Raw genomic sequence first — 57,671 nt, 5'->3', positions numbered from 1 at the left:
CCTTGCGGTGGAGAAAATGACAGTTAATCTTCGCCATGAGTATAAGGATATACCTATTATATACGCAGGCGGTGTGATGTCTAATCGCTTTATAAAAAGCAAACTTGAGAAGTACGGCAGCTTTGCTGAGCCTGAGTTTTCAAGCGATAACGCAGTGGGCGTTGCGGTCTATGCTGCGATCAGGAAAGGGAAGATCAAAATATGAGTTCAGTTATCACTGTTTCTCAGCTAAACAGATATCTTGCTTCAAAACTGCGGTCTGACCTTAAGCTGAAAGGCATTGCCGTCAAGGGCGAGATATCCAATTTTAATATACATTACAAATCAGGTCATGCCTATTTTACAGTAAAGGACAGCAGTTCTGCACTTAAAGCTGTTATGTTTTCAAGCAGTGTTTCAAGGCTTAAATTCGTGCCTGAGGACGGCATGAGCGTGCTTGTTATGGGCAATATAGAGGTTTATGAGCGTGACGGCGTTTATCAGATAATAGCTACGGAGATAGCACCTCTTGGTGTGGGCGTTATGCACGTTCAGCTCGAACAGACCAAGAAAAAGCTTGAAAAAATGGGCGTATTTGATGTGAACAAAAAAAAGAAAATACCCCTTGTTCCAAAGAAGATAGCTGTTGTTACGTCGCTTACTGCGGCGGCTTTGCAGGATATAATCCATATAGCTGAAAGGCGTTATCCTGTGTGCAATATCGAAGTTTATCCTGCGCAGGTGCAGGGTACGGCGGCAGCACAAACTATATGCAAAGCACTTTCGGCGGCTGATAAAAGCGGTGCGGATACCATAATTTTAGCTCGTGGCGGTGGCTCTAGCGAAGATCTTATGGTGTTCAATGACGAGGCTGTGGCGCTGGCTGTTTACGCCTGCAATACACCTGTGATATCGGCTGTAGGTCACGAAACTGACACCACCCTTGCAGATTATGCCGCGGATATGCGTGCACCAACTCCGTCAGCGGCGGCTGAGATTGCTACCCCTGACAAGGCGGATATACTTAATGCTGTGAGGCTTTTAAGGCAAAAGCTTGACAAGGCTATGGAGCTAAAACTTGATAAGGCTGTGTCACAGATAGAAAGCTGTGATAAGCTTTTGAAATTATATTCTCCTGAAAAAAGATTAGAGCAGAGCGAAAAAGCAGTGTGCGACCTTGAAAAAAGGCTGTCGCAGATCATGGAACGCAGGCTTGAAAAGCTGTCAGTTAAGCTTGACGGCTATGTTTCTTCTCTGAATATGCTTAGTCCGTTCAATATTCTGGGCAGGGGATATGCTATCGTTCAGAAAGACGAAAGCGTTGTCGACAGTGTATCAATGCTGAACGTTGGCGACGAGGTAGACATAAAGCTGTCAGACGGCAGTGTATCTGCTAAAATAACATTTGTCAAATGAAAGGCTGTTTAAAATGACTTTTGAAGAAAATCTTACAAGACTTAATGATATAGTTGGTCAGCTTGAAAATGACAAGCTTCCTCTTGAGAAAGCTTTGGAACTTTATAAAGAGGGGATAGATCTGTCGGTCGACTGCAAAAAAAGCCTTGAAAGTGCAAAGCTTTCCGTAAAGGCTATGAACGGAGATAATAGCGATGAATGATATGAACAAAGCCACACTTGATTATTATGTGGAGCTTATAGATAATAAACTCCTGGAGCTTACCCACTCAAAGCCTGAGCTTCAGGGTCAGGTAGTTGAGGCTATGGAGTATTCTTTGCAGGCAGGGGGCAAAAGGCTCAGACCTGTGCTTATGCTTGAATTTTGCCGTATGTGCGGCGAGCGTCAGCCTGAAAAGTATGCAGAGATAGCTTGTTCTATTGAACTTATACACACTTTTTCTCTTATACACGACGATCTGCCTTGTATGGACGATGATGATTACAGACGTGGAAAGCCCTCATGTCATAAAGCTTTTCCTGAGAATATTGCACTCCTTGCAGGCGACGCACTGAACACTCTTGCTTTTGAAGTAATTGCCAACAGTGCCATGAACGGCGTTATATCTGCCGATAAGGCTGTTATGCTTATCTCTGTTCTGGCAAGGGCGGTTGGCACTGACGGCATGATAGGCGGTCAGGTGATAGACCTTAAGTATGAAAATAAAGAGATAGATGTTGATACACTGAATATTTTGCAGACCTGCAAAACAGGCGCACTTATTGAAGCTGCTTGTGTAATGGGCGTTATTCTCGGCAATAAGCTTGAGGCTATCCCCTTTGCGGCAGACTATGCTCAGGCAATGGGCAGAGCATTTCAGATAGTTGACGATATCCTTGACGTAACAGGCACTTTTGAGGAGCTTGGCAAGCCTATCGGCAGTGACAGCGAACAGCATAAAAACACATATGTATCCCTTCTTGGACTTGACAAGTCAGAACAGATAGCAAAACAACTGACAGTTCAAGCACTGGGTCATCTTAAATATTTTGAGGACAGCGTTTTCCTCACAGAGCTTACATCTGATATGCTTACAAGAAGAAGTTGATAAAAAGATTGGAGATCTAGATATAATGTCGGAAATAAAAAAGCCTGATATTTATAAAATGAATTTGCCTGCCGACCTGAAAAAGCTTTCCACTGCACAGTGTGAGGAGCTTTGCGGTGATATAAGGAAAATTCTTATAGATACGGTTTCAAAAAACGGCGGTCATCTTGCGTCAAATCTTGGTACTGTGGAGCTTACAATGGCTATCCACAGAGTTTTTGAATCACCTAAAGATAAAATCGTCTGGGACGTTGGTCATCAGGCATATACACATAAAATACTTACGGGTAGACTCAAAGAGTTTAAAACTCTCAGACAGGAAAACGGTATTTCGGGTTTTTGCAGACCTGATGAGTCGGTGCATGACGCTTTTATAAGCGGTCACAGCTCTACGTCTGTTTCTGCGGCGCTTGGGATCGCCACAGCAATGAAGCTGAGTGGTGATAAAACTCACCATGCTATAGCTGTAGTCGGTGACGGTGCTTCAACAGGTGGCGAGCTTTACGAGGGACTTAACAATGCAGGCAAAAGTGATACAAATATCATCGTTATCCTCAACTACAATGAAATGTCTATCTCAAAAAATGTTGGCGGAATGGCAAAATATCTTTCCTCCATGCGTACAAAAGAGAGCTATCAGCGCACAAAGGGCAGAGTAGAGAGAATGCTTGATAAGACGCCTGTTATAGGTAAACCTGTGAAAAATGCCGTTCGTAACTCCAAAAATGCGGTCAAGAATATGATACTTCACAGCACCATGTTTGAAGATCTTGGCTTTCACTATATTGGACCTATCGACGGACACAATCTTGAAGAACTTGAACAGGGACTTATGGCTGCAAAGGCAGTAAACAAGCCTGTTTTTGTTCATGTGAATACTATAAAAGGCAAGGGCTATGCTCCTGCAGAAGCTAACCCAGGAGAGTTTCACGGGGTCGGCTCCTTTGAGATAAAAACGGGCAATCCCGACGTCGTACTTTCTGACAGCTTTTCTTCTATAATGGGAAAAGAGCTTTGTGAAATGGGAGAAAAGAATAAGCGTCTTTGTGCAGTCACTGCGGCAATGAAATACGGCACGGGGCTTCAGTATTTTGCGAAGCGTTTTCCTGAACGCTTCTTTGATGTAGGCATTGCAGAAGAACACGCAGTTACTTTCTGTGCTGGGCTTGCCTCTATGAACTATGTACCTGTTTTTGCGGTGTACTCATCGTTTTTGCAAAGGTCATACGACCAACTTATCCATGATATGGCAATAGGAGGCTGTCATGCAGTTATATGCGTTGACCGCGCAGGTATAGTCGGTGATGATGGTGAAACACATCAGGGAATTTTTGATGTTTCTTTTCTTACCTCTGTGCCCAATATGAGGATATATTCTCCGTCTAATTATGACGAACTCAGGCTGTGCCTGCATAAGGCTGTTGAGGACGACAGTGGCATTTGTGCTGTGAGATATCCAAGGGGCAGGGATCAATCGCTGTATGATACATCTGATCCTGTTTCAACTTACGTTTATCGTCATATAGAGGGCGCAAAGGTTCTGCTTGTTACATACGGCAGGCTTGCAAATGATCTTTTTACAGCTATAGAAATACTCAGAAATCGTGATATAAAGTGCGATATTATTAAGCTCGTGAATATTTTCCCTATAGACAATGAGGTGGTTGATATAATGTCAGCCTACGATGCTGTGCTGTTCTTTGAGGAAGCTTATTACTGTGGAAGTATTTCAGAGAAGTATGCTTCTATCTGCCCAAATGTGGCACAGTTTGCCATTGACGGTTTCGTGAAGCACGGAAAATGTGATGTGCTACTTGACGAGCTTGGTTTTTCAGCAGAGAAAATGGCTGATACAGTTGAGGGCTTTTTGAAAGATGAGTGAAAGACTTGATGTGTATATAGTTACTAACTGCGGTGTAAAAAGCCGAGAACGTGCCAAGCAGCTTATAAAAAATGGATTTGTGTCGGTAAACGGCAAGGTCTGCGTCAAGCCTTCTATATTGGTTGATGAGAACGACGGGGTGAAATGTAGGTCTGACGATATGAAGTTTGTCGGCAGGGGCGGACTTAAGCTTGAACACGCCTGCGATGTTTTCGGACTTGACTTGACAGGTAAAGTTTGTGCAGATATCGGTGCTTCAACCGGGGGATTTACTCAGTGTATGCTTGAACATGGCGCAGAATTTGTCTATGCGGTGGACGTGGGTCACGGACAGCTTGATGAAAGTTTGTGCAATGACAGTAGGGTGAAAAACTGTGAGGGCGTGAATGCACGATATCTGACAGCGGATTTTTTTGACAGACCTGTGCAGTTCATAAGTGGTGACCTTTCGTTTATTTCTCTAAAACTTGTTATAAAATCCCTTTGCGATTGTCTTTGCGATGGCGGCGAAATGGTTCTTCTTATAAAACCTCAGTTTGAGGCTGGCAAGCAGGCTCTCAATAAAAAGGGTATCGTCAAAGATCGTAAAGACCATGTGAGAGTGATAACCGAGCTTCTTGGCTGTTTTCGAGCAGAGGGGCTTGCGGCTGAAAAGATAACAATTTCACCTGTTAAGGGCGGCGACGGCAATCTTGAATATCTTATTCTACTTAAAAACGCTGACATGACGGCTGACAAGCTTGGTCAGCTCAATATAAAAGAATTTGTGAACGAAGCTTTTGATAGCTTCAAAGACTAAACGCAAGAGTGGTAATATTATGAAAATTTATCTTTATCCAAATCTTGATAAAACTCATTGCTTTGAGTATACGACCGCAACATATGAAAGGCTGCACAAAAATGGCGCAAAACTTTTTATGGATAGATGCTATAAGCACGTTTTCGGAAAGCTCGATATCACTTTCTGTAGCGAAGACGAGTGTGTAAAGCAGTGTGATATGATTGTTGCGATCGGTGGTGACGGAACGATACTTAAATGCTCTCTTAAGGGCTGTGAGTTTGAGAAGCCTATACTTGGCATAAACTGTGGCAGACTCGGTTTTATGGCCTCTCTTGAACATTCACAGCTTGAATTGCTGGACAAGCTTTTTTCTGGAGAATATACCCTCAGCCGCCGAATGATGTTAAACGTGAATGTCGAATGTGGCGGTGAAAATAAGTCATATACTGCGCTTAATGACGTTGCAGTAACAAAAGCTGACGATTGTAAGATAGCCGATTTTGAGGTATCAAAAAACGGCAGACTTATTTCTTCACTTCGTGCAGACGGCGTTATACTTTCTACAGCCACAGGCTCAACAGCCTATTCAATGTCAGCAGGCGGACCTATAATCGAACCTGAAATGAAGTGTATAGAGTTCACACAGATATGTGCTCACTCGCTTTTTGCAAGATCTATGATACTTTCAGAGGACAGCGTTATGAAAGTCAAGTGTCACACTAACAGTGGCTCTCACGCAATCGTCAGCGTTGACGGTAATAATGTTTTCAGACTTTCGGCAGAGGACACTGTGATAGTATCAAAGTCAAAGTATTTTGTTGAAATCATAGATATAAGCGGCGGCAGCTTTTTCTCGTCAATAAACAAAAAGCTTATGCAGCCGTTGAAGGAATCAGCGGAGGACGGCATATGAAAAATCAGCGTCAGAATTTGATAATGCAGATTGTCAAAGACGAAAATATCGGCACTCAGGAGGAACTTCGTGAAGCGCTTAAAAGGCATGGCCTGAAAGTCACTCAGGCAACAGTTTCAAGGGATATAAAGGAGCTTTCCCTTGTAAAGACCATTGGTTCAGACGGCAATTATAAATACAGCCTGCCTGCACTCAAAAAAGATATTGCAGAGCAAAACAATGGTATTTTCGGCATAATTTCAGACGCCGTTGTGTCGGTGGATCATGCGCTTAATACTGTGGTTGTGAAATGTCATACGGGCATGGCACAAGCAGTGTGTGCAAAGCTTGACAAGCTTGGGCTTGACAATGTTGTGGGAACGCTTGCAGGTGACGACACGATATTCATACTTATGCGGACAGAAAAAGATGCGTCCCATATGGCAGAGGAACTGAGATCCTTTATTATTTCTTAAACAGCAGAGGAATGATCTAAAATGTTAAGTGAACTTTATATTGAAAATCTTGCCGTGATAGAAAAGGCAACTATAGATTTTTCTGATAAGCTTAATGTTTTCACAGGCGAAACGGGAGCAGGTAAGTCTATACTTATAAATGGAATAAATGCTATCCTCGGTCAGCGTGTCACTAAGGATATTGTGAGAACAGGCACGGACAAGGCTGTTATTTCAGCGTTGTTTACTGACATTGGCGACAATGTTTTGCAGGTACTAGACGAGCTTGGTATAAGCGCAGAAGACGGACAGCTTTTCCTTACCCGTGAGATACGTTCAGATGGTGGAAGCGTTGCAAGAGTCAACTCGAGAGCGGTGAACGTTTCCGTACTTAAAGATATCGGAGAAACGCTTGTAACTATCCATGGACAGCACGACAATCAGATACTCATGGCTCCTGAACGTCATATAGAGATACTTGACAGCTATGCCGAATCGGAAGCTCTTATAGAAGATTATCACAGCTCTTTCAGAGAGCTTCAAAGCATTGCAAAGAAGATAAACAAGATAAAAACTGAGCAAAGCAAAAAAGAGTTTCGCATGGCTGAGCTTGCTGATATTGTCGAGGAGATAAATGCGCTCAACATTCATGAAGGCGAGGATAAAGAGATAGAAGCAGAGCTTAACATCTCTAAAAATGCTGTTGCGATCTCCGAGGCTCTTTATATGGCAAAACAACTTCTTTCGGGCGATGATGACACAGATGGTGCAGTGGAGATGACGCAGAGAGCTTCAAAATCGGTTGAGGAATATACCGATATAATGACTGAGATATCGCCTATATACGATAGACTTAGTTCTGCGGCTATTGAAATGGAGGATATTTCCGAGGAGATAGGCTCACTTCTTGACAGCCTCGATATCGACCCGAAACGTTATGATTACCTTAATCAGCGTTCTGATGAACTCAGGCGTATCATGAAGAAATACGGACCTGAACTTGATGATGTACTGACTACTCTTGAAAATTCACAGAATGAGCTTGATGAACTGAGCGGAGCAGAGCAGAGCTTAGACGAGCTTAATAAAGAAAAGGAAAGACTTCTTGCGGAGGTATCAAAGAAAGCCAAAGCACTTTCAGACCATAGAAAAAAAGCAGGAGAGCGGTTTGTTTCTCAGGTAACAGAGGAGCTTGAATTTCTCAATATGCCAAAGGTCAAGCTGGTGGTTCAGCAGAAAACAGGCAAGCTCACCATAAATGGCATGGATAGCATAGAGTTTCTTATTTCTGCAAACCTTGGCGAAGAGCCAAAGCCTATTGCGAAGATCGCTTCAGGCGGTGAGCTTTCAAGAATAATGCTTGCACTGAAAAACGTAATTGCAGAAAAGGACAGTATCGGCACGCTGATATTTGACGAGATAGACACGGGAGTAAGCGGCAGAGCGGCTCAGAAGATAGGTATAAAGCTGAAACAGATATCTCGCCTTAGGCAAGTTCTTTGCGTGACCCACCTTGCTCAAATGGCTGTTATGGCGGATAATCATTTGCTTATTGAGAAAAATATACAGGGCGACAGGACAGTTACAACTGTTAGAACTCTCGACCATGAACAGAGAAAGTATGAGATAGCAAGGATAATGGGCGGTGAAAATATCACAGAGCTTATGCTTGAAAATGCTGAACAGTATCTTAAAGACGCTGACAATATGTAACACAAAGTCCCTGATGATCGCGGGGACTTTTTTTGTGAACGTACATTTATTATTTATTGTTGTAAAATTCATAGTAATGTGGTATAATAACAATCGGTAGGTGATTATTTGAAACTTGAACATATAAACGTCAAAGAAGCCGTGAGATATATGGGAATGGGCAATAATAAGCCAGACGAACGCACGGCTTTGTTGATAGATGAATGTGAAAAAGAGCTTTTGAAGGTCATTGAGCCTAAATTTGTGTACAGAGTGTTTGATGTCGCTCATAAAGAGAACGGTGTTGAGGTCATCGGTACTCCGTTGTTTCTTGGCGGCAATGATATATGCAGACACCTTGAGGGGTGCAGTAAATGCGTGCTTTTTGCAGCGACTATTTCTTCGGGCGTTGATAGAAAGCTTCGTGCTTATGAAGCAGAGGATATGGCTAAAGCTATGATAGCGGATTGCCTTGCAAGTGCGGCTGTGGAGCAGGTATGCGATATAGTTGACAACACTGTGAAAGAAAAGCTCAGCGGATATAATCAGACATGGAGGTTTTCTCCTGGTTATGGCGATCTGCCTATCAGCGTGCAGAGAGTTTTTCTTGACGTACTCAATGCGCAGAAATTTATCGGGCTTAATGCAACTGAAAATAATATCCTGACGCCGAGAAAGTCTGTTACGGCGATAATCGGATTGTCAGAAAATGAAATATCAAAGGGCAGACGTGGTTGTGCCTGCTGTAATATGAGGGAAGTCTGTCAATTCAGAAAAAGAGGAGATCATTGTGGATTTTAGAACATTACTTAAAACAAAAGAATTTGTCATACTTGACGGAGCAATGGGTACGACGCTTCAGGCAAAGGGACTTGAAATGGGTGGCACTCCTGAAGCCATTAACATAGACAAGCCTGATTGGCTGGTGGACATACACCGCCAGTATATAAACGCAGGCTCAGACATTGTTTACGCCAATACTTTCGGTGCAAACAGACACAAGCTTGAAAAGTGCGGATATACTGTCCAGCAGGCTATCCCTGCGGCTATAAAAAATGCTAAAAAAGCCTGTGAGGGTACTGATACCCTTGTTGCTCTTGATATCGGACCTATCGGACAGCTTTTAGAGCCAACAGGAACGCTCACTTTTGAAGAAGCTTACGATATTTATAAGGAGCAGATACTTGCAGGAGCTGACGCAGATCTTATCGTTTTTGAAACAATGACAGATCTCTATGAACTTAAAGCGGCTGTTCTTGCGGCAAAGGAAAACAGCGATCTTCCTATAGTCTGCACAATGACTTTTGAGGAAAATATGCGTACATTTACTGGCGTTGCTATAAGCTCCATGGCTTTGACTTTGGAGGGTCTGGGCGTTGACGCAATCGGTGTGAACTGCTCATTAGGGCCAAAGGAGCTTTATCCTGTTGTGGAGGAGCTTTGCAAGTGGACAAATCTCCCTGTTGTAGTAAAGCCTAATGCAGGACTTCCTGACCCTGTTACAAATGAATATAACTGTTCACCTGAAGATTTTGCAGAGTTTGCAGAAAAGCTTATCCCATTGGGAGTTAAGGTGCTTGGAGGTTGTTGCGGAACTAATCCTGAGTATATCAAAAAGCTTGCTGAAATGCTCAAAGGCAAGAAGCACGTCAGCGTGCATAATGATATCCCTGCCGCTTGCTGTTCACCGACACATACTGTGGTTATAGACCAGCCAAGAATAATCGGCGAACGTATCAATCCTACTGGCAAGAAACGTTTTAAAGAAGCACTGCTTGCAAATGATATCGACTATATTCTTGGTCAGGCTATCGAGCAGATACACGCAGGTGCGGATATTCTTGATGTAAATGTTGGTCTGCCGGGCATTGACGAAAAGAGTATGATGGTCAAGGCTGTTAAGGCTTTGCAGGGCGTTGTCGATGTGCCTTTGCAGGTGGATTCAACTATACCTGAGGTGCTTGAAGCGGCTCTGAGGGCTTATAATGGCAAGCCTATCGTCAATTCTGTAAACGCTGAGGACAGCTCCATTGAAAATGTTCTTCCTCTTGTAAAGAGATATGGTGCGGCTGTGGTAGGTCTTACTCTCGATGAAAACGGCATACCAAAGAGTGCTGACAAGAGATTTGAGCTTGCTAAAAAGATACTTGACAAGGCGCTTGAATACGGTATTAGAAAAGAAGATGTGTATATAGATTGTCTTACTCTTACCGCTTCTGCGGAGCAGGAAAATGTTATGCAGACAGTAAATGCAGTGGAGCGAGTAAAGAACGAGCTTGGACTTAAAACAGTTCTCGGTGTATCGAATATCAGCTTTGGTCTGCCTAGCAGAGAGATAGTTAATCACAACTTTCTTATGATGGCGCTCACAAAGGGTCTTGACCTGCCGATAATGAATCCTAATATTGATTCTATGACGGCAACTGTTCGTGCCTACAAGCTTCTGACAAACATTGATAAAAACTCTGTTGACTTTATTTCTCACTACGGTGGCGAGAAAAAAACTGCTCCTGCTGCAACAGGCACAAAAGCTGAGATAGACTTGCCGTATGCTATCGAAAATGGTTTGAAGAAAGAAGCAGCTGACCTTACTGCAAAGCTTTTGCAGGAAACAGAAGCCATGAACATTGTCAACGATATGCTTATCCCAGCACTTGATAAGGCTGGTGCAGAATTTGAAAAGGGCAAGCTTTTCCTGCCACAGCTTATCCAGACAGCAGGCACTGCACAGGCTTGCTTTGAGGTAATAAAAAATTACATTCTGTCAACGGGTAAAAAAAGCGTTTCTAAGGGCAAGATAATCCTTGCAACAGTAAAGGGCGATATCCACGATATCGGCAAGAACATTGTAAAGGTACTTCTTGAAAACTATGGTTATGACGTTATTGACCTTGGCAAGGACGTTGACTATCAGACAGTAGTTGATTGTGCAATAGAAAATGACGTACATCTTATCGGTCTATCTGCGCTTATGACAACAACTCTTGTGAGCATGGAAAATACAGTTAAGCTTCTTCGTGAAAACAATGTTGACTGCAAGATAATAGTAGGCGGTGCGGTGGTAACGGCTGACTATGCAGAGCAGATAGGCGCTGACTATTATGCAAAAGACGCAAAAGAGTCGGTAGATATCGCAAGAAAATTTTTCGGAAACTGAATAAAATAACTATGACCTCCCATAATCTGAACAACAGATATTTATGGGAGGCCATTTTTAATGAAAAAGTTTGTTACAGCTATCATCATTTCATTTGTCGTTACAGTAAGTTCTGCAGGCATCAAAGCCGCTGCTTTTTCCTCATCAAACCTTGGGGCAGCATTCGTTTTGAGCAATGTTATGTCAGATGAAAAAAACGATAAAAATGGCAGTGGTATAACTGTCATAGACGGCAATAGGGAAGATATAAAGTTTACTTTTAAAATAGCCGAGATAATTAAAAGCCTTTTTAACTAAGTGTACATTTATTTGTACTCATATCAAAAGTACGATTGACTTTTGAGCCTTGCCGTGTTATTATATAAATATCAATCATAACGGAGGCTCATTCAATGGTAACAGTTATAAGCGGTGGCTCTCACAGTGGACGTGACAAAGTTTTCATAGATAAGATCAAGTCTGCTGTAAAAAACGGCGAGCAGGTCATGGTCATAATACCGGATCAGTTTTCTTTTGAATATGATAAAAAACTGTATGAACACCTTGGTGCGGCAGATTTCAACGTCATACAGACTGCAGGCTTTAACCGTATCGCTGAGTTCACAGAGAAGCTTTATGGCGGTAGGGTAAAAGAAAATGCTGATGATAACGTCCGCACTATCCTTATGTATAAGGCAGTCAGACGTCTTAAGCAGACCAAAGATATCCGCTTTTATAAAAAGAGTCTTGAAAAGGGCAGTTTCTTAGCCGAACTTAACGAACTTGTGAGCCAGTTTCGTGAAAGCGGAATAACACCGCAGGATCTAGCTCTTGCTGCTGAGAAGCAGAGCGGCTCTCTTGCCATGAAACTTTTTGATATCTCAAGGCTTTATGATTTTTACATGGATGAGCTTGAAAAGGCAGGAATGCAGGACACACTGTCGGCAATGGCAAGAAGTGTGGATCAGGTGAAGGAAAACGGATATTTCCGTGGAATGACAGTTTTTGTTGACGCTTTCAACGATTTCTCTTTTGATGAACTTAAAATGCTTGACGCTTGTATCGCACAGTGCAAGAGTATAACGTTCTCTCTATGTATCGACAATGAAAGCATTAGAAGATATGCAAATCACCCTTTTGCTGATACTCTTAAAACGTTGCAGCAGATAACAGATATTTCCGCTGATCATAATTACAAGGTCAACACCATAGAGTGTCACAACAGCTTATTCAAAGCGTGTGAACTTGAATATGTGAGCAAAGAGATTTACAACACCTGCAAAAAGCCATACGTCGGAAAGTGTGAAAATGTTTCTGTTATATCAGCAACGGATATTTACGAAGAAAGTGAATTTGTCAGTGGAAAGATATGGGAGCTTGTTAGAGAAAAAGGCTATAAATTCAGTGACATAGCTTTGCTTGCAAGAAACCTTAAAGATTGTGCTTCCGTTTTTGAGGGTACGTTTGACAGATATGAGATACCATATTTTTCAGACTGCAGTGACAGTGTTTCTTCATCATCTCTGGTGAGGTATATGAACTCGCTTTTCAAGTGCTTGCTTTCAAGAAAGTATTCCACGGACAATATTTTGAAATACATAAAATCGCCGCTTTTTCCAATGCTGAATATCGAGATATCAAATCTGGAAGACTATTGCATACGCTGGAGCGTTGATGGTGATATGTGGCTCAGTGATTTTACTGTTGCAGGTGATCTCAGCGAAAAACAGCTTGAAAAAATAAACTGCTCAAGACGAAAGATAATCGAGCCTTTTGAAGCATTTAAAAGCAAACTTGTTAAAGACATTACAGCAGGGGAATTGTGCCGTGGGCTTTATGATCTTCTTGGCAGCATTGAGCTTTCTAAGCAGACCTTTTCTGTAGTAAAAAAAGCAGGAACTTCGGATAACGAAACTCAGCTTGAAATGGCAAGAGGATTGAAACAACTTTGGAACTCTGTTCTTTCGGCTATTAAATCCGTCTATGACTGCATGAATGACGAAGTTATCTCCCTCAGACAGTTTTATGAGCTTTTCAAGCTCATGCTTTCGCAAATGAGTGTTTCACGTCCTCCGCAGAAACTTGACTGCGTAAGGATATGCGACCCGAGCCATTCAAGGCTTGAGGGCGTAAAGGCTGTCTTTCTTGTTGAGGTGAACGACGGCATATTTCCTGCGTCTTTAAGCTCTGGTGGACTTATCACAGAAAATGAAAAAATGATATTAGAGGGAAGCGATATTCATATCTCACATAGCGCAAGAAAATCTTTTCAGACAGAGAAGCTTGTGTGCTACAACGCTTTTACCCTTGCAGACGAAAAGCTCTATGTGCTTTATTCAGAATCTGACCTTGTAGGAGAAACTCACCACCCATCTGCGCTTGTTTCCGAGCTTAACGGAATGTTCGGCAAAATCAATACCAAAGGTCAGGACATGGGGCTTGATTTTTACTGCACTTCTTTCAGGACAGCTTACTATAAATATATGGAACATTCCCGTGATAAAAACGCTACAACTTCTGCGATTAGGTCTGTGTTGGGGTTATCGCAGGAATATGCCGAGAAACTTATGCGAACAAAGAATCTTCATGAAAACGGTGACTATAAGCTTGACGAAAAGACAGCAGAAAAGCTTTTCATGTCAGAACAGCCTGCAAAGGTCTCGCCTACTCAGCTTGATACATATTATAAATGCCCGTTCAATTATTTCTGCAAGTATGGTCTTGGTCTTAAAACTGTCAGAAAGGCAGATATCGACGGGCTTAACAGGGGACTTATCATTCATCAGCTTCTTGAAAAGATAATGCGTAAAGATGATGACGGCACAGGCTTTGACAATGCTTTCCTTACTCTCTCAGATGATGAGATAAAAGAGTATATCCACAAAAACGTTACCGAATATATAAAGGAAAGCCTTGGTGGAATGTTCGGAAAATCTCCGTCATTTGTATTTTTACAGGAGCGTATGGAAAGCAATATCCTGCATATCGTGCGATTTATGCAGCATGAGCTTCTTAACTCAAAATTCAGACCTGCGCTTTTGGAATACAAAATAGACAAGTCCGAAGGAGAAGACAGACTTATCATAGACGTAAACGGCAGAGATAAGATAATCCTTACGGGAATTATCGACAGAGTTGACGTTTTCGAGGACGAGAACGGTGAAAAATATGTGAGGATAATCGATTATAAAACAGGCTCTATTGACCTTAAATATTCAATGCTCTACAATGGCCTTAATTTGCAGATGTTTGTGTATCTTACCGCTTTACTTGAAACCAAAAATCCAGTGAATATTGACGGTGGATTGAAGCAGGCTGGTATCGTATACTACACGCTAGGAAACAAGCCTAAAACATACGAGCAGACAGCCGACGCTGACGTAGAAGAAGCCGAGAGCAGATCACGGCTAAACGCTTTCAAGCCTATAGGAAAAGTCGTTGATATAAAGGCTGTCACTGAAGCTTTCAGCTCAGAAGAAAATTACGCCTATGCGCCTTTTAAATATTCTAAATCCAACGGCATTTCAGGCACTGTTCCAGACGGCTTTTTTACAAAACTCAGAGAATTTGCTATAGGCAAAGTGGCGCAATTTGGTGAACAGCTTTGCCAGGGAAACATTCAGGCAAGACCTGTGGCGGAAGCCTGCAAGCACTGTGATTTTCACGATATCTGCGGCAGGATAAACCAAGAGGACGTTACAGACGTGAAAGACAGCGTTTATGAAGAAAAACTTATGGAAGAACTAACTGACAGAAAGGGGAAAGAATAATTGGCTGATACAAAATGGACCAAAGAGCAGGAAAGAGCCATTAGTGACCGTGGCAAGGGAATTATAGTTTCAGCGGCGGCAGGAAGCGGCAAAACCACAGTGCTTATAGAACGAATGATACAACTCCTTTCTGATGAAAAAAATAAAATACCTGCCGACAGACTTCTTGCAGTAACATTCACAAAAGAAGCCGCTTCAAGCATGAAAGAAAAACTCAGCCGTGCTTTTGACGAACAGCTTCGCCGTGACCCTGAAAACAAGTGGTTGCTTAGTCAGCAAAATCTTATCCAGCTTGCGAGGATATCTACAATAAATTCTTTCTGTCTTGACCTTGTGAAAAGTAATCTACATGAATTTGATTTTCAGGGCGGACTTGATATACTTGATGACAGTGTGCAAAACCTTATTTTGCAGGAAGCTATCACGCAGGCTTATGAAAAGCTTTGTGAAGAAGATTATGAAAGCTACAAACTGCTGAAAAACGCTTTTGCGGATAAAACTCTCAATGAAATCACCGACAATCTTTATAAATTCATGCGTTCGCTGCCGTTTCCTGAGCGTTGGATAGCGGAGGTACATAAAAATTTTACTGATGATAAGATTTTTGACAGCTTTATAAAAGATAATATATGTGTAGCTCAAACAAAGCTGAAAGAAGCATTTTCAATGTATGAAGTTTTTGAAGAATATGCCTGCCGTAAAGAGATAGAGGGCATACCTTTTATAAAACATATCAAAATGAATGAAACTGCCGACAGTGACAGAGAACTTCTTCATAGGTTAAGAAAGCTTCTTGAAAGCGGCGATATAGATACTATTGCTAAGTCAGATTGGAAATTCAGCACCATAAAAAGATTTCCCACGAACAAGGCTTTCAATGCATCACTTGACGATGATATTCGCATGAGGTTCAAGGACAATTATGCCTTCTGTGCATCATACAGAAACAAATATAAAGATATCGTAGCTAAAATTACCGATATGTTCAATAACACAAAACTAATCATGAAGGAAAATATGCTTGAATCTGACAGAATATTTACTGTTCTGTGCAGGGTATGCGAAGAAATAGACAAGATCTCACAAGAAATGAAGCTTGAACGAAATGGCGTTACTTTTTCTGACGTTGAGATAATGGCGAGAGAATTGCTTGTAAAAGATACCGAGAATGGACCTGTTCGCACGGAGCTTTGCGAGGAAATTCGCAGAAACAGGCTTTATGAGCTTATTTTCATAGACGAGTTTCAGGACGTGAATAATCTTCAGGAGCTTGTTTTCCGCTCGCTTTCTGATTCTGATAACTTGGATATCATGGGCAAAAATGTTTTTGTGGTTGGCGATATAAAGCAGGCTATATATCGTTTCAGACTCTCAAATCCTGAACTTTTCAGCAAAACGAGAAATGACGCTTCCGCACCTGAAAACAGCGAACAGCTCGAGGCTATCTTGCTAAGCAAGAATTTCAGAAGTCGTGAGTCTGTGGTCGATTTTGTAAATTTTCTGTTTCACTATCTTATGACACAGCACACAGGTCAGGTGGATTATGATAGAAATGAAGAACTTCGATACGGTGAACTTTATGATGAAAATAACAAGCCTACAGAAATAATGCTCATACCTTTTGATAAGGACTACAAAAAGACAAATGGCTATTCTGTGGAGAACAAAGTGATAGCGCAAAAGATAAAGCACATGCTTGAAAACGGTGAGGAAGTCAAAGATCATAGCTCTCTAAGACCATGCCGTGCAGGAGATTTTTGTATACTTGTTCAAAAGAATGATGAAATTACCCTTATGGCAAAAGCCCTTGAAGAAGTAGGTCTGAAGGCATATTCTGAGGATACAAACGGATACATGAAGTCAAGAGAGATAACACTTGTGCTGAATATGCTCAGGGTAATTGATAATCCTATGAACGATATTGCAATGACAGCTATCATGATGTCGCCTATCATGGGATTTACGCCTGATGAAATGGCGGCAGTAACAGAAAAGTCAAAGAAGCCTAACAGCAAACTGAAAGACCATATCTATCAGGTGGTAGCGGCGTCAGCTTCTGCTGAGGACAGCCACGAAAAGGAAGCTACTCATATAAGCTTTAATAATAAAACATTGCAGGATAAGTGCATAGAGCTTAATAAGCTTATTAATTCCCTGCGTTATCTTTCAATGAGCATGGGTCTTGAACGGCTCATAAGAAAAATATACGACATGACCGACCTTATGGGGATCGTTTCGCTGTATCTTGATTCTGATAAAAAGCGAGCAAACCTTCGTCTGCTTCTTGAATATGCTTCGTCCTATGAGCAAAATAGTCAGGAGGGCGTAACTGGTTTTCTAAGATATATCGACTCTGTGTCCTCAAATGAAAAAGCCTTTAAGCAGGCAATGACAGTAACGGAGGGCTCAGATTCCGTTTACATAAAGACCTACCATGCTTCAAAAGGTCTTGAATATCCATTTGTATTTTTATGTCAGCTTGACATACCGCTTATAAAGAAAGACAAAGGTTACTGTTCACATAACAAGCTGGGCTTTGCTTTCAGTTTTATGGATAACAGCAAACTTATGAGAAAAACTTCACTTTACTATGATAAGCTTTCAAAGGAATCAAAAGCAGAGGAAAAAAGTGAAAAGCTCCGCCTGCTTTATGTTGGATGTACAAGAGCAAGAGAAAGACTTTTTGTAAGCTATGCACCGATTATTTACAGCAATACCACATATGAGAAGGTTATTGAACGTAAGGTGGGGATAGTTGACAGGCTTAGAAACATATACTCAAAGCAGGGAGATTCTCTTGAAAATGTTGTGGCGGACGCTGAAACGATGCTTGATTGGATAACAATCACGCTTGCACTTCACTCCACGGGTGATCAACTCACATCTTGGCTTGGCACTGATAATATAGCTGTCAGCGGGGACGAATACCCTGAGCCTGAGATAATATATAATGAATACAGCATTGAAAATACAGAGCAGACACAGGAAGAAGATACAACTATTAGCGAAATAGAAGCGGATAGAGCAATGCTAAAAAAGCTTCTTGACAAATTTGCATTTGAGTATGATTGGTCAGGAGTATCAACACCAGCAAAGCTTACTGTTACGGAGATAACTGCGGCTGAAAAAGAGAAGCAGACAGAGAAAACCGAACCTGAGTTTTATCCTAGTCTTCCACGGCTTGATGATGAGTTTGATAAACTATCAGCAGCGGAAAAGGGAACTTTTACCCACAAATTTATGGAGTTATCGGACTATGATAAGGCACATGAAAGCGTAAAAACAGAGCTTGAACGTCTTGTGAATCAGGGGTACTTCAGCCAGAAAGAAGCTGACGGAGTTTATGTTGAAGCACTTGAAGCATTCTTTAGATCTGATTTTTATGAGCGTGTGAAAAATTCCGATAATGTGATGCGTGAAAAGAAGTTTCTTGTTTCAATGAGCGATCTTGACTTAAGTGAAAATCTTCCTGAATATAATGGTAACAGCGGTATGCTTCAAGGTATCGCTGATTGTATCTTCCACGAGCCTGACGGATATGTTATTGTTGATTATAAAACTGACAGATTTAAGGATGTGTCACAGCTCATGGGCTATAAAACACAGCTTGCACTGTATAAAGCATCGTTTGAGATGATACTCGGAGAGAAAATAAAAAGCTGTTATATTTATTCATTCTGGCTGCGAAAAGGGGTTGAAATCAAGCTCTGAATGTGATATAATGACATATAGAGAGCTTTGATAATATTTTTTTGAAATAATTTGAGAAAAGGTATTGACAAGTGGGTAAAAGTGTAGTATAATATCATGGTAAACAAAGCAGAACAATGTCCGTTCTCACCTTAAGCGCAGTTCTCTGTAGTAAAAAGGTCAACATGAATTTGCATATCAATGTGATTTTATGCGGGTACGGATCAGTTTTGTGCCCGTTTTATTTTATTTTTGGAGGTGCTGCGTCATTAGCAACAGGGAACATCAGATCAACGAAGAGATCCGTGATAAAGAACTCAGGGTCATAGACGTTGACGGAAATCAGCTTGGTATTTTAAGTGCTGACGAGGCTCTTAAAATTGCATTTGAGAAAGATCTTGATCTTGTAAAGATCGCTCCTCAGGCAACTCCGCCTGTATGCCGTATCATGGATTATGGCAAGTTCTGTTTTGAACAGACAAAGCGTGCGAAGGAAGCAAAGAAAAATCAGAAAGTTATCGAGATCAAGGAAGTTAGAATGTCATCTACGATCGACACTCATGATTTTAATGTAAAGGTCAATCAGGCTGTTAAATTCCTTAACGGAGGAGATAAGATAAAAGTTTCTGTAAGGTTCAAGAAAAGAACTTTGGCTCATCCACAGTTCGGTGAAGAACTTCTTGCAAAATTCAAAGACGCTATCTCTGAAGCCGGCGTTGTTGACAAGCCATCAAAAATGGAGGGACGCAGTCTTGTGATGTTCGTTTCTCCGAAAGTAAACAAGTAAAATAATAAGGAGGATAAATACAATGCCAAAGATCAAAACACATTCTGGTGCTAAGAAGCGTTTCAGTGTTACCGGTAGCGGTAAGGTTAAGTTCCAGCACACAAACAAAAGACACAGACTTACTCAGAAGGATCACAAGCGTAAGAGAATCCTGCGTGGTGCAGCTTATGCAGATGATACCAACATCAAGAACGTAAAGGCTCTTATCCCTTACAAATAAACGAGTTGTAGGGAAAACAAATTTTTAAAATTTCAGGAGGTAATAACTATGGCTCGTGTAAAGGGAGCAATGATGACTCGTAAGAGAAGAAATAAGACTCTGAAGCTTGCTAAGGGATACTTTGGTGCCAAGAGCAAGCACTTCAAAATGGCTAAACAGGCTGTAATGAAGTCAGGTCAGTATGCATACATTGGAAGAAAGCAGAAGAAGAGAGATTTCAGAAAGCTTTGGATCACAAGAATTTCAGCAGCTGCTAAAATGAACGGTATGAATTATTCAACATTCATGAACGGCGTAAACAAGGCTGGTATCAATCTTAACAGAAAGATGCTCTCCGAAATAGCTATCAGCGATCCTGCTGGTTTCACAGCGATCGCTGAAAAGGCGAAGGCTGCTCTTTAATAGTCAAAAACACGCACGTTCTTGTAACCTGCGTGTTTTGTTGTATATTAAGGCAACACCATATATGACGCATTTGGCAACTAAATGATTAAATTTTCAGAATAAGAGGTGACGCAGTTTGCATATTAATAGTAAAGATAACCCTAGAGTGAAGCTTTTCAGAAAGCTTCTGTCTTCAAAAAAAGCTAGGGAAGAACATGGATTGTTTGCTGTTGAAGGTGCAAGAAACTGCGTTGACACCGCTTATGAAGCTGTGTGCGGAAGAATAAAAGTCCATTCTGTTTTCTATACTCAAACGGCCTTGACTAAATATAAAAATACACTTAAAACCGATAGCCTTTTCTCGTGCACAAGACCTGAAGATGTTTTTGAAATATCTGATGAGCTTGCGAAAAAGATGACAGATGAGGGAAACTCTCAGGGCATTTATATGATCGTTTTTAAGGTCGATTTGCCGTTTGTGGCTGAGTATATTGACAAAAACGGGAAGTATCTTGTGCTTGATAATTTACAGGACCCAGGTAATTTGGGTACGCTTCTAAGAACTGCCGATGCTGTAGGCGTTAGTGGAGTAGTTATGACAGATAATTGCGTTGATCTGTATAACCCAAAGGTGGTTCGTTCCGCTATGGGAAGCACTACAAGACTTGATCTTTTTGTAGTGGATAATTTTCTGAACGTCGCAACGCTTTTTGATGAGCTTGGTATCGTTACAAATGCTGCAGTTGTCAGAAACGGTGAAAATATCACAGAATTTGATTTTGATAGACCGTGTGCTGTTGTAATAGGAAACGAGGGCAAAGGTTTGCCTAAAGAACATTCAGACATTTGTAAAAATCGTGTGACTATTTCTATGCACGGCAACATAGAATCACTTAATGCTGCTTGCGCAGGCACAATCATTTTGTGGGAAATGTTTCGAGGTGGCAGTCATGGATAAAGAAAGACTTTTATTGTGGATAAGAGCGGTTCTGATTTTCACTCCATCGAGCAAACGTATATGGGAAGTTTCTGCAAATTATGATGATATAGTTGAGTTCATGACTGCACTCGATGATCATATGGTCAGCGGACTTAATGATAAAGAGCTGCAGAGGATAGGAAAATATAGTCTTAAAGACGCAGAAATCATAAAAAAACGCTGTGAAGAGCTTGGCATAAATATTTATTGTTACGAAAGTGAGGGCTATCCTGACAGACTTAAACGGATCGCAAATCCACCTGCTGTTCTGTATACTTATGGTAACCTTGACTTTTTAAACGATAAATGCGTTATTTCAGTAGTAGGCTCCCGTGAGCCGTCTGAATATTCTGTAAAGATAACGAAGCATATTTGCGCAGATCTTATAAGAAGAAACTGTCTGCTTGCTTCGGGGTTTGCAGGCGGTATAGATCAGATCGCTAACAGGGTAGCTATTGAAAATAATAGTAGACCTATAGCTGTGTGTGGCACAGCTCTTGATTGTGATTACCCTAAGGGAAGTAACGAGCTAAAAAAACAGATTGCTGAGAATGGAGTAGTAATATCAGAGTATTTTCCGGGTTATAAACCATTTGGAAATGCTTTTGTGAATCGCAATAGGATTCTTACAGGACTTTCAAATGCAGTGCTTTTTACTGAGTGTAGCAAGGAAAGTCATGGTCTTGATAATGTCAATCACGCCATATCTCAAGGAAAACAGGTATTTGTAGTACCACCACATGATATCTATGACAGTCGATATTTCGGACAACGTGATCTCATAAGAAATGAGTGTCAACCTGTGTTCGGTGCAGAGGATATAGTGTATTCGCTTGGCAATGAAAGGTATCAATCTCTTAGACTTGTGGAAAGCCTGGGAGAGTTCACGCTTCCTGCTGAGGATTCTGCTATACTTAACAATGGCGAGCCTAAGACAGTGAAGCACAGAAAAAGCAAAAGAAAAGTGCCTGACAGCAAGACTGTTTCTGAAACAGATGTGGTAAAGCCAACACCTGAGCCTGATCTGTCAGGGCTTGATGACACACAAAAGAGCATTTGCAAACTGTTAAAAAGCGGAAATATGCTTGTGGACGAGATAGCTGCAAAGCTTGGTATGGATATCTCTGATGTGCTTGCACAGCTAACGGAGCTTGAACTTTATGGCACTGTTAAGTCATATCCGGGCAAAATGTTTGGACTTTAATATATATTAAGAATGGAGAATAGATTTGTCTAATTTGATCATAGTTGAGTCACCAACGAAGATAAAAACAATTAAGCGTTATCTTAGCGATGATTATGAAGTCGTGGCTTCAAAGGGTCATGTCCGTGACCTGCCAAAATCAAAGCTGGGCGTCGATATAGATAATAATTTTGAACCTAAATATGTCAATATAAAAGACAAAGAGGGCGTTATAAAAGATATAAAAAAGCTTGCAAAGAAAAGCGACCATGTTTATCTTGCAGGAGACCCTGACCGAGAGGGAGAAGCCATTTCATGGCATCTTGCATTGCTTTTGGGTCTTGACCTGAATGATAAAAACCGAGTAACTTTCAACGAACTTACTGAAACCGGTATCAAAGCTGGAATGAGCCACCCACGTTCTATTGATATAAATCTTGTTAATGCACAGCAGGCAAGGCGTATCCTTGACAGACTTGTGGGCTATAAGCTTTCACCTTTTCTTTGGAGAAAGATAAGAAAAGGACTTTCAGCGGGCAGAGTTCAGTCTGTCGCAGTAAAAATGATATGCGACAGAGAAAACGAGATAAGGGCATTTGTATCTCAGGAATATTGGTCCATTGACGGAAAATTTTCCGCAAACGGTGAAAGAAAGACCTTTGCCGCAAAGCTTAATACAGTTGACGGAGAAAAGCCAGAGTTGAAAAATAAAGAGCAGGCTGACGAGATACTGAAAAGACTTGAGGGTGCCGAGTTTGTTATCGACAAGGTAAAAAAGAGCGTTCACAGAAAATCTCCTGCCGCACCATTCACCACCTCGACTTTACAGCAGGAAGCGTCAAGACGTCTCAGCTTTCAGGCGAGAAGAACGATGAAAACCGCTCAGGAGCTTTATGAGGGTGTTGAGATAAACGATATGGGTCAGACAGGTCTTATCACCTATATGCGTACCGACAGCCTTAGAATTTCTGATGAAGCAAGAGCAGCGGCATATGATTTTATCAGAAAAAAATATGGCGATAAGTATATCCCTGATACACCGAAAAAATATAAAACTAAGGGCAACGCTCAGGACGCTCACGAAGCCATCCGACCAACACACCCAGAGGTAACACCTGATACGGTAAAGGCAAGCGGAGTGACGAATGACCAGTACAAGCTTTATAAACTCATTTGGGAGAGATTTATAGCTTCTCAGATGTCAAACTGCCTTATGGACACTGTTTCTGTTGATATCTCTGCAAACGGTTGTAACTTCAAGGCAACAGGCTATTCTGTAAAGTTCGACGGATTTACTGTTCTTTATGAAGAGGCTAAAGACGATGAGGGTGAAAAGAAAAACGTGCTTCCTCCAATAAAATTCGGTGACTCAATAAAGGTGCGTAACCTTGAGGGAAATCAGCATTTCACTCAGCCTCCTGCAAGATACACAGAAGCGACCCTCGTAAAAGCGTTTGAGGAAACAGGCATCGGCAGACCTTCGACTTATGTTCCAACTATTACAACCATAATAAACAGGAATTATGTTGAGCGTGACGGAAAACAACTTAAGCCGACTTCGCTTGGCGAAGTAACAAACCAGCTTATGAGCGAGCATTTTGATAAAATAGTTGATGTTAAGTTTACTGCAAACATGGAGAAATCTCTTGACGAAGTGGAAAATGGCAAGAAAAGTTGGGTAAAAACTTTGCAGGACTTTTATAGTGACTTTGACGAGGAATTGACTGAAGCCGAGGAAGCTATGGACGGGAAGCGAATCAAAGTGCCTGACGAAGAAACAGATCAGGTGTGTGAGCTTTGCGGCAAACCTATGGTAATAAAGATAGGCAGATATGGCAAATTTATGGCTTGCTCAGGCTTTCCTGAGTGCAAGAATACCAAGAAAATAGTTCAGGAAACAGGCGGAATTTGCCCTTACTGCGGAAAGAAAGTGCTTCTCAAAAAGTCTAAAAAGGGCAAGAAGTATTACGGCTGTGAGGATAATCCTGAGTGCAAGTTCATGACATGGGACGTTCCTACCGAAGAAAAATGCCCTAAGTGCGGCAGTACGCTTTTCCAGAAAGGCGGAAAGAACGGAATACTCATTTGCCATAAGCCTGATTGCGGATATGAAAGGAATTTATCTAATGGCGGTTAAGGTAATAGGTGCAGGACTTGCAGGCTGTGAAGCTGCGTGGCAGTTAGCGCAAGCAGGGATAGACGTTGAGCTTTATGAAATGAAGCCGAAAAAGTTTACGCCTGCCCATAAATATAAGGGCTTTGCAGAGCTTGTCTGCTCAAATTCATTGAAAGCGGACAGAATAGATTCAGCCGCAGGTATGCTAAAAGAGGAAATGCGCAGGCTTGGCTCTGTCACAATGGAATGTGCAGCTGAAACTAAGGTATCAGCAGGCGGAGCACTTGCTGTTGATAGAAAAAAGTTTTCCGATATGGTCACGGCAAAGATAATGGAAAATCCTCACATCACTGTTATCGAGGAAGAAGTCACAGATATACCTGATGGCGATGTTATAATCGCAACAGGTCCTCTTACAAGCGATGGGCTTGCAGAGAGTATCGGCAAAATATGCGGTGATTATCTGTATTTTCATGATGCCGCCGCACCTATCGTCACATATGAAAGTCTTGATAAGGATAAGGTGTTTTTTGCTTCGAGATACGGCAAGGGCGAGGCTGATTATATCAACTGCCCTATGAATAAGGAAGAATATCTCAGGTTCTATAATGAACTTATCAATGCGGAATCCGCTCCGCTCCATGATTTTGATAAGGAGCACTTTTCAAAGGACGGGTTTAAGGTGTATGAAGGCTGTATGCCGGTTGAGGTCCTTGCCAAAAGAGGAGAGGACACAATGCGTTTCGGTCCGCTGAAACCTGTGGGTTTGACAGACCCACGAACAGGAAACAGACCTTATGCCGTCGTTCAGCTTCGTGCAGAGAACGCAGAGGGAAGTCTGTATAACCTTGTGGGCTTTCAGACAAACCTTAAATTTGGTGAGCAGAAAAGAGTATTTTCTCTTATCACAGGACTTGAAAATGCAGAATTTATACGCTATGGAGTTATGCATAGAAACACTTTCATCAATTCGCCTAAGCTCTTAAATCCGCAGTTTAATATGCGAGATAGAGAAAACCTTTATTTTGCAGGTCAAATGACAGGCGTTGAGGGGTATATCGAATCGGCGGCAAGCGGAATTTTTGCAGGGTTGAGCATGGCAAGACGTTTGCAGGGCAAGCCTGCGGTTACCTTGCCTGATACCACAATGCTGGGTGCGCTTTCAAAGTATATAAGCGATCCTACTGTGGAGAAGTTCCAGCCTATGGGATGTAATATGGGTATCCTGCCTGAGCTGCCTGAACGTATAAGAGATAAGAAACTGAAATATAAGATGATAGCTGAAAGGGGTCTTGCAGACCTTGACAAGGCTATTGAGGAATTTTAAGGAGAATGTTATGAACATAGTAATTGACGCTTTCGGCGGAGATAACGCACCTCTCGAAGTCATAAAAGGTTCAATTGACGCACAGAAAGATTTCGGTGTTGACGTTACTCTTGTTGGTGATGAAGAAAAAATAAAAAAATGTGCACAGGAAAACGGACTTGATATCACAGCTTTACATATCAAGCACGCTGATACTGTTATCGAGATATGTGAAGAGCCTACAGAAGTAATCAAGGGCAAGAAGGATTGTTCAATGGCTGTGGGCATGAAAATGCTTGCAGACGGCGAGGGCGACGCTTTCGTTTCAGCTGGCTCAACAGGCGCACTTGTAGTTGGAGCAACGTTTATCGTAAAGAGAATAAAGGGCATCAAAAGACCAGCTCTTGCAACAATACTTCCTACGGCAACTACGCCTACGATGCTTCTTGACAGCGGTGCAAACGCAGACTGCCGCCCTGAAATGCTTACTCAGTTTGGAATAATGGGTTCGGCTTATATGAACAAGATACTTGGTGTTGAGTCACCAAGAGTAGGTCTTGCAAATATTGGTGCAGAGGAGTCAAAGGGCAGAGAGCTGGAGCTTGAAACTTACAAGCAGTTGAAAAACGCACCTGTAAACTTTGTTGGAAATATCGAAGCAAGACAGCTTCCTATGGGCGATTGTGACGTATGCGTGGCTGACGGCTTCTGCGGAAACCTTATGCTCAAGCTTTACGAGGGCATGGCAAAATTCTTCTCAGGGGAGCTTAAAACGCTTTTGACTAAGGATACAAAGTCAAAGATCGCTGCTCTTATGGTAATGAAGAACGTTAAAGATTTCAAGAAAAAGGTAGACTACTCTGAGTATGGCGGAGCGCCTCTACTTGGTACTGCAAAGCCTGTTATCAAGGCACATGGCTCATCAAATGCAAGAGCATTCTATAACGCTATCAGACAAGCAAAACAATTTACTGAAACTAATGTGATAGATGAGATCACAACTGCTATCGAGCAGTTGAAAAGCAAACAGGAGATGTTATAATGGACGAGCAAAAGGCTCTTAAAGAGTTTCAGGAAAGAATAGGTTATCAATTCAAAGACGAAAAGCTCCTTTACGAAGCTCTTTCCCATTCATCATTTGCAAATGAAAACAAGAAGGCAAGAAACAGCAATGAAAGGCTTGAATTTCTTGGAGATTCAGTGCTTTCTATAGTTGTGTCAGATCACATTTTCGAGCATTACAAGCATATGCCTGAGGGCGAGTTGACAAAAATGAGAGCTTCACTTGTGTGCGAAAAAGCACTGTTTGAGTTCTCAAAGAAAATAGAACTTGGCAAGTATATCTTTCTCGGAAAAGGCGAGGAGATAACAGGGGGCAGAGAAAGACCGTCAATTATTTCAGACGCTTTTGAAGCAGTTATCGCTGCAATTTATCTTGACGGTGGTATCGAGCCTGTTTCAAAATATATACTTTCATTCATACCTGAAAATATCACGCCTGATGGAGTTGTTTTCCATGATTACAAGACTATTCTTCAGGAGATAATCCAGAAAAATCCTGAGGAGAGAATAGAATATCACCTTAAAGGCGAGTCAGGTCCTGACCATAATAAGAAATTTACTGTTCAGGTACTTTTGAATACGAATGTTATCGGCGAGGGTACGGGCAGATCGAAAAAAACCGCTGAACAGTTGGCGGCCAAAGAAGCATTGGAACTAATGGGCTATGGGGCACAGTAATATATCTGTCTTCGTGCCGCATATAGGCTGTCCGCATATGTGTGCGTTCTGCAATCAGCGCACCATAACTGGTACAGAGAAGATACCGCACGCTGATGATGTTAAGCGTATCTGCACACAGGCAATGAACGAAGTCAAGGACGTTTCACAGACGGAGATAGCCTTTTTCGGTGGTAGCTTTACAGCAGTGCCGAGAGAATATATGCTCGAACTTCTTGGTGCAGCACAGGAGTTTATAGGCAACGACAAATTCAAGGGTATCAGGATATCCACCAGACCTGACTATATCAGCACTGAGATACTTGACATTCTCAGAGATAATCACGTTACGGCTATCGAGCTTGGCGCACAGTCTATGTCAGATGTTGTTCTTGAAGCCAACGAGCGTGGACATACTGTTCAGGACGTCGAAAACGCTGCAAAGCTTATAAAAAGCTATGGCTGCTTTGACCTTGGTCTGCAAATGATGATAGGACTTTATAAAAGCAACCGTGAAACTGAGCTGGAAACTTGGTCGAAGATAGCGGCACTATCACCTAAAACAGTGCGCATCTATCCCGTTGTTATCCTTAATGGTACAAGGCTCGGAGAGCTTTACAAAAGTGGCGAATATAAGCCTATGGACTTTGACGAGGTAGTGAAAATCTGTTCTTATCTTCTCACAGAAGCCGATAAACTTGGTATAGATGTTATAAAGCTTGGTCTGCACGCAAGCGAGGTCGTGGAGGAGCAAATGTTGGGCGGATTTTATCACCCTGCATTCCGTGAACTTTGCGAAGGCAGAAATTACCGCAGGCTTATAGCAGAGGAGCTTGGAAAGCATGGCAATATAAGCGATATAGCTTCCGTTGTGATATCTGTACCAAAAAGGCAGATAAGCAAGGCAATAGGTCAGAAAAAAGCTAATATAGAATATTTCAAAGATCTTGGTGTCAATATAAAAATTGTAGGTCACGAGGGCAGCGATAAAATAAAGATAAACGAAATCATAATGAGGGGTGGTGAAAAATAATGTATCTTAAATCACTTGAATTGCAGGGCTTTAAGTCTTTTCCAGATAAAATAGAGCTGAAATTCAATAAGGGTATCACCGCAGTTGTCGGTCCTAACGGATCAGGCAAGAGTAATATCGGTGACGCTATGCGCTGGGTAATGGGCGAGCAATCTTCCAAAGCCCTGAGAGGTGAAAAAATGGCAGGCGTTATTTTTCACGGCACTCAAACTAGACCAAAAGCGCCTTTTGCTCAGGTAACTATCACCATAGACAACGAGGACGGTGCACTTGAATATGACAGCGACACCGTGTCAGTATCACGAAAGCTTTACCGCAATGGCGACAGCTTTTACATGATAAACGGTAAAGAAGTAAATTTAAAGGATATCGTGGAACTGTTTATGGACACAGGTCTTGGCAGGGACGGTTATTCGATAATCGGTCAGGGCAGGATAGCAGATATCGTAAACGGAAAATCCAATGACCGCCGTGAGATATTTGAAGAAGCGGCAGGCATTTCAAAATTCCGTTCAAAGAAAAAAGAAGCCGAAAAAAAGCTTGCGGCGGCTGAGGATAATCTCTCTCGTATCAATGACATCATGGGAGAGATAGAAGGACGAATAGGTCCGCTTAAAGCGCAGGCTGAAAAGGCGGAGAAGTTCAGAGTCCTTGATGAAGAAAAGAGAAAGCTGGAAGTCTCCGTATGGGTGCATAAGCTCAACGAGTATATGAGCCAAATAGCAGGTTATGAGGAGAAGCTTTCTGCTGTAAAAAAAGAGTACGAGGTCATCACGCAGGAGCTTGAAAGCATTGAAGATGATATAAATGACAGCTTTGCAAAGAGCGCTGAAAAATCTGAGCTTGCTGACAGCTACAAAAATCAGATACATCAGGTGGAGCTTGAAAACTCTCAGGCACTGTCAAAGATCGCAGTATATGAGAATGATATTTCTCACCTTGAAGATAATATTTTGAAGCTTAAAGAGCAGATAAGTGAGTCCAACTCATCAAAATACTATCTTGAGGCTGAGCTGAAAACACGCAGACAGAAGCTTGAAGAACTCGACGAGAAAAAAGCAAAGCAGCAGGAAGCTGTAGATTGTAAGGAAAAAGAGCTTTCTGAGCTTATTGATAAAACTGCATTATCTGACAAGTCGGTAAGTGAAGCTGGAAGCTTTATAAATGAGCTTTACATGAAAAAGTCGGAAGTTTCATTCAGACTTGAAAATGCTAAAAACAACCTTTCGGATATTGATGAGCAGATCGAAAATTCTCTTGAAAGAAAAAAACAGCTTGAAGAACATTCAAAACTTTCTTCTAAGGAATTAAAGGAACTGCGTGAATCAAAAGGCAAAGCTGATGAAAACAAGCAGGAGCTTACAAACCGCATGAGCGGACTTGCAAAGCTTCTTGAAACTAGAAACACAAAGCTTTCAGAATGTCGCAAAAATCTCACAGATACGGAAATACAACTCCGTGACGTTGAGAACAGGATAAAGACTATAGCCGACCTTGAAAACTCCATGGAAGGCTTCCAGTTCAGCGTAAAGCATATAATGAAAGCCTCACAGCAGGGTAGGATAAGCGGCATTTGCGGTACTGTTTCTCAGCTTATATCTGTTGAAACAAAATACTCTGTAGCCATTGAAACTGCGTTGGGTGGGGCACTTCAGAACATTGTCGTAAACAATGAGGACTCTGCTAAGAGAGGTATCAGGCTTCTGAAAGAGAACAGAGCAGGCCGTGCAACATTTCTGCCTGTTACATCAGTTCGAGGAAACAGGCTAAATATGCCGCAACTTGAAAATGAGGACGGCTTTGTGGCTCTAGGCTGTGAGCTTGTTAAGTATGACAGCCAGTTTGAGGGCGTAATCAACAGCCTTTTAGGCAGGATATGTATAGCAGAGGATATTGATAGTGCAACCCTTATCGCAAAGAAATACGGCTATAAATTCCGCATCGTTACCCTGGACGGACAGGTGATAAACGCGGGCGGCTCATTCACAGGAGGAAGCGTTTCCAAACAGACAGGTCTGCTTACAAGAAAAAATGAAGCGGAAGCACTTGCTAAAAAGAAAACAGCACTTGAAAACTCCTTTACAGAGCTTAAACAGCAGGTTGAGAAGCTAAATCAAGAGGTTTCAAAATACACCGCTGATACCGAGGGACTAAGGGAAAAGCTTTCACAGGTAAACAGCGATATACTCCGTTTTGAAATGGAAATAAAGCGTGTTTCAGAGTATTATTCTGACTATGAAAACAAGCTTGATGAGATAGAAACATTTATCGAAACGCTGAAAAATAAATACAAGATAGTAAGCGGAGATATTGACAAGGCTCAGACAGAACTTTCAGAGATCGAAGCTGAGATATCTGATAATGAAGCCAAGCTTGCCGACTCTCAGAACGAGCAGGCAGAACTTAAAAATAAGCGTGAACAGCTCAGCGAAGAGCTTTCGCAAATGAAGATAATGGCGGCAGAGTTATCCAAAGACCTTGATGCCTGCAAGCTTTCAATATCACAGCTTGAAGAAACTATCGGCGACAGTGATACTGACAGCGGCAAGTTGAATGATAATATCTCCGAGTGTGAAAAGAAAATAGCCGAGAAGAAAGAGCTTATTTTTCAGACCAAACAGGAACTCAGCGGCGCTGACGAAAAGATAGCCGCTGCACAGAAAATGGCGGAGCAGGCTCAGCGTGAGCATATTGAGCTTGACAATGCAGCAAACAAACTTCGCACAAAGCAGAAGCACAAAATGGACGAGAAGGAAACACTTTCAGGTCAGATTACAAGAGCGGAGGAACAGAAAAAATCTGTTACTGCAGGCTTTGATAAGCTTGTGGCACAGCTTTGGGATGATTATGAGCTTACAAGAAGCGACGCTGCAGAGATAGCCGAGGATATTGTGGATATAACGGTAGCTAATAGGCGACTCAACGAACTTCGTGGAAAGATAAGAAATCTTGGAAGCGTAAACCTTGGAGCTATAGAGGAATATGCAGAAGTGTCACAGCGACACGAATTTCTCACAGGTCAGCTTAATGACGTAAATACGTCAAAAACAGAACTTGAAAAACTTATCGAGGATCTGACAGAAAATATGAAGAATATGTTCACCGACAGCTTTGAGCGCATAAATGCGAACTTCAAGAAAATTTTCACCGAGCTTTTCGGTGGTGGTCAGTGCGAGCTTATTCTCACAGACCCAAACAATGTACTTGAATGTGGTATTGAGATAAACGTTCAGCCGCCAGGCAAGGTCATAACAAATCTTATGTCCCTTTCAGGCGGAGAGCAGGCTCTGGTGGCTATTGCAATTTATTTTGCAATCCTGAAAATTTCGCCATCACCTTTCTGTCTTCTCGATGAGATAGAAGCGGCGCTTGATGATGTGAACGTAAGTAAATATGCACAATATCTGCACCACCTTACAGATAAAACACAGTTTATCACCATTACTCACAGACGTGGAACAATGGAAGAAGCTGACGTTCTGTATGGAGTAACGATGCAAGAAAAGGGTGTTTCCAAGCTTCTTAAAATGGACGTTTCGGAAACACGTCAAATGAAACTTGAATAGGAGTGAAGAAATGGGATTTTTTGAAAAGCTGAAAAATGGTCTTAAAAAGACTAAAGACTCAATGATGGGCAGAATAGAAAGTCTGCTTCATTCATTCAGCAAAATAGATGAAGATCTTTTTGAGGAGCTTGAAGAAACGCTTATCCTCTGCGATATCGGTGTTACAACTTCTGAAAAGATATGCGATAAGCTCAGACAGAAAGTCAAGCAGGAGGGCGTTAAAGAGCCTGAAAAAATCAAGGATATGCTTAAAGAGATAATCACAGAAATGCTCGGTGAGGATCAGAAGCTCGATATGTCAACAACACCGTCAGTTATACTGGTTATCGGTGTAAACGGTGTTGGCAAAACAACAACTATCGGCAAACTTGCTTATCAGCTTCACAAACAAGGCAAAAAGGTTATCGTTGCGGCGGCTGATACTTTCAGAGCGGCTGCTATTGACCAGCTCGAAGTGTGGACAGAGCGTGCAGGGGTAGACATAATCAAGCACAACGAAGGTTCAGACCCTGCTTCCGTGGTATTTGACGCACTGGCGGCGGCTAAGGCAAGACAGGCTGACGTTGTTATATGCGATACCGCAGGTCGTCTTCACAATAAGAAAAACCTTATGGACGAGCTGAAAAAGATATCCCGTATAGTTCACCAGCAGGCAGAGGGCTGCGCTCTCGAAGTCCTGCTTGCGCTTGACGCTACAACGGGACAGAACGCAGTTAATCAGGCAAGACAGTTCAATGAAGTAGCTGATATAACGGGTATTATTCTTACCAAGCTTGACGGCACAGCCAAGGGTGGAATAATTATCAGCATAACCGATGATCTGCAAGTGCCTGTAAAGCTTGTTACAGTAGGCGAAAAAATAGACGACATACAGCCGTTTTCAGCAAGAGATTTTGTTGAAGCACTGTTTGAATAATAGAATATTGGATTAGACACTTAAAAGTATAAAATCAGGGGGAATTTTTTATGGATAAGGTTTTGTTTGTAGTTGATATGCAGGAAATGTATGTAGGAAGGGGCAGAGATAAAACCACATACACATATGATGCCGAATCACTTATCGACGCTATAAACAAGCGTATCTCTGCTTATAAAGCTGAGGAGGTCTTTTATATCGTCAGCTACAAAAAGGGACTTTTGGGTGGAGGAATGCCCAAAGAGGGAACACCTGCGGCTAGCTTTCCAGCAAAGCTGAAAGTTGTATCCAAAAATATTTATTCCAAAAGCAAGCCCGATGCTTTTTCAAACGTTGCTCTTGAAGATTTTATGAGAGCAAGGAATGTAAAAGAGATAGAATTTGTAGGTGTTGATGGTGGTATCTCCGTTATCAACACAGCAATAGGTGCTATTGAATGTGGAATGAAAGTTGTTTTCAACGAAGAATGTATCGGTACAGTTTTCAAAGATAAGGCAAACAAATGCCGTGAAAAATTAAAGAAAAATAAGGTAACTTATATACACAGCTAAAGGAGAAAAAATGAAACTTGTTATTGCAAGCAACAATAAAGGCAAGATAAGAGAATATAAACAGATTCTTGAGCCGCTTGGTTATGAGGTGTTCTCGCAATCAGAGGCAGGTCTGATACTTGATGTTGAGGAAACAGGCACTACTTTTGCTGAAAACTCTGCACTAAAAGCAAGAGCTGCATTCAAGCTTTGCGGCTGTGCTGTACTTGCAGACGACAGCGGTCTTGAGATAGATGCTCTGGGCGGTGAGCCTGGAGTATATTCAGCAAGATATGGCGGACTCGAAACTGATGATGAGCGTACCGCTCTTGTGCTTAAAAAAATGAAAGAAATACCTGATGATAAAAGGGGAGCACACTTTACCTGCACAATACACTTTATCAAAGCAGACGGTGAAGAGATAGCCGTTGAGGGAAAGGTATTCGGTAAGATAGCTCACGAGCCTGTTGGCGAAAACGGCTTCGGCTATGACCCTATTTTCATGTATGGGAACAAGAGCTTTGCTCAGGTGGACTCAGAAACAAAGAATACCGTTTCCCATAGAGCAAACGCACTGAAAGCTTTGCTTGAACAGCTCACAAAGCAGTAAACTGAAAGGATTTAGATTATGATTACAACTAAACAAAGAGCAGAACTCAAAGGTATGGCTTCGCTTATACAGCCTGCTTTTCAGATAGGCAAGGGCGGAGTTAATGACGCTCAGGTGGCACAGATAGACGATTATCTGAGAGTTCACGAGCTTGTAAAAATAAAGGTGCTTGACAACTCAATGTACACCGCAAGGGAAGCCGCAGAGGAGATCGCTGAAAAGATATCTGCTGAAGTCGTTCAGGTAATAGGCTCAAAGGCGGTACTTTATAAACGCAATAAGAAGCAGCCTGTTATAAAATTAAAGTCAAAGTAATGAAAATAGGTGTTTTCGGCGGCACGTTCAATCCTGTTCACTTAGGGCATTTAAATTGTCTTAAAAGCGTAGCCGAGCAGGCGGGTCTTGACAAGATGATCGTCATGCCTGACAGAATACCTCCACATAAGCAAGCGGAGGACTTAGCTTCCTCTGAGGATAGGTTGAATATGTGCAGACTTGCTTTTGCAGATATCCCATGTGTGGAAATATCCGATTGGGAACTTAAGCAAGAGGGCAAAAGCTATTCAGTGATAACACTCAGACATCTAAAAGAGATATATCCACATGATAAGCTGTTTTTTATAATGGGCAGCGATATGTTGCTTTCATTTGAAGAATGGTATCAGTATAAGGAGATATTATCACTTTCGGCACTTATCTGCGTTGCACGTTCGCATGAGGACATTGACCACATAGAGGTGAAAGCCAAACAGCTCAAAGCCGAGGGTGGAGAGATAATCATAGTAAAAACCGAACCATTTGAGGTGTCTTCAACTGAGATACGTCAAATGCTCAAAAAAAATGTTGATTGCTCTTGCTATTTGAGTGAAAATGTTGTACAATATATAGTGGACAAAAATTTGTATAACCGAGGTTTTCTAAGTGGCAGATAAAAAAACAATAGGCATTTATAAAGCATACCTAAAAGAACATTTATCAAAAAAGAGATACACACACTCTATGAACGTGGCAAATTCCGCTGTGGAGCTTGCAAAAAGATATGGTGCTGACGCAGACAAGGCTTATGTTGCAGGACTTTTGCATGATGTTGCAAAAGAGATACCAGCATTGGAGCTTGCGGCTATAGTTTCTAAATCTTCACTTGATGTGTGCGATATAGAGAAAAAGGCTGTTCCTCTGTTTCACGGTATTGCAGGGGCAGAGCTTGTGCAGACGCTTTTTGATATCCATGATCCTGAGATAATCTCAGCTATACGCTATCATACAGTTGCCTGTGGCAATATGCCCAAGCTTAGCCAGATAGTATATCTTGCAGACCTTATTTCTGCGGACAGGGATTATAAAGACGTAAAGAAAATGAGAAAGTATGCCGAACAAAGCTTGGAGAAAGCAATGTTTGAGGCTTTGAAATTCTCAATAAAAGACTCAGTGGAAAAGGGTAATACTATCCCTGTTTCCACACTTGAAGCATATAATGATTTTGCCGATAATTCAAAATAAAGGAGATTTTTATGGATAATATTTCACAGAATGAAAAGCTGTCAACTATTGTTAAAGCTCTTGATTCAAAAAGAGCAGAGGACATCAGGGTAATAGAGATCGGTGACCTGACTATAGTTGCGGATTATTTTGTTATAGCAAATGGTACTTCAAGCACTCAGACAAAGGCTCTTGCGGAGGAAGTTGAGTTCAAAATGAGCCAGCTTGGCATTGAACCTAACAGAACAGAGGGCTATCAGGGTGCAACTTGGGTCGTACTTGATTACGGTGATATCATAGTTCATGTTTTCTATAAGGAAACAAGAGATCATTACAATCTTGAAAGACTATGGTCTGATGGCAAGGATATCGACGTAAAGCAGTTCTTACCAGACGAGCCACAGGATCAATTTTGACAATTATAATTTAATAAAGGATTGATAAAGATGAAAGAATACAATTTTTCGGCCATAGAAAGCAAATGGCAGAAATACTGGGACGAGCATAAGACCTTTGAGGCAAGCAATGACTTTTCGAAGAAGAAATTTTACGGACTTGTAGAGTTCCCATATCCGTCAGGTCACGGTATGCACGTTGGACACATCAAGGCTTATTCTGGTCTAGAAGTTGTAAGCCGTAAAAGACGTATGCAGGGCTATAATGTTCTTTTCCCTATAGGCTTTGACGCTTACGGTCTGCCTACAGAGAACACAGCTATCAAAACAGGTGTTCACCCAAGAAAGGTAACAGACGACAATATCAAGAAGTTCACGGGGCAGCTCAAAAGAGTAGGTTTTTCATTCGATTGGTCAAGAGTTATTGATACGACCGATGAAAACTACTATAAGTGGACACAATGGATATTCCTTAAAATGTTTGAGAATGGTCTTGTATTCAGAGATAAGACCCTCGTAAACTATTGCCCAAGCTGTAAGGTCGTTCTTTCAAATGAGGATTCACAGGGCGGTCACTGCGATGTTTGCCACAGCGAGATAGTTCAGAAAACTAAAGAAGTATGGTATCTGAGGATCACAGAATACGCTGACAAACTTCTTCAGGGACTTGAAGAAGTTGACTATCTGCCTAATATCAAACTCCAGCAGCAGAATTGGATAGGAAAATCAACAGGTGCTTTTGTAAACTTCAAGATCAAAGAGCAGGACGAGCAGCTCAAGATCTACACTACACGTCCTGACACACTTTACGGCGTTACATTCATGGTAATCGCTCCTGAACATCCTATTATCCAGAAATACAGAAATAGTATTGCAAACATTGCTGACCTTGACGCTTATAAGACAGAGTGTGCAAAGAAGAGCGAATTTGAGAGAACTCAGCTCGTTAAGGATAAAACAGGCGTTAAGATAGACGGTCTGACAGCTATCAATCCTATCACAGGCAAAGAGATACCTATCTACATCTCAGACTATGTTATGATGGGATACGGCACAGGCGCTATCATGGCTGTGCCTGCTCACGATACAAGGGACTATGATTTTGCAAAGAAGTTCGGCATTGACATAATCGAAGTCATCAAGGGTGGCGACATTTCTAAGGAAGCCTACACAGGCGACGGCGAAATGGTCAACTCTGGTGAGCTTAACGGCATAACAAACAAGAAAGAAGCTATCGAAAAGATGCTTACTGTTCTTGAAAAACTGGGCTGCGGTGAAAAGGGCGTTCAGTATAAGATGAAAGACTGGGCTTTCAATCGTCAGAGATATTGGGGCGAGCCTATCCCGATAGTACATTGCCCTCACTGCGGAATGGTCGCTGTGCCATATGATGAGCTTCCACTTAAATTGCCACCGGTAGAGAACTTTGAGCCTGGTACAGACGGCGAAAGCCCTCTGGCTAAGATAGACTCTTTCGTACACTGCAAATGTCCTAAGTGTGGCTGTGACGCAAAGAGAGAAACAGATACAATGCCACAGTGGGCTGGTTCTTCATGGTACTTCCTGCGTTATTGCGATCCTAACAACAATGATGAGTTTGCTTCACAGGAAGCACTGAAATATTGGATGCCTGTTGATTGGTATAACGGTGGTATGGAGCACGTTACACGTCATATGATCTATTCACGTTTCTGGCACAAGTTCCTCTACGACCTCGGTCTTGTACCAACTTCAGAGCCTTATGCAAAAAGAACAGCTCAGGGTCTTATCCTTGGACCTGACGGTGAGAAGATGAGTAAGTCAAGAGGAAACGTTGTTGACCCTAACGATGTTGTTGACGAATACGGTGCAGATGTTCTCAGACTTTATGTTCTGTTCATGGGTGACTATGAAAAGGCAGCTCCATGGAGCGAGAGCAGTGTTAAGGGCTGTAAGAGATTTGTGGACAGAATTTGGGCTTTGCAGGATAAGGTAGTTGACAGCGACGAGTACAGCGACAAGCTGAGATCGCTCATGCACAAGACTATCAAGAAGGTATCAGATGATATCGAGTCAATGAAGTTCAATACTGCTATTGCCGCAATGATGACGCTTCTTAATGAGATATATAACGTTGGTTCTATCACAAAGAAAGAGTTCAGAGATCTTCTTATCATACTCAATCCTTTTGCACCTCATGTTACAGAAGAACTTTATCAGATGATAGGTTGCGAGGGAGTTCTTGACGAGCAGGAGTGGGTAACATATGATGAAGCACTCTGCAAGGACGATACTATCGAGATCGTTTGTCAGATAAACGGCAAGGTAAAATCCAAGCTCACAATACCTACAGACGCAGCTAAGGACGACGTTATCGCACTCGCTAAGGCTGACGAAGCTATCGTCAAGGCAACGGAAGGCAAAAATATAGTCAAGGAAATCTATGTTCCTAACAAGCTTGTAAATCTGGTTGTGAAGTAAGCGAAAATTTCCTCAGAAAAATCAAAAAAAGAGCCAGAAAGCTATTGACTTTTTGGTGGAAATATAGTATAATTAAATTTGTAATTATATCGGTTTTATAAATTCCGCAGATTAAAGACAGAGCGGTCCGAAAGAGTAGGACTGGGGGGAACGTAAAGCGTTTCAGTTTGCTTTTGCAGACACCTTCACTATCACCGTTGATTTTCGGAAATGCCGATAGAATTGCCTCTGTCACAGGTGGCAAAGGGAGGGAATAATTTTGGCAGAAATCCGTGTTGGAAAGAACGAAACTTTGGATACAGCACTTAAGCGTTTCAAGAGATCATGTGCAAGAGACGGCGTTATCGCAGAGGTTCGTAAAAGAGAACACTACGAAAAGCCTTCGGTAAAGCGTAAGAAGAAGTCCGAAGCTGCTCGTAAGCGTAAATACTAATATGTAATTAAAGGCGGGCATTTTTATGTCCGCTTTTTATTTTATACTACAGGAGTTTTTTTATGTTCAAACCAACTTATGTTTTTGACAAGGTAGGAGAGATAACCCCCGATTTTCTTGCTAAAAAGCATATCAAGGGGCTGCTCCTCGATCTTGATAATACGCTGACAACACATAACAATCCCATTCCCCCACAGTCGAGTCTTGATTGGCTTGCTAAGATGAAAGCGGCAGGGATAAAGCTTATGATCGTTTCAAACAATCATGCTCCAAGGGTAAAGCCTTTTGCAGAGCAGTTGGAGCTTGACTTTGTACCTGAAGGCAAAAAACCGCTGACCTTTGGATATACCAAAGCTATAGCTAAGCTCGGGCTTAATAAGAAAAATGTTGCGGCTGTTGGCGACCAGATATTCACAGACGTGCTTGGCTCAAATCTGAAAGGTATACGCTCCATATTCGTGTTCCCAATAGAGCCTGAAACGAGCCTGCCGTTTAGATTTAAAAGAGCCTGTGAAAAGCCGTTTTTACCAAAGCTCAAATAGCATAAAACGAAAGGAATGATACTAATGTCGGCAAAATTTGGACCTGCGGGAAACAGCGAGGCTTTTTCCATTAAATATAAAACAACACTTCAAGCTCCGGGATATCTCGAAGCAATGGGGCTTGACCACTATGAATATCAGTGTGGCAGGGGAGTTAAGGTCTCCGATAAAATAGCTTTTGCCTTGAAAGATAAGGCTAAAGAGCACAATGTCACGCTTTCGCTCCATGCGCCGTATTTTATTTCGCTTTCAAGCCTTGAAGCTGAAAAGCGTGACAACAGCATAAATTATATTCTGCAATCCTGTGACGCTGCAAGCAGAATGGGTGCTGATAGAATAGTTATCCATTCAGGAAGCTGTGCGAAAATAAGCAGAGAGGACGCTTTGGAACTTGCTAAAGATACTCTCACAAGGGCTAGAAAAGCAGCCGTTGAGCAGGGCTTTGAACATATCGTTTTTTGCCCTGAAACTATGGGTAAGGTAAATCAGCTTGGTAACTTAACAGAAGTGCTGGAGCTTTGCAAGCTTGATGATACGTTCCTGCCGACAATAGATTTCGGACATCTCAACGCAAGGGAGTTCGGCTATATAAAAGGTAAGGCAGAGTATGAAAAAATGCTTGATGAAGTGGAAAATGCTATTGGTCACGACAGGCTTAAAATATTTCACAGCCATTTTTCTAAGATAATGTTTACAAATCCAGGCGGCGAGAAAAAGCACCTGACTTTTGACGATAATCAAGGCTTTGGACCTGACTATGAGCCGCTTATGGAGATAGTCGCAAAGAAAGATCTTTCACCTATATTCGTCTGTGAAAGTGCAGGCACTCAGGACAAGGACGCACTGACAATGAAGAATTATTATTTGTCGGTGAAATAAAGATAGGAGAGTATTGATATGAAAAAAATACTTGTTATACATGGTCCTAACCTCAATCTTCTGGGCGAGCGTGAGCCTGGAGTTTACGGTACAGATACATTCGAGAGTATAAACAACGAGATAATCGAGCATGCAATGAAATATGAGTTTCACTGCGACGTTTATCAGTCAAACCATGAGGGTGAAATAATCGATAAGCTTCACCTTGCTAGAAAAAATTATGACGGCGTTATACTTAACGCAGGCGCTTATACACACTATAGCTATGCTATCAGAGACGCCATCGCCGCAATAAAGATTCCTGTCGTTGAGGTACATCTGAGCAATATACACTCCCGTGACGAATTCAGACACACTTCTGTTATCGCACCTGTATGCGTGGGTCAGATAAGCGGGTTCGGAAAGTATTCATACTACATGGCTGTTGACGCTTTGTATTACAAATGGAAAAATGAAAGCGGTGCAGAAAATGACTGATCTTGAAAAACTTTGTTCACGAGTAACAGAAGCGGCAGATTGTGCTGTTATCACTGACGATGTGAACAGAAGATATTTCACCGCAATGAAATCAAGTGCAGGAACACTAGTGGTTTTTCCAGAAAAAGCGTATTTTATCATAGATTTTAGATATATTGAAAAGGCAAAGAAAACTGTCACAGCTTGCGAGGTCATTTTGCAGGACAAGCTCTATGAGCAGATAAACAGCCTTATTAAAAAGCATGGTGCAAAAACAGTTTCTGTTAATGCCGATACCTGCACACTTTCCGAGCTTATCGCATATCAGCAAAAGCTTAATGCTGAGGTCATCGCAGACACAAAGCTTGCGGAAATAATACGAGAGATCAGAACAGTTAAATCCCAAGAGCAGATAGACAAGATAATCAAAGCACAGCGTATCGCTGAAAAGGGTTTTGCACATATGCTTGACTTTATCAAGGTCGGCAGAACTGAAAAAGAAATTCAGCTGGAGCTTGACTATTATATGCTTAAAAATGGTGCTGAAGCTCTGTCTTTTGACACTATTGCACTTTCAGGCTCTAATACTTCGCTTCCACATGGTGTACCATCTGACAAAAAAGTTGAGAGCGGTGAGTTCGTGCTTATGGATTTCGGAGCAACTTATGATGGCTGGCACAGCGATATGACTAGAACTGTATGCGTAGGCAAACCTAGTGACAAGATGAAGTCTGTATACGAAACTGTTCTTACTGCACAGCTTTCAGCTCTTGACGCAGTAAAGGCAGGTATGCCAGGAAAAGCACTTGACAAAATAGCAAGGGATATCATAACTGAAGCAGGCTATGGAGATAATTTCGGCCATTCTCTCGGACATGGCGTGGGAGTTGAGATACATGAAAGCCCTTATGCTTCGCCTAGCAGGGAAGATATATTGCCTGAAAATTCGATCGTAACAGTAGAGCCAGGTATTTATCTTGAGGGCAAGTTTGGTGTAAGAATAGAAGATTTTGTTGTTGTTACAGAAAACGGATGTATCAATATGACAAAAGCCCCTAAAGAGCTTATTTGCTTGTAACTTTTTTTGATTTTTTGGTAAAAAAGTTTTCAAAAGCTATTGCAATAAACAAATAAATATGGTAAAATAAATATAGAGGTATGCGGACATTTTGAACTGTGTACACATTAATTAAGAATGTTTATGGAGGTACTAAATAATGGTAACTGCTGGTGATTTCAGAAACGGCGTGACTTTTGAAGAGGACGGCAACGTAATGCAGATCGTTGAGTTTCAGCACGTTAAACCTGGTAAGGGTGCAGCGTTCGTCAGAGCAAAGGTTAGAAATGTAATTTCAGGTTCTGTTGTTGAAAAGACATACAATCCAACAGCTAAATTCCCAACAGCATATGTTGAGAGAAAGGATATGGAGTATTCTTACAATGACGGCGATCTTTATTATTTCATGGATCCAGAGAGCTATGAGCTTGTTCCAGTAAACAAGGCTGAGCTTTCAGATAACTTTAAGTTCGTAAAGGAAAACATGGTATGTAAGATCCTTTCTTACAAGGGTACAGTATTCGGCGTAGAGCCTCCATACTTTGTTGATCTTGAAGTAACAGAGACAGAGCCTGGTATCAAGGGCGATACAGCTACAAATGCTACAAAGCCTGCAACAGTTGAAACTGGTGCTGAGATCAGAGTTCCTCTGTTCATCAACACAGGCGACAGAATAAGAATCGATACTCGTACATGTGAGTACATGGAAAGAGCATAAGTTTTAACCTTTACGGTTTTTTTAGAAACGGAGGGAATATTATGGAGCTGTCAAAGAAGGTTGCATATTTAAAGGGACTTATGGAAGGTCTAAAGATTGACGATTCCACAAACGAGGGAAAGATATTGACAATTATGGCTGATATTCTTGATGAGATGTCTGCTACAGTTGAAGATATTGCCGAAGAAGTTGACGAAACAGTTGAGCTTGTAGATACTCTTGACGAGGATCTCGGCGAGATAGAAGATCTAATTTATGGTGATGATGACGACGACGATTGTTGTTGCGACGATGATTGTTGTTGTGATGATGACGATGATGATGATGATGACGCTATGTACGAGTGTGTATGCCCTAACTGTGGTGACACAATAATGCTTGGCGAGAACATTATCGCTGATGGTTCTATTGAATGTCCAAACTGTGGAGAGAGCCTTGAGTTTGATTTCTCAGAAATTGAGGACGAGGACAACGAGGATTGATCTCATAAAAAGTGTTCAGCAAAATTTAATAATGTGTTTCAGGGGTGGTGAAATTCCACACCGGAGGTGATCGAATAGTATTCGTAAGTCCTCGACCGCAGAAATGCGCTGATTCGGTGAAAATCCGAAACCGACGGTAAAGTCCGGATGGAAGAAACGACAGATCAATAACGCATAAATTGCACCCTGATTTTATTTTCAGGGTGCTTTTGCTTTTGCTGCTGTTTCTCCCGATAATTTTATTATTTGGAGGAATTAAAATGACAAGTGATAACACTATGCCAAGAAATAAAACTTTTACAACAAGAAAAATGGTAACGGTGGCAATGCTCAGCGCCATAGCTACTGTGATATATTACCTTGATTTTCCTGTGCCGCTTATGCCAGGATTTATCAAGCTTGACCTTTCAAACGTTATATCCCTGCTGGCAGGTTTCTCAATGGGACCTATTGCAGGCGTGATCGTTTGCCTTATCAAGAACGTTATCCAGTTGATTATAAAGGGACTAGGCACAACAATGGGTATCGGCAACATCTTCGACTTTGTAACAAGCGCAGCTTTTGTGCTGACGGCTTCTGTTATATACCATAAGAAAAAAACCAGAAAGAATGCTATCATAAGCTGTATCATTGGCACTTTGGTTTTCACAGTAATAAGCTTACCGTTGAATTATTTTATCGTTTATCCTATATACTTTAAAGCATTCGGCGGAGAAGCTGCTATACTCGGTATGTACCAGCAGATAATGTGTAGCGTAAAGAATATTTTCTCTGCACTGTGTATTTTCAATCTGCCTTTTACTTTTGTGAAGGGTATTATTTGTGCATTGGTCACAATTCTTATTTATAAGCCTTTGTCGCCTATTCTTAAAGGCAAAGACTAAAACAAAATTAATGCTGAACACAAAAAAAGCCTTGGCAGGCACATTCCTGTCAAGGCTTTGATATTTATTATTTAACTGCTTCAAGAAGATCATTGATCTTGTCTGTCTTTTCCCAAGCTACATCAAGATCCTCACGTCCCATATGACCATAAGCTGCAAGCTGCTTGTACTGTGGCTTTCTAAGGTCAAGGTTCTTGATTATTGCAGCAGGGCGAAGGTCAAATACCTTTTCTACAGCTGCCTCTATCTTTTCATCAGAAACCTTTCCTGTGCCGTATGTGTCGACCATGATTGAAACAGGGTTAGCAACACCGATAGCGTACGCAAGCTCAACCTCGCACTTCTTGGCAAGACCTGATGCAACGATATTCTTTGCAACGTATCTTGCAGCATATGTTGCGCTTCTGTCAACCTTTGTAGGATCTTTTCCAGAGAAAGCACCACCACCATGACGAGCATATCCACCGTATGTGTCAACGATTATCTTTCTTCCTGTCAGACCACTGTCGCCCTGAGGACCGCCGACTACGAATCTTCCTGTTGGGTTTACAAAATAAGTAGTGTTCTCATCGAGAAGTTCGGCAGGGATAACTGTCTTTATAACGTTCTCGATAATATCTTCTCTTATCTGCTCCAGTGTTACAGCGTCATCATGCTGTGAAGAAACTACAACAGCGTCAACTCTTGTTGGCTTGCCATCATCATATTCAACTGTTACCTGAGTTTTTCCGTCCGGTCTGAGATATGGCAAAGTGCCGTTCTTTCTAACTTCTGTAAGTTTAAGAGCAAGCTTGTGAGCAAGTGATATAGGCATTGGCATAAGTTCAGGTGTTTCGTCGCAAGCGAAACCGAACATGATACCCTGATCGCCTGCACCTGTATCGAATGCGTTTTCAGCTCTGCCTTCGAGAGCATTGTCAACACCCATTGCAATATCAGGCGACTGCTTGTCTATAGTTGTGAGAACTGAACAGGTGTGTCCGTCAAAACCATACTTGGCTCTGTCATAGCCTATACCGACAACTGTATCTCTAACGATCTGTGGTATGTCGATTATAGCCTTTGTTGTTATCTCGCCCATGCACATTACTACACCTGTTGTAGTGACCGTTTCGCAGGCAACTCTTGACATAGGATCCTGCTCCAGCAGAGCGTCAAGTATAGCGTCAGAGATCTGATCGCATATTTTGTCAGGATGTCCCTCAGTAACCGACTCAGATGTAAATAAATACTTTGACATAAAAATACCTCTTTTCTGAATATTTGTTAATCTAAAAACAGCCACAAAAAAAGCGCTTCATTCCGAAACGCTTGAAATTACTCAATTTCCTCATCTTTCGGAAATAACCGCAGGATTTAGCACCTTAACTAACGCTAGGTTGCTGGGCTTCACAGGACCTGTTTCCTCCACCACTCTTGATAAGGCTATTTAATTTTAACAAAATATATTATACACCATATATCGACTATTGTCAACTGTTTTACACATAATTATAGATTATTTTAATGTTTCGTAATAAATCAGCAAATGCTAATAAAAGCATTGACTTACTAGGACAAGTTCGTTATAATATAAAAAGAGGTGAGTTTTTTTGAAAAATGACAATTCAAATATAAGAACATTGTTTCTGACCTTTCTTAAGATAGGCGTTTTTACCTTTGGCGGAGGATATGCAATGATAGCCTTGCTTGAAACAGAATTTTGTGTGCGCAAAAATTGGCTTGATAAAAAAGAATTTCTCGATATGACAGCTATATCAGAGTCCACCCCCGGACCAACTGCTGTAAACAGTGCTACATATATCGGCTACAAAATAGGAGGTGTGTTGGGTGCTATTGCGGCAACTGTCGGTGTGTGCATACCGTCGTTTTTTATAATCTACATAATATCACTTTTCTTTGACAAATTTCTGTCTTTAAAAGTAGTCTACGCTGGATTCCGTGGCATTCAGGTAGGCGTAATATATCTCATACTTACTGCAGGACTAAGAATGTTGAAAGCACTTGATAACACATTGCTTGACAAAATTATAATGCTTGGAGTTTTCATAATGATGATACTTTTCACACTTTTTTCTGTGAAGTTTTCATCAGTATTTTATATTATCATAAGTGGTGCTGTGGGCATTGCCGTGTATCTGATTAAAACCCTCAGAAAGAGAAGTACATTAAAATGATATATCTCAAGCTTTTTCTCATTTTTCTTGAAATAGGCGCAGTGTCATTCGGTGGAGGATATGGAATGATATCCATTATCCGTGAAAAAGTTCTTACCTTTGGCTGGCTCAGTGAGGACGAATTTGTGAACTTTATTGCCGTATCTGAGTCCACCCCTGGACCACTTGCAGTGAACATGGCGACCTTTGTAGGCTCATCGCAGGCAGGCTTCATAGGCGGATTGATAGCCACCCTTGGCGTTGTGTTGCCTTCGTTCGTGATAATATTCATCATAGCTTCGATCATGAAGGATTTGCTTAAATACTCAGGGATAAAAGCAGTGCTTTCAGGCATTCGTCCTTGCGTTGTTGCGATGATACTCGCCACTGGCATTACAATGGCTTTATCTTCACTGCTAAATATCACCACCATAAATTCAAAGCCTGCTTTTGACTATAAAGCGTTGATAATATTCCTGCTCATAGCCTTGTCAGATGTGCTTCTTTTGAAACTGAAGAAATTCAAGCTCTCACCGATCGCAATTATCGTAAGCTCCGCCTTTCTCGGCATAATATTCTATTAAAAAAAGCTGTAACACCGCAAAGTGCTACAGCTTTTAATTTTTGTGATATGAAAATTAACCCAGAAGCTTTTTAAGTCTCTCGTCAACAGCCTTAAGGAAGTCCACTGTATTTACTTTCTTCTTATTTTCAAGTGTAGAAAGCAGATAAAGGTCGCCTGTCATAACTCCGTCTTCGATAGTTTCAATAGTTGCCTTTTCAAGACAATCAGCAAAGTTCATAAGTTCAGGCAGGTTATCGAGTTCGCCTCTTTTTCTCAGAGCGCCTGTCCATGCGAACAGTGTGGCAACTGAGTTTGTAGAAGTTTCTTCGCCCTTGAGGTGCTTGTAATAGTGTCTCTGAACAGTGCCGTGAGCAGCCTCATATTCATAGATTCCGTCAGGTGAAACAAGAACAGAAGTCATCATAGCCAGTGAGCCATAAGCAGTAGCCACCATGTCAGACATTACGTCACCGTCATAGTTCTTGCAGGCCCAGATATAACCGCCATTTGAACGGATAACTCTTGCAACAGCATCGTCGATAAGAGTATAGAAATACTCGATACCAGCCGCTTCAAACTTAGCCTTGTACTCGTTATCGTATATCTCCTGGAAGATATCCTTGAATGTGTGGTCATACTTCTTTGAAATAGTATCCTTTGTAGCAAACCAAACATCCTGCTTCTTATCAAGTGCAAAGTTAAAGCAAGCTCTTGCGAATGAAGCGATAGAAGTTGACTTGTTGTGCTGACCCTGAATGATTCCGTCGCACTCAAAGTTGTAAATTGTTTCTCTAGTTTCCTTGCCGTCCTTGTCAGTGCAAACAAGTTCTGCCTTTGAGCCAGCAGGGCATTTCATTTCAACATTCTTGTAAACATCGCCGTATGCGTGACGAGCGATAGTGATAGGCTTTGTCCATGTAGGAATGTATGGAGTGATACCCTTAACAAGGATAGGAGTTCTGAAAACTGTTCCGTCAAGAATAGCCCTGATAGTGCCGTTAGGGGATTTCCACATTTCCTTGAGGTTGTATTCAGGCATTCTCGCAGCGTTAGGTGTGATAGTTGCACACTTAACAGCAACGCCGTATTTCTTTGTAGCGTTTGCGGAATCAACAGTTACCTGATCGTCGGTCTCATTTCTGTGAACAAGACCAAGATCATAGTATTCTGTTTTAAGGTCAATATATGGAGTAAGAAGAATATCCTTTATATCCTGCCAGATAATTCTGGTCATTTCGTCGCCGTCCATTTCAACGAGCGGTGTTTTCATCTGAATTTTTGCCATTGGTAAGACCTCCTATAAAGTAATAATGGAATATCCGTTGTTTTTAGCTATCGCAGATATCTTTTTGTAAACGTCAAGACTTGCAATGATAAGCTCGTAGCTGTCGCTGTCAATATCTATCATACATATGCAAGCATCTTTGAGAGTGCTGTTTAACTTATGTACACACTCCTCAGCGTCATCATCGTCATCAGCCTCAAAGTCGTCTGTATAGCTTTCGATCAAGCTGTAGTTTTTAAGCTGTGAAAGTCCCCAGATAATATTCTCGACCTCCTCTGAATAGTCGCAAGGGAAGAGATAGCCGTTTTCTTCAAGTTCGTCTATCATACCTATCCAGCAGATATCGTCAATATCATTTGCTTCCCTGTCAGAAACAACTACGCCTCTTTGCAAATATCTTGAAGCGTTTTTCTCAGCATAAGCCCAAGGGTCATTTGCACATTCACGAAGCTTTGAAACAACTTCGCTGTCATTGTCCGTAATCAATGCGGCAATATCGGTAATAAAAGAATAGTCCTTCATTGCCGGTGTGCTGTCCTTTGTGCCGAAAAGTTTCGAGAAAATCCCCATAGGAACCTCCATATCAGACTTTATTATTTTGAGAGCTGTTCTCTTGTATAGTCAAGCAGACCACCTGCAAGGATAATATCCTTTGTTCTGCCTGTAAGCTCGCAGAGAACTGGTATCTCAACACCTGTTGTCTTATTCACAACAGTAAGCTTAGACATATCAGCCTCAACGTCTGCACGAACGTCAGCAAGAACGATCTCATCGCCCTGATTTATCTTGTCATAGTCAGCTTCATTTACAAATGTGAGCGGAAGGATACCTGCGTTGATAAGATTAGCTCTGTGTATTCTTGCAAAGCTTTTAACAAGAACAGCCTTTATGCCAAGATAGAGAGGAGCAAGTGCTGCGTGTTCTCTTGATGAACCCTGACCATAGTTTGAGCCGCCAACGATTATTGACTTGCCCATGTTCTTTGCACGTCTTGGGAAGTCCTCATCACATACTGTAAAGCAGTGCTGTGAAATAGCAGGGATATTTGAACGCAATGGAAGTATCTTTGCGCCTGCCGGCATGATATGGTCTGTAGTGATGTTGTCGCCCACCTTAAGTGATACCTGACAATCGATGCTGTCATCAAGCGGTGAAGTCTGTGGGAAAGGCTTGATATTTGGTCCTCTAAGAACCTCAACGCTGTCCATATCAGCCTCGTCAGCTGGCGGAACAACCATATTGTCGTTTATCTTGAAATGTTTAGGAAGCTTGAACTCAGGCATATCTCCAAGTGTTCTTGGGTCAGTGAGGTAGCCTGTGAGAGCTGAAACAGCAGCCATTTCAGGTGATACCAGATAGATCTGACCGTCCTTTGTGCCTGAACGGCCCTCGAAGTTTCTGTTGAATGTTCTAAGTGAAACACCCTTTGAGTTAGGTGACTGACCCATACCGATACATGGACCGCAAGCGGATTCAAGTATTCTTGCGCCTGCTGCTATCATATCAGCAAGTGCGCCGTTCTCAGCGATCATGTTAAGTACCTGCTTTGAGCCTGGAGCGATTGCAAGTGAAACGCTAGGGTCAACTGTCTTGCCCTTAAGAATGTGAGCTACTTTCATCATGTCAACATAAGAAGAGTTTGTGCATGAGCCGATACAAACCTGATCTATCTTAAGCTTTCCGATCTCATTTACGCTCTTAACGTTGTCAGGAGAATGAGGACAGGCAGCCAGTGGTACAAGCTGTGAAAGATCGATATCTATCTGTTCGTCATAAACAGCGTCATCATCAGCCTTAAGCTCGCTCCATACGTCAGCTCTGTCCTGAGCCTTCAAAAATGCAAGTGTTGTTTCGTCAGAAGGGAAGATAGATGTAGTTGCACCAAGCTCAGCACCCATATTTGTGATAGTTGCTCTCTCAGGGACTGTAAGTGTCTTTACGCCCTCGCCGCAGTATTCTATAACTTTGCCTACGCCGCCCTTTACAGACATTCTTCTGAGAACTTCAAGGATAACGTCCTTAGCTGATACCCATGGAGAAAGCTTGCCTGTGAGATTTACCTTTACTATCTTAGGATATGTGATGTAATAAGCACCACCACCCATTGCAACTGCAACATCAAGTCCACCTGCACCTATAGCGATCATTCCGATACCACCGCCTGTTGGAGTGTGGCTGTCAGAGCCTATAAGGGTCTTACCTGGTATGCCGAAACGCTCAAGATGTACCTGATGACAGATACCGTTTCCGGGACGTGAAAAATAAATGCCGTGCTTCTTGCAGACAGAACCGATAAATCTGTGGTCATCGGCATTCTCAAAGCCTGACTGAAGCGTGTTGTGGTCGATATAAGCTACAGACTTTTCCGTTCTGACACGAGGAACGCCCATTGCCTCATATTCAAGATAAGCCATTGTACCTGTTGCGTCCTGAGTAAGCGTCTGGTCGATACGGATACCGATCTCCTGACCCTTAACAAATTCGCCGTCAACAAGATGTGCTTTAAGTATTTTTTCTGTTAAAGTAAGTCCCATTGTAACAACAATCCTTTCAAAAATAACTGATATTAATATTTTATAACAAATTGCGATTTTTGTCAAGGTAAATATAAACATTTGCTTGATTTTATAGCGTTTTAATGCATATTTTTGCATGGTATACGTCGATTTACTGTATAAATTTTCATTTCTTACGATATCCTTACTTGACACGGCAAAGCGTATATTATATAATAGTTGTGTTATCAGAGAAAACAAGGCGGTGAAAAGCATGAAATCAAAAACTGTTTTGATATTTTTATCGGCGGTGATACTATGTCTGACAGGCTGTACAGAGTCACAAAAGCCCACAACAGTTGTGGATAATTCCTCTGCCGTGACTACATCATCAAGTGCTGACAGCGAAAGCGGAAGTGATAAATACTATGACAGCACGCCTATATCTCAGGCTTATCTCTCAGGCAATACAGCAAATCTTGATGATAAACAGCTTGAAATATACAACAAAGCCGTTTCGACGATAAATGACCTTATCACACCTGACATGAGCGATTATGAAAAAGAGCTTGCGATACATGATTATATAGTTGGCTGTGCAAGCTATGACGAAGCACATCTCAATGCGCTTGGTATTGGTCTGCCGAACTCAGATAATCCATACGGCTGTCTTATAAACGGAAAAGCAATATGCTCAGGTTACTCCACAACGTTTCAGCTTTTTATGGATATGCTGGAAATACCCTGCAAGACCATATACGCCACAGATTTTGAAGGTGACGATCATTCATGGAACATAGTTCAAATAGGAGAAAGCTGGTATTATGTTGACGTCTGCTGGGACGATCCTATCCCTGACTTTACGGATAGACCAGTAAGGCACAAGTATTTTAACGTCTCAAAAGAATACATGAAAACAAAACACGTCTGGGACGATACAGAGCTTCCTGATACAGATAGTATAAAGTTCAGCTATATTACGCAGACAGTTACGCATATAAACTCAGTAAATGAGATAGAGAGCCTTATGGAAAAGGCTTTGGATAATATGCAGGATAGCGTGGCGGTAACGTCAGATATGAGCGATTTCCAATTCAGTGAAACTGACCAGATAGACACGAACTTCAATGAGGAAAATATCAAAGGGCTTAGCAAAGTTTTTGACAGCTTCTGCGAAAAGCATACAGATCATCAAGTATACTGTCAACGCGTCCAAAACGGAAATGATATAGTTTTGGTGATATACATGAGAAAATTCAGATAGGAGAGAGCAATGAAATTCAGACCTTGCATAGATATCCATAACGGTAATGTAAAACAGATAGTGGGAGGAAGCCTTTCTGACAAAAACAATTATGCTGTGGATAACTTCGTTTCAGAATATGACGGAGCTTATTATGGCAAGCTTTATAAGTCATACGGACTGACAGGAGGACATATTATTATACTGAACCCTGTCGGCAGCGAATTTTACAACGCAGACCTCGAACAAGCCTACAGTGCATTATCCGCATTTGAGGGTGGATTGCAGATAGGCGGCGGAATAAATGACGAAAACGCCGCACAATTTCTTGAAAAGGGCGCAAGCCATGTTATCGTGACGAGCTTTGTTTTCAAAAACGGTGTTGTTAATTTCGATAATCTGAACAGACTGGTGAAGTCCGTTGGCAAAAGCAGACTTGTTCTTGACCTTTCCTGCCGCAAAAGGGACGGAAAGTATTATGTGGTGACAGACCGCTGGCAGAAATTCACTGACATCGAAATGAACAGCCAGACCCTAGAAATGTTCTCAGAATACTGTGATGAATTTCTTATCCATGCCGTTGACACAGAGGGCAAAGCAAAGGGCATTGAGCCGCAGATAGCAAAGATAATGGGAAAATACTGCACCATTCCATCGACCTATGCCGGAGGAATTTCATCATTTGAGGATCTCGATAACCTGAAAGAACTTGGAAATGGAAAGATAGACTTCACCATTGGCTCTGCCCTTGACATTTTCGGTGGAAATATGAACTTTGAAAAAGTCGCTGTCTACGGCAAATAGTCCTGCCTTATGCAATAAACACAATATTTATAGCTGTTTTCTGCATATTTTGGCACAAAAAGATTTGCAATTTAAGTGTAAATATGTTATAATATTATGATACTAATTCAGAAAGGACGAGTTTTTATGTCTAAGATCCGAGTTGCCGTTATTTTCGGCGGAAAATCAAACGAGCACGACGTATCTGTTGTTTCTGCAACTCACGTTATAAAGAGTATACCAAAGGACAAATATGATGTTATTTGTATCGGAATAACAAAAAAAGGTCACTGGATGAAATATATAGGAGATGTTGACGATATTGCGTCAAACAAATGGGAACAGCACCCTGATAATGTTCCATGCGTTCTCAGTCCTGACCCTCTTCACAAGGGCTTTATCGCTCTTGGAGAAAACGGCGAATATCAGAATGTAAAAGTTGACGTTATTTTCCCAGTCCTTCACGGAAAGAACGGTGAAGACGGCACTATTCAGGGGCTTTTTCAGCTTGCTGAGATACCATTTGTAGGCTGTGACTGCATATCCTCTGCAAACTGCATGGATAAGGGACTTACACACACTGTTCTTGACGCAAACGGCATAAAGACAGCAAAGTGGGTAGGCATTATAACCTCAGAGCTTTCACATCTTGACAAAAAGTGTGACGAAATGGAAAGCAAGCTTGGCTATCCAATGTTTGTCAAGCCTGCAAACTGCGGTTCTTCTGTGGGCGTTTCAAAAGCTAAGGACAGAGATGAACTTAAAGCTGCCATAAAGCTTGCATTTGCTCATGACAGCAAGGTCATTGTAGAAGAAACTATAGTTGGCATGGAGTGCGAGTGTGCGGTAATGGGCAATGACGAGCCTTTTGCTTCAACTGTCGGTGAAGTATGCTCTGCAAATGACGAGTTTTACGATTTTGACGCAAAATATAATGACGCCGCTTCCAAAACGCTTATCCCTGCAAGAATGAGCGAGGAGAGCATTGAAGAAATAAGAAAGACGGCTGTCAAGGCATACAGAGCAATGGGCTGCAGCGGACTTTCAAGAGTAGACTTTTTCCTTATGAAAGACGGCACTGTTATTCTTAACGAGATAAATACTCTCCCAGGTCACACGCCTATAAGTATGTATCCACAGCTTATGCAGTACGAGGGAATGACCCCTGCACAGCAGGAAGATAAGCTTATCAAGCTGGCACTTGATAAGGCGGAGGTTGATTATGAATAACGCCGCCATTGGAGTTTTCGACTCAGGAGTTGGCGGGCTTACCTGTGTGAAAGAGCTTATAAAGCTTCTGCCAAATGAAAATATTGTTTATCTTGGCGACACGGCAAGAGTGCCATACGGCTCAAAAAGCAGAGAGACTATAATGAGCTATGCCAGACAGGATATAGAGTTTCTTAAACAGCATAACGTTAAAATGATACTCGTTGCTTGCGGTACAGTTTCTTCTGTATTGCCTGCAATGGATATAAAGTCAGATATCTCCATAAGCGGAGTTGTTGAGCCTGCGGTAAAGGCTGCCTGCTCTGCTACAAAGAATAACAGGATAGGCGTTATAGCCACAAGTGCGACCATAAAGAGCGGCATTTACGGCAAAGCTATAAGAAGCATTAACCCTAACATCAAGGTGGTCGGCAAGGCTTGTCCTATGTTCGTGCCACTGGTAGAGAATGGCTATACTGCCCCTGATTGCGTGCCTGCAAGGTATATCGCACAGGAGTATCTTGAAATAATGAAAAAAGAAGACGTTGATACTCTTATTCTCGGCTGTACTCACTATCCACACCTCACTGAACTAATTTCAGATATAATGGGCGAGGGTGTAACACTTGTTTCATCAGGTGCAGAGCTTGCGAAATATGCACTCAACTCCCTTTCATACAGCGATGATACGGCTGAAAGAGAAGAGCGTGAGAGCCTTGAGCTTTACTGTACCGACAGCGTTGAGCTGTTTTCTGAGAATGTTGAACGTTTTCTCGGAAACAATATCAATGCACAAATATCAAAATGCAGCCTAAAGCTGTAAACTGGAGGATTTTATTTGACCAGCAAGGAAGTATCAATAAAACTTGTTAGCCGTCAAAGCGACGGTAATACAAAAGAAGAAACAGAGCTTATCTCAGCAGGACTTTATGAAGCAACCGAAAAAGGATATCGCATATCGTATGAGGAGTCTGAGGCAACAGGATTTGAAGGAAGCGTTACAACGCTAGAAACCGAAGGCTGCCGCAAGGTGACTATGAACAGAACCGGAACGGTTGAAGCGAATCTTGTTGTTGATATAGGCGAAAAGCAGCATTGCGTTTATGGCACTCCATACGGTGATTTTATGATAGGCATAACCGCTAAAACCATAAGATCAGATCTTGACGAAAACGGTGGAATGCTTTTCTTTCACTATGTTTTAGATGTCAATTCAAGCTATATCGGTGATTTTGAGATAGCTATAGAAGTAAAAGCGGCAAATGTTGTCGCATAATTATATTTGGAAGGACGGAAAAATAATATGACTAATCTCATAAGCGACGCATTTATTCAGGCTAAGGAGCTTGTAATGAAGGCTATGGGCGAGCTTGTTGCAGACGGAACTTTTCCAGCAGAGCCTGTTCCTGCATTTAATACGGAGATACCTGCCGACTCAAAAAACGGTGACGTTTCCACTAATGCCGCAATGGTATGTGCAAGACCTTTCAGAAACAATCCAAGAAAAATAGCAGAAGCTATCGTATCCAAGATAGACCTTAACGGCTCATACTTTGCAAGATGTGAAGTGGCAGGTCCTGGGTTCATCAACTTTTTCTATTCTCCTGAATGGTATGCAACTGTAGTTGCCGCTGTTTTGGAGCAGAAAGAGAAATACGGTGAAACTGACCTTGGCGCTGGGAAGAGCGTTCTTGTGGAATTTGTTTCTGCAAATCCAACAGGTCCTATGCACATAGGCAATGCAAGAGGCGGAGCTATAGGCGATTGTCTTGCGTCTGTTCTTGAAAAGGCAGGCTATGAAGTAGCAAGAGAGTTCTATATCAATGACGCAGGCAATCAGATAGAGAAGTTCAAGACTTCACTCGAAGTTAGATATCTTCAGATATACAAGCCTGAAACTGAGCTTCCGGAGGACGCTTATCAGGGTCAGGACATAATCGACCATGCAAACGCATTCAATGAGATATACGGCGACAAGTATGTGAACGCTGACAGCGAGGAACGCCGTCAGGCACTTTGCGATTTTGCTCTGCCAAAGAATATTCAGAAACTCCACGACGACCTTGGCAAATATAGAATACAGTATGACAAGTGGTTCAACGAAAGCACACTTCATAAGGACGGCTCAGTTCAGAGAGTTATCGAACAGCTCAAAGCAAGCGGTCATACCTATGAAAAAGACGGTGCCCTTTGGTTTAAAACAACAGAGTTCGGTGACGAAAAGGATAGAGTTCTCGTTCGTGAAAACGGTGTGCCAACATATCTTGTGCCTGATATCGCATATCACTACAACAAGCTTGCAGTAAGAAAGTTCGATAAGGCTGTAGATATTTTCGGTGCGGACCACCACGGATATATAGCTCGTATTAAAGCTTCTATGACAGCACTTGGTGTTGACGCTGACAGACTTGACATTGTTATCATGCAAATGGTAAACCTTGTCCGTAACGGTGAAAAGTATAAGCTTTCAAAGCGTTCAGGAAAAGCTATCACACTTTCTACTCTTCTTGACGAGATACCGATAGACGCAGCAAGATTTTTCTTCAATCTCCGTGAGCCTAACTCTCACTTCGATTTTGACCTTGACCTTGCTGTATCTCAGACAAGCCAGAATCCAGTTTACTATGTACAGTATGCACACGCAAGAATTTGTTCTGTCCTTAAAAAGATGAACGAAGAGGGCATTGAAGTTAAGAGCCTCGACAAGGCGGCTCTCAGCGTCCTCACAGCGCCTGAGGAGCAGGAGATGATAAAACACCTTGCTACTCTGCCAAACGTTATAAACGAGGCTGCAAAGGCTTATGACCCAGCTAAGGTAACAAAGTATGTTATAGACCTTGCTACAATGTATCACAAATTCTATAACAACTGCCGTATCATGGGAGAAGACGAGAGCGTTATGCAGGCAAGACTTTCACTTTCACTTGCAGTTAAGCAGGTAATAAAGAATATTCTTGATATGCTCAAGATAACTTGCCCAGAGTCTATGTAATAAAATATCAGACCCGACCGTGGAAAACTCTACGATCGGGTCTTTTGTTATTTTTGGGTATTTCTTATGTAGTGGAATAGATATTGCTGTGCAATGCCCTCAACACCCTTCACACAAGAGGGAAGTCCGTTCGGATACCACTGTGCAAGCACTCGCTTCACCCACACGTCTTTTGGGAAAGCGTCCGTTTTGTAAAAGCCGAAAAGCAGTGTACAATCAGCAACTTTCGGACCAACACCCTTGATCTTCATAAGCTCGTTTCGTGCATCGTCAAGGGGCATTTCTTTTATCTTTTGGTAGTCTATCTCACCGCTCAAAACCTTTTCAATGGCGTCAACAAGATATTTTGCTCTGAACCCTGAACGCAGATACGCAAGGCTGTCTATAGTTTCATCTGCCATATCTTCGGCAGAAGGGTAGCCGCTATAATGCTCACACAAACGTCCTATAATGCCCTTTATCCTTGGGATATTGTTGTTCTGACTTATTATAAAGGAAGATAACGCCTCCCAACTGTCCTGCCTGAGTATTCTTATGCCGCCTGCAAATGAGCAGGCTTTTGACAGAGTTTCGTTCTCAGAGAAGCGGCGTTTAAGCTCCCCGTAATCAGTATTCAGGTCAAAATAATCGATCCAAATGTTTTCAAAGTTCTGCACAGTAGTGTCATGAAGCCTAAACACGCCATTTTCGGGTTCCTCACTTATGGTAAGTTTGTTGTTAAGGAAAGCTCCGCTGTAAGTTTTTTTATCTATCTTCTCCCAGCGAAAAGCCTGTCCGCAATCAAGTGTATCATCTAGTCCAAAATCAGACTGTTTCAGCAAAATGTCACTGCCGCTTTGTGTATAATCCATAAAATTCAGCTCCTATTTATTATAAAATCATCGAATCTACTTGCAAAATTCTACAAAAAATATTATACTATAAATATTAGTATTTTTCAAGCGGATAAAATAAACATATCTAAGAAAGGTGTAGTGCTACAATAGATATTGGACAAAATTAAGAAAAAAGAAAAGAGAGATAGACAA

Annotated in this window: 54 protein-coding genes and 2 riboswitches (1 of these 56 running past the window's edge); of the genes, 49 read left to right on the top strand and 5 right to left on the bottom strand. The window is 41.7% G+C overall.

The window, feature by feature from the left end:
* The 41 genes from DW938_RS08535 to DW938_RS08335 all read left to right on the top strand — a co-directional run.
* Positions 1 to 205, top strand: partial view of a peptidase M22 gene (locus DW938_RS08535; RefSeq protein ID WP_118124496.1) — the 3' end only. It extends 737 nt beyond the left edge of the window; only the last 205 of its 942 coding nucleotides appear in the window; its start codon lies off the left edge, out of view; its stop codon occupies positions 203 to 205.
* Positions 202 to 1,395 (top strand): exodeoxyribonuclease VII large subunit, encoded by a 1,194-nt coding sequence (gene xseA / locus DW938_RS08530; RefSeq protein ID WP_118124495.1) that lies wholly within the window; start codon positions 202 to 204, stop codon positions 1,393 to 1,395. Before DW938_RS08535 ends, xseA begins: the two co-directional genes overlap by 4 nt.
* 13 nt (positions 1,396 to 1,408) lie before the next feature.
* On the top strand, positions 1,409 to 1,597 hold the full coding sequence (gene xseB / locus DW938_RS08525; RefSeq protein WP_117857305.1) for an exodeoxyribonuclease VII small subunit: 189 nt from the start codon (positions 1,409 to 1,411) through the stop codon (positions 1,595 to 1,597).
* Entirely contained in the window at positions 1,590 to 2,483 is an 894-nt protein-coding gene (locus DW938_RS08520) for a polyprenyl synthetase family protein (RefSeq protein WP_118124494.1), read from the top strand. Before xseB ends, DW938_RS08520 begins: the two co-directional genes overlap by 8 nt.
* 25 nt (positions 2,484 to 2,508) lie before the next feature.
* Entirely contained in the window at positions 2,509 to 4,365 is a 1,857-nt protein-coding gene (gene dxs, locus DW938_RS08515) for a 1-deoxy-D-xylulose-5-phosphate synthase (RefSeq protein ID WP_117863782.1), read from the top strand.
* The gene (locus DW938_RS08510; protein ID WP_118124493.1) at positions 4,358 to 5,164 is read left to right on the top strand and encodes a TlyA family RNA methyltransferase; all 807 of its coding nucleotides are present in this window, start codon (positions 4,358 to 4,360) and stop codon (positions 5,162 to 5,164) included. The genes dxs and DW938_RS08510 overlap by 8 nt, the downstream gene beginning before the upstream one ends.
* 19 nt (positions 5,165 to 5,183) lie before the next feature.
* On the top strand, positions 5,184 to 6,059 hold the full coding sequence (locus tag DW938_RS08505) for an NAD(+)/NADH kinase (protein ID WP_118124492.1): 876 nt from the start codon (positions 5,184 to 5,186) through the stop codon (positions 6,057 to 6,059).
* Positions 6,056 to 6,514 carry an arginine repressor gene (gene argR, locus DW938_RS08500; protein ID WP_038671932.1) on the top strand — a complete coding sequence of 153 codons (459 nt, stop codon included), beginning with the start codon at positions 6,056 to 6,058 and terminating at the stop codon, positions 6,512 to 6,514. The genes DW938_RS08505 and argR overlap by 4 nt, the downstream gene beginning before the upstream one ends.
* A gap of 21 nt (positions 6,515 to 6,535) precedes the next feature.
* Complete coding sequence (gene recN / locus DW938_RS08495; protein WP_118124491.1) at positions 6,536 to 8,206, top strand: DNA repair protein RecN; 1,671 nt, start codon at positions 6,536 to 6,538, stop codon at positions 8,204 to 8,206.
* A gap of 108 nt (positions 8,207 to 8,314) precedes the next feature.
* A complete protein-coding gene (locus tag DW938_RS08490) occupies positions 8,315 to 8,986 on the top strand; it encodes a vitamin B12 dependent-methionine synthase activation domain-containing protein (RefSeq protein WP_046439282.1) in 672 nt (223 codons plus the stop codon).
* Positions 8,976 to 11,342 carry a homocysteine S-methyltransferase family protein gene (locus DW938_RS08485; RefSeq protein ID WP_118124490.1) on the top strand — a complete coding sequence of 789 codons (2,367 nt, stop codon included), beginning with the start codon at positions 8,976 to 8,978 and terminating at the stop codon, positions 11,340 to 11,342. Before DW938_RS08490 ends, DW938_RS08485 begins: the two co-directional genes overlap by 11 nt.
* Before the next feature lie 60 nt (positions 11,343 to 11,402).
* Positions 11,403 to 11,639 (top strand): hypothetical protein, encoded by a 237-nt coding sequence (locus tag DW938_RS08480; protein ID WP_046439286.1) that lies wholly within the window; start codon positions 11,403 to 11,405, stop codon positions 11,637 to 11,639.
* 95 nt (positions 11,640 to 11,734) lie between these two features.
* Complete coding sequence (locus tag DW938_RS08475; protein ID WP_118124489.1) at positions 11,735 to 15,091, top strand: PD-(D/E)XK nuclease family protein; 3,357 nt, start codon at positions 11,735 to 11,737, stop codon at positions 15,089 to 15,091.
* A complete protein-coding gene (locus tag DW938_RS08470) occupies positions 15,092 to 18,802 on the top strand; it encodes a UvrD-helicase domain-containing protein (RefSeq protein ID WP_118124488.1) in 3,711 nt (1,236 codons plus the stop codon). It abuts the gene before it with no gap.
* Positions 18,803 to 19,013: 211 nt separating this feature from the next.
* Positions 19,014 to 19,568 (top strand): translation initiation factor IF-3, encoded by a 555-nt coding sequence (gene infC, locus DW938_RS08465; RefSeq protein WP_022286866.1) that lies wholly within the window; start codon positions 19,014 to 19,016, stop codon positions 19,566 to 19,568.
* 22 nt (positions 19,569 to 19,590) lie between these two features.
* On the top strand, positions 19,591 to 19,788 hold the full coding sequence (gene rpmI, locus DW938_RS08460) for a 50S ribosomal protein L35 (RefSeq protein ID WP_022286867.1): 198 nt from the start codon (positions 19,591 to 19,593) through the stop codon (positions 19,786 to 19,788).
* A 48-nt stretch (positions 19,789 to 19,836) separates the two neighbouring features.
* The gene (gene rplT, locus DW938_RS08455) at positions 19,837 to 20,190 is read left to right on the top strand and encodes a 50S ribosomal protein L20 (RefSeq protein ID WP_022286868.1); all 354 of its coding nucleotides are present in this window, start codon (positions 19,837 to 19,839) and stop codon (positions 20,188 to 20,190) included.
* A gap of 118 nt (positions 20,191 to 20,308) precedes the next feature.
* Entirely contained in the window at positions 20,309 to 21,130 is an 822-nt protein-coding gene (locus tag DW938_RS08450; RefSeq protein ID WP_117923678.1) for an RNA methyltransferase, read from the top strand.
* Complete coding sequence (locus DW938_RS08445; protein WP_181984396.1) at positions 21,123 to 22,355, top strand: DNA-processing protein DprA; 1,233 nt, start codon at positions 21,123 to 21,125, stop codon at positions 22,353 to 22,355. The genes DW938_RS08450 and DW938_RS08445 overlap by 8 nt, the downstream gene beginning before the upstream one ends.
* A gap of 25 nt (positions 22,356 to 22,380) precedes the next feature.
* Positions 22,381 to 24,471 (top strand): type I DNA topoisomerase, encoded by a 2,091-nt coding sequence (gene topA / locus DW938_RS08440; RefSeq protein ID WP_118124485.1) that lies wholly within the window; start codon positions 22,381 to 22,383, stop codon positions 24,469 to 24,471.
* Positions 24,461 to 25,777: a methylenetetrahydrofolate--tRNA-(uracil(54)-C(5))-methyltransferase (FADH(2)-oxidizing) TrmFO gene (gene trmFO, locus DW938_RS08435; protein ID WP_118124484.1), complete on the top strand. Its 1,317-nt coding sequence runs from the start codon at positions 24,461 to 24,463 to the stop codon at positions 25,775 to 25,777. Before topA ends, trmFO begins: the two co-directional genes overlap by 11 nt.
* Before the next feature lie 10 nt (positions 25,778 to 25,787).
* A complete protein-coding gene (gene plsX / locus DW938_RS08430; protein WP_117927578.1) occupies positions 25,788 to 26,798 on the top strand; it encodes a phosphate acyltransferase PlsX in 1,011 nt (336 codons plus the stop codon).
* A complete protein-coding gene (rnc, locus tag DW938_RS08425) occupies positions 26,798 to 27,496 on the top strand; it encodes a ribonuclease III (RefSeq protein WP_022286874.1) in 699 nt (232 codons plus the stop codon). The genes plsX and rnc overlap by 1 nt, the downstream gene beginning before the upstream one ends.
* Complete coding sequence (locus DW938_RS08420) at positions 27,483 to 28,508, top strand: radical SAM protein (protein ID WP_117939208.1); 1,026 nt, start codon at positions 27,483 to 27,485, stop codon at positions 28,506 to 28,508. Before rnc ends, DW938_RS08420 begins: the two co-directional genes overlap by 14 nt.
* Positions 28,508 to 32,074: a chromosome segregation protein SMC gene (smc, locus tag DW938_RS08415; RefSeq protein ID WP_118124483.1), complete on the top strand. Its 3,567-nt coding sequence runs from the start codon at positions 28,508 to 28,510 to the stop codon at positions 32,072 to 32,074. Before DW938_RS08420 ends, smc begins: the two co-directional genes overlap by 1 nt.
* A gap of 10 nt (positions 32,075 to 32,084) precedes the next feature.
* A complete protein-coding gene (gene ftsY / locus DW938_RS08410; protein WP_038671958.1) occupies positions 32,085 to 32,990 on the top strand; it encodes a signal recognition particle-docking protein FtsY in 906 nt (301 codons plus the stop codon).
* Between the two features lie 50 nt (positions 32,991 to 33,040).
* Positions 33,041 to 33,541 carry an isochorismatase family protein gene (locus DW938_RS08405; protein ID WP_117876037.1) on the top strand — a complete coding sequence of 167 codons (501 nt, stop codon included), beginning with the start codon at positions 33,041 to 33,043 and terminating at the stop codon, positions 33,539 to 33,541.
* A 10-nt stretch (positions 33,542 to 33,551) separates the two neighbouring features.
* A complete protein-coding gene (gene rdgB / locus DW938_RS08400) occupies positions 33,552 to 34,130 on the top strand; it encodes an RdgB/HAM1 family non-canonical purine NTP pyrophosphatase (protein WP_118124482.1) in 579 nt (192 codons plus the stop codon).
* An 18-nt stretch (positions 34,131 to 34,148) separates the two neighbouring features.
* Positions 34,149 to 34,445, top strand: coding sequence for a YhbY family RNA-binding protein (locus tag DW938_RS08395; protein WP_118124481.1), 297 nt, complete (start codon positions 34,149 to 34,151; stop codon positions 34,443 to 34,445).
* Entirely contained in the window at positions 34,445 to 35,062 is a 618-nt protein-coding gene (nadD, locus tag DW938_RS08390; RefSeq protein WP_117897259.1) for a nicotinate (nicotinamide) nucleotide adenylyltransferase, read from the top strand. The genes DW938_RS08395 and nadD overlap by 1 nt, the downstream gene beginning before the upstream one ends.
* The gene (gene yqeK, locus DW938_RS08385) at positions 35,052 to 35,630 is read left to right on the top strand and encodes a bis(5'-nucleosyl)-tetraphosphatase (symmetrical) YqeK (RefSeq protein ID WP_046439317.1); all 579 of its coding nucleotides are present in this window, start codon (positions 35,052 to 35,054) and stop codon (positions 35,628 to 35,630) included. The genes nadD and yqeK overlap by 11 nt, the downstream gene beginning before the upstream one ends.
* Before the next feature lie 11 nt (positions 35,631 to 35,641).
* Positions 35,642 to 36,025: a ribosome silencing factor gene (gene rsfS, locus DW938_RS08380; protein ID WP_118124480.1), complete on the top strand. Its 384-nt coding sequence runs from the start codon at positions 35,642 to 35,644 to the stop codon at positions 36,023 to 36,025.
* A gap of 30 nt (positions 36,026 to 36,055) precedes the next feature.
* The gene (gene leuS, locus DW938_RS08375; RefSeq protein ID WP_022286884.1) at positions 36,056 to 38,464 is read left to right on the top strand and encodes a leucine--tRNA ligase; all 2,409 of its coding nucleotides are present in this window, start codon (positions 36,056 to 36,058) and stop codon (positions 38,462 to 38,464) included.
* A gap of 259 nt (positions 38,465 to 38,723) precedes the next feature.
* Positions 38,724 to 38,897, top strand: coding sequence for a 30S ribosomal protein S21 (rpsU, locus tag DW938_RS08370; protein ID WP_002847085.1), 174 nt, complete (start codon positions 38,724 to 38,726; stop codon positions 38,895 to 38,897).
* A gap of 62 nt (positions 38,898 to 38,959) precedes the next feature.
* Positions 38,960 to 39,439 carry a YqeG family HAD IIIA-type phosphatase gene (locus DW938_RS08365; protein WP_117876041.1) on the top strand — a complete coding sequence of 160 codons (480 nt, stop codon included), beginning with the start codon at positions 38,960 to 38,962 and terminating at the stop codon, positions 39,437 to 39,439.
* Between the two features lie 24 nt (positions 39,440 to 39,463).
* Positions 39,464 to 40,318, top strand: a complete 855-nt coding sequence (locus DW938_RS08360; protein WP_117927583.1) for a TIM barrel protein — start codon at positions 39,464 to 39,466, stop codon at positions 40,316 to 40,318.
* An 18-nt stretch (positions 40,319 to 40,336) separates the two neighbouring features.
* Positions 40,337 to 40,795 carry a type II 3-dehydroquinate dehydratase gene (gene aroQ / locus DW938_RS08355; RefSeq protein WP_118124479.1) on the top strand — a complete coding sequence of 153 codons (459 nt, stop codon included), beginning with the start codon at positions 40,337 to 40,339 and terminating at the stop codon, positions 40,793 to 40,795.
* A complete protein-coding gene (locus DW938_RS08350) occupies positions 40,788 to 41,852 on the top strand; it encodes an aminopeptidase P family protein (RefSeq protein WP_118054144.1) in 1,065 nt (354 codons plus the stop codon). Before aroQ ends, DW938_RS08350 begins: the two co-directional genes overlap by 8 nt.
* Positions 41,853 to 41,991: 139 nt before the next feature.
* Positions 41,992 to 42,549 (top strand): elongation factor P, encoded by a 558-nt coding sequence (efp, locus tag DW938_RS08345; protein WP_022286889.1) that lies wholly within the window; start codon positions 41,992 to 41,994, stop codon positions 42,547 to 42,549.
* Positions 42,550 to 42,590: 41 nt separating this feature from the next.
* Positions 42,591 to 43,031 carry a CD1247 N-terminal domain-containing protein gene (locus tag DW938_RS08340; protein WP_118059729.1) on the top strand — a complete coding sequence of 147 codons (441 nt, stop codon included), beginning with the start codon at positions 42,591 to 42,593 and terminating at the stop codon, positions 43,029 to 43,031.
* 30 nt (positions 43,032 to 43,061) lie between these two features.
* A riboswitch (FMN riboswitch) is annotated at positions 43,062 to 43,194 on the top strand.
* A gap of 97 nt (positions 43,195 to 43,291) precedes the next feature.
* Positions 43,292 to 43,915, top strand: a complete 624-nt coding sequence (locus tag DW938_RS08335; protein WP_242992458.1) for an ECF transporter S component — start codon at positions 43,292 to 43,294, stop codon at positions 43,913 to 43,915.
* Between the two features lie 67 nt (positions 43,916 to 43,982).
* Here the strand turns inward: DW938_RS08335 and metK are convergent, their stop codons facing one another.
* Complete coding sequence (gene metK, locus DW938_RS08330; protein WP_118124478.1) at positions 43,983 to 45,155, bottom strand: methionine adenosyltransferase; 1,173 nt, start codon at positions 45,153 to 45,155, stop codon at positions 43,983 to 43,985.
* Between the two features lie 87 nt (positions 45,156 to 45,242).
* A riboswitch (SAM riboswitch) is annotated at positions 45,243 to 45,341 on the bottom strand.
* A 166-nt stretch (positions 45,342 to 45,507) separates the two neighbouring features.
* Between metK and DW938_RS08325 the strand changes: the two genes are divergently transcribed.
* Positions 45,508 to 46,092, top strand: coding sequence for a chromate transporter (locus DW938_RS08325; protein ID WP_242992457.1), 585 nt, complete (start codon positions 45,508 to 45,510; stop codon positions 46,090 to 46,092).
* Positions 46,089 to 46,655, top strand: coding sequence for a chromate transporter (locus tag DW938_RS08320; RefSeq protein ID WP_118124477.1), 567 nt, complete (start codon positions 46,089 to 46,091; stop codon positions 46,653 to 46,655). Before DW938_RS08325 ends, DW938_RS08320 begins: the two co-directional genes overlap by 4 nt.
* A gap of 54 nt (positions 46,656 to 46,709) precedes the next feature.
* Here the strand turns inward: DW938_RS08320 and DW938_RS08315 are convergent, their stop codons facing one another.
* Genes DW938_RS08315 through DW938_RS08305 form a run of 3 tightly spaced genes read right to left on the bottom strand, consistent with a single transcriptional unit; the run spans position 46,710 to position 50,455 of the window.
* Positions 46,710 to 47,921 (bottom strand): NADP-dependent isocitrate dehydrogenase, encoded by a 1,212-nt coding sequence (locus DW938_RS08315; protein ID WP_038671977.1) that lies wholly within the window; start codon positions 47,919 to 47,921, stop codon positions 46,710 to 46,712.
* 12 nt (positions 47,922 to 47,933) lie between these two features.
* Positions 47,934 to 48,491, bottom strand: a complete 558-nt coding sequence (locus DW938_RS08310) for a DUF6630 family protein (protein WP_118124476.1) — start codon at positions 48,489 to 48,491, stop codon at positions 47,934 to 47,936.
* Between the two features lie 23 nt (positions 48,492 to 48,514).
* Positions 48,515 to 50,455, bottom strand: a complete 1,941-nt coding sequence (locus tag DW938_RS08305; RefSeq protein WP_118124475.1) for an aconitate hydratase — start codon at positions 50,453 to 50,455, stop codon at positions 48,515 to 48,517.
* Between the two features lie 235 nt (positions 50,456 to 50,690).
* Between DW938_RS08305 and DW938_RS08300 the strand changes: the two genes are divergently transcribed.
* The 6 genes from DW938_RS08300 to argS all read left to right on the top strand — a co-directional run bounded on the left by DW938_RS08300 (position 50,691) and on the right by argS (position 56,643).
* Positions 50,691 to 51,680 (top strand): transglutaminase domain-containing protein, encoded by a 990-nt coding sequence (locus DW938_RS08300; RefSeq protein ID WP_181984395.1) that lies wholly within the window; start codon positions 50,691 to 50,693, stop codon positions 51,678 to 51,680.
* 9 nt (positions 51,681 to 51,689) lie between these two features.
* Positions 51,690 to 52,463 (top strand): phosphoribosylformimino-5-aminoimidazole carboxamide ribotide isomerase, encoded by a 774-nt coding sequence (gene hisA, locus DW938_RS08295; protein ID WP_118124473.1) that lies wholly within the window; start codon positions 51,690 to 51,692, stop codon positions 52,461 to 52,463.
* 126 nt (positions 52,464 to 52,589) lie between these two features.
* The gene (locus DW938_RS08290; RefSeq protein ID WP_118124472.1) at positions 52,590 to 53,672 is read left to right on the top strand and encodes a D-alanine--D-alanine ligase family protein; all 1,083 of its coding nucleotides are present in this window, start codon (positions 52,590 to 52,592) and stop codon (positions 53,670 to 53,672) included.
* Positions 53,665 to 54,474, top strand: coding sequence for a glutamate racemase (gene murI / locus DW938_RS08285; RefSeq protein ID WP_022286900.1), 810 nt, complete (start codon positions 53,665 to 53,667; stop codon positions 54,472 to 54,474). Before DW938_RS08290 ends, murI begins: the two co-directional genes overlap by 8 nt.
* 15 nt (positions 54,475 to 54,489) lie before the next feature.
* A complete protein-coding gene (locus tag DW938_RS08280; protein WP_022286901.1) occupies positions 54,490 to 54,927 on the top strand; it encodes a DUF1934 domain-containing protein in 438 nt (145 codons plus the stop codon).
* A gap of 27 nt (positions 54,928 to 54,954) precedes the next feature.
* Positions 54,955 to 56,643 carry an arginine--tRNA ligase gene (gene argS, locus DW938_RS08275; RefSeq protein ID WP_118124471.1) on the top strand — a complete coding sequence of 563 codons (1,689 nt, stop codon included), beginning with the start codon at positions 54,955 to 54,957 and terminating at the stop codon, positions 56,641 to 56,643.
* Between the two features lie 47 nt (positions 56,644 to 56,690).
* Here the strand turns inward: argS and DW938_RS08270 are convergent, their stop codons facing one another.
* Positions 56,691 to 57,494, bottom strand: coding sequence for a DNA glycosylase (locus tag DW938_RS08270; protein WP_117876054.1), 804 nt, complete (start codon positions 57,492 to 57,494; stop codon positions 56,691 to 56,693).
* Between the last annotated feature and the right edge of the window lie 177 nt (positions 57,495 to 57,671).

It is taken from the genome of Ruminococcus sp. AM43-6 (assembly GCF_003461785.1).
Taxonomy (GTDB): domain Bacteria; phylum Bacillota; class Clostridia; order Oscillospirales; family Ruminococcaceae; genus Hominimerdicola; species Hominimerdicola aceti.
Note: the sequence above shows the minus strand (reverse complement) of the source record. Positions and strands in the feature narration are given on the sequence as shown.

Coding starts and splice junctions, on each gene's coding strand:
- DW938_RS08520 (WP_118124494.1), top strand. CDS start 1,590: ATGAATGATATGAACAAAGCCACACTTGATTATTATGTGGAGCTTATA.
- DW938_RS08395 (WP_118124481.1), top strand. CDS start 34,149: ATGATTACAACTAAACAAAGAGCAGAACTCAAAGGTATGGCTTCGCTT.
- rpmI (WP_022286867.1), top strand. CDS start 19,591: ATGCCAAAGATCAAAACACATTCTGGTGCTAAGAAGCGTTTCAGTGTT.
- leuS (WP_022286884.1), top strand. CDS start 36,056: ATGAAAGAATACAATTTTTCGGCCATAGAAAGCAAATGGCAGAAATAC.
- nadD (WP_117897259.1), top strand. CDS start 34,445: ATGAAAATAGGTGTTTTCGGCGGCACGTTCAATCCTGTTCACTTAGGG.
- DW938_RS08505 (WP_118124492.1), top strand. CDS start 5,184: ATGAAAATTTATCTTTATCCAAATCTTGATAAAACTCATTGCTTTGAG.
- trmFO (WP_118124484.1), top strand. CDS start 24,461: ATGGCGGTTAAGGTAATAGGTGCAGGACTTGCAGGCTGTGAAGCTGCG.
- recN (WP_118124491.1), top strand. CDS start 6,536: ATGTTAAGTGAACTTTATATTGAAAATCTTGCCGTGATAGAAAAGGCA.
- DW938_RS08350 (WP_118054144.1), top strand. CDS start 40,788: ATGACTGATCTTGAAAAACTTTGTTCACGAGTAACAGAAGCGGCAGAT.
- DW938_RS08340 (WP_118059729.1), top strand. CDS start 42,591: ATGGAGCTGTCAAAGAAGGTTGCATATTTAAAGGGACTTATGGAAGGT.
- DW938_RS08270 (WP_117876054.1), bottom strand. CDS start 57,494: ATGGATTATACACAAAGCGGCAGTGACATTTTGCTGAAACAGTCTGAT.
- rplT (WP_022286868.1), top strand. CDS start 19,837: ATGGCTCGTGTAAAGGGAGCAATGATGACTCGTAAGAGAAGAAATAAG.
- smc (WP_118124483.1), top strand. CDS start 28,508: ATGTATCTTAAATCACTTGAATTGCAGGGCTTTAAGTCTTTTCCAGAT.
- DW938_RS08365 (WP_117876041.1), top strand. CDS start 38,960: ATGTTCAAACCAACTTATGTTTTTGACAAGGTAGGAGAGATAACCCCC.
- dxs (WP_117863782.1), top strand. CDS start 2,509: ATGTCGGAAATAAAAAAGCCTGATATTTATAAAATGAATTTGCCTGCC.
- DW938_RS08320 (WP_118124477.1), top strand. CDS start 46,089: ATGATATATCTCAAGCTTTTTCTCATTTTTCTTGAAATAGGCGCAGTG.
- xseA (WP_118124495.1), top strand. CDS start 202: ATGAGTTCAGTTATCACTGTTTCTCAGCTAAACAGATATCTTGCTTCA.
- DW938_RS08300 (WP_181984395.1), top strand. CDS start 50,691: ATGAAATCAAAAACTGTTTTGATATTTTTATCGGCGGTGATACTATGT.
- DW938_RS08480 (WP_046439286.1), top strand. CDS start 11,403: ATGAAAAAGTTTGTTACAGCTATCATCATTTCATTTGTCGTTACAGTA.
- murI (WP_022286900.1), top strand. CDS start 53,665: ATGAATAACGCCGCCATTGGAGTTTTCGACTCAGGAGTTGGCGGGCTT.
- DW938_RS08310 (WP_118124476.1), bottom strand. CDS start 48,491: ATGGGGATTTTCTCGAAACTTTTCGGCACAAAGGACAGCACACCGGCA.
- metK (WP_118124478.1), bottom strand. CDS start 45,155: ATGTCAAAGTATTTATTTACATCTGAGTCGGTTACTGAGGGACATCCT.
- plsX (WP_117927578.1), top strand. CDS start 25,788: ATGAACATAGTAATTGACGCTTTCGGCGGAGATAACGCACCTCTCGAA.
- rnc (WP_022286874.1), top strand. CDS start 26,798: ATGGACGAGCAAAAGGCTCTTAAAGAGTTTCAGGAAAGAATAGGTTAT.
- DW938_RS08405 (WP_117876037.1), top strand. CDS start 33,041: ATGGATAAGGTTTTGTTTGTAGTTGATATGCAGGAAATGTATGTAGGA.
- DW938_RS08420 (WP_117939208.1), top strand. CDS start 27,483: ATGGGGCACAGTAATATATCTGTCTTCGTGCCGCATATAGGCTGTCCG.
- DW938_RS08305 (WP_118124475.1), bottom strand. CDS start 50,455: ATGGGACTTACTTTAACAGAAAAAATACTTAAAGCACATCTTGTTGAC.
- argS (WP_118124471.1), top strand. CDS start 54,955: ATGACTAATCTCATAAGCGACGCATTTATTCAGGCTAAGGAGCTTGTA.
- rsfS (WP_118124480.1), top strand. CDS start 35,642: ATGGATAATATTTCACAGAATGAAAAGCTGTCAACTATTGTTAAAGCT.
- hisA (WP_118124473.1), top strand. CDS start 51,690: ATGAAATTCAGACCTTGCATAGATATCCATAACGGTAATGTAAAACAG.
- DW938_RS08510 (WP_118124493.1), top strand. CDS start 4,358: ATGAGTGAAAGACTTGATGTGTATATAGTTACTAACTGCGGTGTAAAA.
- argR (WP_038671932.1), top strand. CDS start 6,056: ATGAAAAATCAGCGTCAGAATTTGATAATGCAGATTGTCAAAGACGAA.
- DW938_RS08445 (WP_181984396.1), top strand. CDS start 21,123: ATGGATAAAGAAAGACTTTTATTGTGGATAAGAGCGGTTCTGATTTTC.
- ftsY (WP_038671958.1), top strand. CDS start 32,085: ATGGGATTTTTTGAAAAGCTGAAAAATGGTCTTAAAAAGACTAAAGAC.
- efp (WP_022286889.1), top strand. CDS start 41,992: ATGGTAACTGCTGGTGATTTCAGAAACGGCGTGACTTTTGAAGAGGAC.
- DW938_RS08290 (WP_118124472.1), top strand. CDS start 52,590: ATGTCTAAGATCCGAGTTGCCGTTATTTTCGGCGGAAAATCAAACGAG.
- DW938_RS08315 (WP_038671977.1), bottom strand. CDS start 47,921: ATGGCAAAAATTCAGATGAAAACACCGCTCGTTGAAATGGACGGCGAC.
- xseB (WP_117857305.1), top strand. CDS start 1,409: ATGACTTTTGAAGAAAATCTTACAAGACTTAATGATATAGTTGGTCAG.
- DW938_RS08475 (WP_118124489.1), top strand. CDS start 11,735: ATGGTAACAGTTATAAGCGGTGGCTCTCACAGTGGACGTGACAAAGTT.
- aroQ (WP_118124479.1), top strand. CDS start 40,337: ATGAAAAAAATACTTGTTATACATGGTCCTAACCTCAATCTTCTGGGC.
- DW938_RS08335 (WP_242992458.1), top strand. CDS start 43,292: ATGACAAGTGATAACACTATGCCAAGAAATAAAACTTTTACAACAAGA.
- rdgB (WP_118124482.1), top strand. CDS start 33,552: ATGAAACTTGTTATTGCAAGCAACAATAAAGGCAAGATAAGAGAATAT.
- DW938_RS08360 (WP_117927583.1), top strand. CDS start 39,464: ATGTCGGCAAAATTTGGACCTGCGGGAAACAGCGAGGCTTTTTCCATT.